Source organism: Candidatus Zixiibacteriota bacterium, from assembly GCA_040752815.1.
GTDB lineage: Bacteria > Zixibacteria > MSB-5A5 > GN15 > FEB-12 > JAGGTI01.
In genome coordinates this window covers 1-57,671 of sequence record JBFMGC010000013.1, presented here as the reverse complement: position 1 = coordinate 57,671, position 57,671 = coordinate 1, and the positions used below count along the sequence as shown (strand labels likewise).

At 57.3% G+C, this 57,671-nt stretch carries 49 protein-coding genes and 4 tRNA genes (1 of these 53 running past the window's edge); 36 read left to right on the top strand and 17 right to left on the bottom strand.

All coding sequences use genetic code 11. From position 1 onward, the window contains the following. From AB1772_05340 to AB1772_05315, 6 genes are all read left to right on the top strand, one after another. Positions 1–834: the 3' portion of a lysylphosphatidylglycerol synthase transmembrane domain-containing protein gene (locus tag AB1772_05340; GenBank protein ID MEW5795765.1), read on the top strand. Its footprint begins 180 nt before the window's first position; 834 of the gene's 1,014 nt are visible here — the last part of the coding sequence; its start codon lies off the left edge, out of view; it ends in the stop codon at positions 832–834. A gap of 79 nt (positions 835–913) precedes the next feature. Then, entirely contained in the window at positions 914–1,477 is a 564-nt protein-coding gene (locus AB1772_05335; GenBank protein ID MEW5795764.1) for a hypothetical protein, read from the top strand. Between the two features lie 15 nt (positions 1,478–1,492). Next, on the top strand, positions 1,493–1,810 hold the full coding sequence (locus AB1772_05330; protein MEW5795763.1) for a LuxR C-terminal-related transcriptional regulator: 318 nt from the start codon (positions 1,493–1,495) through the stop codon (positions 1,808–1,810). Between the two features lie 525 nt (positions 1,811–2,335). Continuing rightward, a complete protein-coding gene (locus AB1772_05325; protein MEW5795762.1) occupies positions 2,336–3,064 on the top strand; it encodes a ZIP family metal transporter in 729 nt (242 codons plus the stop codon). 76 nt (positions 3,065–3,140) lie between these two features. Then, positions 3,141–3,659 (top strand): rhodanese-like domain-containing protein, encoded by a 519-nt coding sequence (locus AB1772_05320; GenBank protein MEW5795761.1) that lies wholly within the window; start codon positions 3,141–3,143, stop codon positions 3,657–3,659. Next, positions 3,647–4,093 carry a MauE/DoxX family redox-associated membrane protein gene (locus tag AB1772_05315; GenBank protein ID MEW5795760.1) on the top strand — a complete coding sequence of 149 codons (447 nt, stop codon included), beginning with the start codon at positions 3,647–3,649 and terminating at the stop codon, positions 4,091–4,093. The genes AB1772_05320 and AB1772_05315 overlap by 13 nt, the downstream gene beginning before the upstream one ends. On the opposite strand, the gene AB1772_05310 is transcribed toward AB1772_05315, so the two are convergent. The 8 genes from AB1772_05310 to AB1772_05275 all read right to left on the bottom strand — a co-directional run bounded on the left by AB1772_05310 (position 4,094) and on the right by AB1772_05275 (position 11,951). Continuing rightward, positions 4,094–5,368, bottom strand: coding sequence for a hypothetical protein (locus AB1772_05310; protein ID MEW5795759.1), 1,275 nt, complete (start codon positions 5,366–5,368; stop codon positions 4,094–4,096). A gap of 4 nt (positions 5,369–5,372) precedes the next feature. Beyond that, positions 5,373–5,831 (bottom strand): hypothetical protein, encoded by a 459-nt coding sequence (locus AB1772_05305; protein ID MEW5795758.1) that lies wholly within the window; start codon positions 5,829–5,831, stop codon positions 5,373–5,375. Continuing rightward, positions 5,828–6,400, bottom strand: a complete 573-nt coding sequence (locus AB1772_05300; GenBank protein ID MEW5795757.1) for a hypothetical protein — start codon at positions 6,398–6,400, stop codon at positions 5,828–5,830. Before AB1772_05300 ends, AB1772_05305 begins: the two co-directional genes overlap by 4 nt. After that, positions 6,397–7,851 carry a pilus assembly protein PilM gene (pilM, locus tag AB1772_05295; GenBank protein MEW5795756.1) on the bottom strand — a complete coding sequence of 485 codons (1,455 nt, stop codon included), beginning with the start codon at positions 7,849–7,851 and terminating at the stop codon, positions 6,397–6,399. The genes AB1772_05300 and pilM overlap by 4 nt, the downstream gene beginning before the upstream one ends. 170 nt (positions 7,852–8,021) lie before the next feature. Continuing rightward, positions 8,022–8,492, bottom strand: coding sequence for a prepilin-type N-terminal cleavage/methylation domain-containing protein (locus tag AB1772_05290; GenBank protein ID MEW5795755.1), 471 nt, complete (start codon positions 8,490–8,492; stop codon positions 8,022–8,024). A gap of 11 nt (positions 8,493–8,503) precedes the next feature. Then, positions 8,504–8,938 (bottom strand): prepilin-type N-terminal cleavage/methylation domain-containing protein, encoded by a 435-nt coding sequence (locus AB1772_05285; protein ID MEW5795754.1) that lies wholly within the window; start codon positions 8,936–8,938, stop codon positions 8,504–8,506. Positions 8,939–9,016: 78 nt separating this feature from the next. Beyond that, entirely contained in the window at positions 9,017–10,237 is a 1,221-nt protein-coding gene (locus AB1772_05280) for a type II secretion system F family protein (protein MEW5795753.1), read from the bottom strand. Continuing rightward, complete coding sequence (locus AB1772_05275; protein MEW5795752.1) at positions 10,221–11,951, bottom strand: ATPase, T2SS/T4P/T4SS family; 1,731 nt, start codon at positions 11,949–11,951, stop codon at positions 10,221–10,223. Before AB1772_05275 ends, AB1772_05280 begins: the two co-directional genes overlap by 17 nt. Before the next feature lie 422 nt (positions 11,952–12,373). Between AB1772_05275 and AB1772_05270 the strand changes: the two genes are divergently transcribed. Together AB1772_05270 and AB1772_05265 are read left to right on the top strand one after the other, a co-directional pair. Continuing rightward, the gene (locus AB1772_05270) at positions 12,374–13,753 is read left to right on the top strand and encodes a hypothetical protein (GenBank protein ID MEW5795751.1); all 1,380 of its coding nucleotides are present in this window, start codon (positions 12,374–12,376) and stop codon (positions 13,751–13,753) included. Positions 13,754–13,899: 146 nt separating this feature from the next. Next, positions 13,900–14,109 carry a zinc-ribbon domain containing protein gene (locus AB1772_05265; GenBank protein ID MEW5795750.1) on the top strand — a complete coding sequence of 70 codons (210 nt, stop codon included), beginning with the start codon at positions 13,900–13,902 and terminating at the stop codon, positions 14,107–14,109. Positions 14,110–14,394: 285 nt separating this feature from the next. Here the strand turns inward: AB1772_05265 and AB1772_05260 are convergent, their stop codons facing one another. The 3 genes from AB1772_05260 to AB1772_05250 all read right to left on the bottom strand — a co-directional run bounded on the left by AB1772_05260 (position 14,395) and on the right by AB1772_05250 (position 19,518). Continuing rightward, positions 14,395–16,143, bottom strand: a complete 1,749-nt coding sequence (locus tag AB1772_05260) for a M6 family metalloprotease domain-containing protein (protein ID MEW5795749.1) — start codon at positions 16,141–16,143, stop codon at positions 14,395–14,397. Positions 16,144–16,157: 14 nt separating this feature from the next. Continuing rightward, on the bottom strand, positions 16,158–17,333 hold the full coding sequence (locus AB1772_05255; protein MEW5795748.1) for a hypothetical protein: 1,176 nt from the start codon (positions 17,331–17,333) through the stop codon (positions 16,158–16,160). Positions 17,334–17,466: 133 nt separating this feature from the next. After that, entirely contained in the window at positions 17,467–19,518 is a 2,052-nt protein-coding gene (locus AB1772_05250) for a hypothetical protein (protein ID MEW5795747.1), read from the bottom strand. Positions 19,519–19,789: 271 nt separating this feature from the next. On the opposite strand from AB1772_05250, the gene AB1772_05245 reads away from it, so the two are divergent. The 12 genes from AB1772_05245 (at position 19,790) to AB1772_05190 (ending at position 37,100) form a co-directional block, all read left to right on the top strand. After that, positions 19,790–20,761, top strand: coding sequence for a YafY family protein (locus tag AB1772_05245; protein ID MEW5795746.1), 972 nt, complete (start codon positions 19,790–19,792; stop codon positions 20,759–20,761). A gap of 258 nt (positions 20,762–21,019) precedes the next feature. Further along, positions 21,020–21,505 (top strand): QueT transporter family protein, encoded by a 486-nt coding sequence (locus AB1772_05240; protein MEW5795745.1) that lies wholly within the window; start codon positions 21,020–21,022, stop codon positions 21,503–21,505. A 120-nt stretch (positions 21,506–21,625) separates the two neighbouring features. Beyond that, positions 21,626–22,903, top strand: coding sequence for a putative sugar nucleotidyl transferase (locus tag AB1772_05235; protein MEW5795744.1), 1,278 nt, complete (start codon positions 21,626–21,628; stop codon positions 22,901–22,903). 89 nt (positions 22,904–22,992) lie between these two features. Beyond that, positions 22,993–24,030, top strand: a complete 1,038-nt coding sequence (gene galT, locus AB1772_05230; protein ID MEW5795743.1) for a galactose-1-phosphate uridylyltransferase — start codon at positions 22,993–22,995, stop codon at positions 24,028–24,030. A 2-nt stretch (positions 24,031–24,032) separates the two neighbouring features. After that, a complete protein-coding gene (gene glgA, locus AB1772_05225; protein ID MEW5795742.1) occupies positions 24,033–25,514 on the top strand; it encodes a glycogen synthase GlgA in 1,482 nt (493 codons plus the stop codon). Positions 25,515–25,522: 8 nt separating this feature from the next. Then, positions 25,523–27,406 carry a hypothetical protein gene (locus AB1772_05220; protein MEW5795741.1) on the top strand — a complete coding sequence of 628 codons (1,884 nt, stop codon included), beginning with the start codon at positions 25,523–25,525 and terminating at the stop codon, positions 27,404–27,406. A 153-nt stretch (positions 27,407–27,559) separates the two neighbouring features. Next, positions 27,560–27,632: transfer RNA gene (locus AB1772_05215), tRNA-Gly, on the top strand. An 11-nt stretch (positions 27,633–27,643) separates the two neighbouring features. Continuing rightward, positions 27,644–27,715: transfer RNA gene (locus AB1772_05210), tRNA-Cys, on the top strand. 439 nt (positions 27,716–28,154) lie between these two features. Further along, on the top strand, positions 28,155–31,241 hold the full coding sequence (locus AB1772_05205; GenBank protein ID MEW5795740.1) for a dockerin type I repeat-containing protein: 3,087 nt from the start codon (positions 28,155–28,157) through the stop codon (positions 31,239–31,241). A 437-nt stretch (positions 31,242–31,678) separates the two neighbouring features. Continuing rightward, positions 31,679–35,641, top strand: a complete 3,963-nt coding sequence (locus AB1772_05200; GenBank protein MEW5795739.1) for a hypothetical protein — start codon at positions 31,679–31,681, stop codon at positions 35,639–35,641. A gap of 249 nt (positions 35,642–35,890) precedes the next feature. Further along, the gene (locus AB1772_05195) at positions 35,891–36,748 is read left to right on the top strand and encodes a hypothetical protein (protein ID MEW5795738.1); all 858 of its coding nucleotides are present in this window, start codon (positions 35,891–35,893) and stop codon (positions 36,746–36,748) included. A gap of 163 nt (positions 36,749–36,911) precedes the next feature. Continuing rightward, positions 36,912–37,100 (top strand): 4Fe-4S binding protein, encoded by a 189-nt coding sequence (locus AB1772_05190; protein ID MEW5795737.1) that lies wholly within the window; start codon positions 36,912–36,914, stop codon positions 37,098–37,100. Between the two features lie 408 nt (positions 37,101–37,508). Here AB1772_05190 and AB1772_05185 read toward each other — a convergent pair whose 3' ends face one another. Together AB1772_05185 and AB1772_05180 are read right to left on the bottom strand one after the other, a co-directional pair. Beyond that, entirely contained in the window at positions 37,509–38,207 is a 699-nt protein-coding gene (locus tag AB1772_05185; GenBank protein ID MEW5795736.1) for a DUF1573 domain-containing protein, read from the bottom strand. Next, positions 38,204–39,196, bottom strand: a complete 993-nt coding sequence (locus AB1772_05180; protein ID MEW5795735.1) for a cysteine synthase family protein — start codon at positions 39,194–39,196, stop codon at positions 38,204–38,206. The genes AB1772_05185 and AB1772_05180 overlap by 4 nt, the downstream gene beginning before the upstream one ends. A 176-nt stretch (positions 39,197–39,372) precedes the next feature. Between AB1772_05180 and AB1772_05175 the strand changes: the two genes are divergently transcribed. The 8 genes from AB1772_05175 (at position 39,373) to AB1772_05140 (ending at position 46,597) form a co-directional block, all read left to right on the top strand. Further along, entirely contained in the window at positions 39,373–39,933 is a 561-nt protein-coding gene (locus AB1772_05175) for an SPOR domain-containing protein (protein MEW5795734.1), read from the top strand. 133 nt (positions 39,934–40,066) lie between these two features. Then, a complete protein-coding gene (gene hisS, locus AB1772_05170; GenBank protein MEW5795733.1) occupies positions 40,067–41,512 on the top strand; it encodes a histidine--tRNA ligase in 1,446 nt (481 codons plus the stop codon). Between the two features lie 59 nt (positions 41,513–41,571). Beyond that, on the top strand, positions 41,572–42,636 hold the full coding sequence (locus AB1772_05165) for a 4Fe-4S binding protein (protein ID MEW5795732.1): 1,065 nt from the start codon (positions 41,572–41,574) through the stop codon (positions 42,634–42,636). Between the two features lie 9 nt (positions 42,637–42,645). Next, entirely contained in the window at positions 42,646–43,395 is a 750-nt protein-coding gene (locus tag AB1772_05160) for a methyltransferase domain-containing protein (GenBank protein ID MEW5795731.1), read from the top strand. Between the two features lie 168 nt (positions 43,396–43,563). Then, entirely contained in the window at positions 43,564–45,099 is a 1,536-nt protein-coding gene (locus AB1772_05155) for a hypothetical protein (GenBank protein MEW5795730.1), read from the top strand. After that, positions 45,099–46,067, top strand: a complete 969-nt coding sequence (locus tag AB1772_05150; GenBank protein ID MEW5795729.1) for an ROK family protein — start codon at positions 45,099–45,101, stop codon at positions 46,065–46,067. Before AB1772_05155 ends, AB1772_05150 begins: the two co-directional genes overlap by 1 nt. A 5-nt stretch (positions 46,068–46,072) precedes the next feature. Next, positions 46,073–46,453, top strand: coding sequence for a hypothetical protein (locus tag AB1772_05145; protein MEW5795728.1), 381 nt, complete (start codon positions 46,073–46,075; stop codon positions 46,451–46,453). A gap of 71 nt (positions 46,454–46,524) precedes the next feature. After that, positions 46,525–46,597: transfer RNA gene (locus tag AB1772_05140), tRNA-Phe, on the top strand. Positions 46,598–46,782: 185 nt separating this feature from the next. Here the strand turns inward: AB1772_05140 and AB1772_05135 are convergent. After that, positions 46,783–47,163 (bottom strand): DUF6249 domain-containing protein, encoded by a 381-nt coding sequence (locus AB1772_05135; GenBank protein ID MEW5795727.1) that lies wholly within the window; start codon positions 47,161–47,163, stop codon positions 46,783–46,785. A gap of 124 nt (positions 47,164–47,287) precedes the next feature. On the opposite strand from AB1772_05135, the gene AB1772_05130 reads away from it, so the two are divergent. Continuing rightward, positions 47,288–47,842, top strand: coding sequence for a sigma-70 family RNA polymerase sigma factor (locus AB1772_05130; protein MEW5795726.1), 555 nt, complete (start codon positions 47,288–47,290; stop codon positions 47,840–47,842). After that, positions 47,833–48,450, top strand: a complete 618-nt coding sequence (locus AB1772_05125) for a hypothetical protein (GenBank protein MEW5795725.1) — start codon at positions 47,833–47,835, stop codon at positions 48,448–48,450. The genes AB1772_05130 and AB1772_05125 overlap by 10 nt, the downstream gene beginning before the upstream one ends. 31 nt (positions 48,451–48,481) lie before the next feature. Here AB1772_05125 and AB1772_05120 read toward each other — a convergent pair whose 3' ends face one another. Beyond that, positions 48,482–49,324: an exonuclease domain-containing protein gene (locus AB1772_05120; protein ID MEW5795724.1), complete on the bottom strand. Its 843-nt coding sequence runs from the start codon at positions 49,322–49,324 to the stop codon at positions 48,482–48,484. A 279-nt stretch (positions 49,325–49,603) separates the two neighbouring features. On the opposite strand from AB1772_05120, the gene AB1772_05115 reads away from it, so the two are divergent. From AB1772_05115 to AB1772_05095, 5 genes are all read left to right on the top strand, one after another. Next, on the top strand, positions 49,604–51,124 hold the full coding sequence (locus AB1772_05115; GenBank protein ID MEW5795723.1) for an aromatic amino acid ammonia-lyase: 1,521 nt from the start codon (positions 49,604–49,606) through the stop codon (positions 51,122–51,124). A 149-nt stretch (positions 51,125–51,273) separates the two neighbouring features. After that, positions 51,274–51,346: transfer RNA gene (locus AB1772_05110), tRNA-Thr, on the top strand. A gap of 541 nt (positions 51,347–51,887) precedes the next feature. Beyond that, entirely contained in the window at positions 51,888–52,379 is a 492-nt protein-coding gene (locus tag AB1772_05105) for a hypothetical protein (protein MEW5795722.1), read from the top strand. A gap of 45 nt (positions 52,380–52,424) precedes the next feature. Then, positions 52,425–53,012 carry a hypothetical protein gene (locus tag AB1772_05100; protein ID MEW5795721.1) on the top strand — a complete coding sequence of 196 codons (588 nt, stop codon included), beginning with the start codon at positions 52,425–52,427 and terminating at the stop codon, positions 53,010–53,012. 81 nt (positions 53,013–53,093) lie between these two features. Further along, on the top strand, positions 53,094–53,837 hold the full coding sequence (locus AB1772_05095) for a dockerin type I domain-containing protein (protein ID MEW5795720.1): 744 nt from the start codon (positions 53,094–53,096) through the stop codon (positions 53,835–53,837). Between the two features lie 12 nt (positions 53,838–53,849). Here AB1772_05095 and AB1772_05090 read toward each other — a convergent pair whose 3' ends face one another. Further along, positions 53,850–55,055 (bottom strand): 6-phosphofructokinase, encoded by a 1,206-nt coding sequence (locus AB1772_05090; GenBank protein ID MEW5795719.1) that lies wholly within the window; start codon positions 55,053–55,055, stop codon positions 53,850–53,852. A gap of 350 nt (positions 55,056–55,405) precedes the next feature. On the opposite strand from AB1772_05090, the gene AB1772_05085 reads away from it, so the two are divergent. Then, the gene (locus AB1772_05085) at positions 55,406–55,909 is read left to right on the top strand and encodes a hypothetical protein (protein ID MEW5795718.1); all 504 of its coding nucleotides are present in this window, start codon (positions 55,406–55,408) and stop codon (positions 55,907–55,909) included. 245 nt (positions 55,910–56,154) lie between these two features. On the opposite strand, the gene AB1772_05080 is transcribed toward AB1772_05085, so the two are convergent. Continuing rightward, on the bottom strand, positions 56,155–57,671 hold a 1,517-nt coding region (locus AB1772_05080), incomplete at its 5' end, for a hypothetical protein (GenBank protein MEW5795717.1).

Sequence of the window (57,671 nt, the reverse complement as noted above, 5' to 3'; positions counted from 1 at the left end):
TACCGGTGGAAGTTCATGATCCGGCCAGTAAAAGAAGTAGCGTATGACAAGCTGCTCGCGGCCACCTGTATCGGTTTCATGGCTAACAACGTGCTGCCACTTCGGCTGGGCGAGTTCGTTCGGGCTTATTCGCTGGCGTACCAGGACCGCGAGGTCAGCAAGTCGGCGTCGCTGGCGACCATCTTTGTCGAGCGCATGGTGTTCGACCTGGCCGCGCTACTGCTTATTTTCGGGGCGGTGGTGGCGGTTGCCGCAGTGGATATCCCGGGCCAGATGAAAGTCGGTATCCTTCTGTCAATTGTAGTCGCCCTGCTGGGCGTAGTTTTTGTGTTCCTTCTCGCAATCAAGCCGGGCCAGGCCGGTGAGTACATGACTCGCTATTTGTTCTTTTTGCCTGATCGCGCCAAAGAGACGGTCAAGGCCATCGTCCTCCGCTTCTCCAGCGGGCTCGAGTTCATAACCCAGCCTCGGGCCGCGACCTGGGTCGCCCTCCAAACTCTGCTCATCTGGCTGCTTATGGGTGTGTCGAACTACTTTGTCTTTGTGGCTTTCGGTTTTGATATGCCGATCGAGGCTTCATACTTCCTGCTGGTTGTCGTCTCGATTTCAATCCTGATTCCGTCGTCACCCGGGTTTGTCGGCGTTTATCACGCGGGCACCGTGTTTACTCTGACCCAATACGGTATTGGCAGAGAGGCGGCTCTGTCATTCGCTCTGGTACTCCATGCCGCACAGTATATTCCGATTACGCTCATGGGATTCTACTACCTCCGCAAGGGTCACCTGTCATTGAGTCAGCTCGAGCGTGAGGCCGCCTCACCACGTCAAAGCTGACTGATTCCCCCAGTGACAAGTTCAAACTTGACGCTGCCGTGGTGCCCGGATATTCTCGCCGTCAAGTAGGCGCACTAATATGAAAAAACTCGTGCTCGGGATTTTCCTGCTGGCTGTCATTGTCGCGGTCGTCTACCTGCAGGTGACCCGCGACTCGGAACGGCAGGAAGACGCTTTTAGAAAAGGCTATCGGACCGGTGCGGACAGTGTGGTTTCCAGTCAGCCTGATTACGATTCCCTGGCGGAGCTTATCGGGAAAGAACGCCAGGCCCTGGCCGAGTACCGCACAGCGATGGCCGATTCGCTGGTGTATCTGGATACTGTTCATCGGCACACGATCGACTCACTGGAACGTCGTATCGATGCTCAGCGGGCCGATCTTAGCCGACTCAAGCAGAAGGCGCAGGCCGGCAAGACGGCTCCCGGCATGAACAAGTCGGCCCGGCCAGCGGGGGAGACCGGCGCGCGCCACGAAGAGATTCTGAATTATTATCGTCGGGCGATGGCCCACCTTCCGTCGGATCTTTCCGCCTACGAATACCAGGTGGCGGTCACTGAGGTGCGCACCGAAACAGCCACTAAGTTCAGCATAAGCGTCGATCGGCTAAACGAAATCCGCAAACAACATCACGTCGACTTCTGAGAAACGACCAGGGGTATGGGCAAACGCAAGGAACACGAATTCGCGGAACTGCCGGTCGATAAATTAATCCTCGAATCCTTCGCCAACACCCAATCCGCTTATCATATCGGCGACAGCGAACCCAGCGCACCGGAGCTGTCGCAACGCTTCCGCCAGAAGTTGCGTTGGCATATCGGGCATTCGCTGTCCGAGCGCCAGCAGCAGGTCATCCGAGCCTTTCTCGCCGGCCGCAAGGAGCGCGATACAGCCCGCGATCTGGGGATTACTCAGCAGGTTGTGAACATTTATAAGCAGAGGGCGATCAAAAAGTTACACAAGCTCCTGACATCGTAAGTGTATGTCAGCCGACTAATATATAGAGAGGCGATAGCCTCTCGGATGGCTGGAGTGCGAAGCGGGCGTTTTTGGCCCGGCATTCGCCAGAGGGGTACGAGCAGAGAAGATAGCACCCTGAAGGTCGCTACTGCGCTTTGAGTAGCTAACTGCCCGAAATAGTGACCTTTGACGAAGGGAAAGTGCTATGCCAAGAAGAAAAGTACCCGTCAAGTACGCCGTCCCAGGCCCAAAGACCTGCTGGCATGTCTATGGCCTTCAAGTGTTGACCCCCAGGAAGTTCGCCGATGTGGTCGGCGAGATCCTCAAAGGCCATCATACCCTGGTCAGGACGCGGGTGAGCAACTCCCCGACGGCCTGATTTTTTTTGGCGTCTACTCGCTTCCGTTAGGCCTCCTCCGGCGAAGTGGATCGTTGCCGCCGGCCCGTCCTGTACTCCCTAATCGCCTACCCACAGAGTCGCTCGTTTAGTGTTAGCGCTATTTTCCTTGACACTCTTCGGCAGGGATCGGTATAGTCGCCGACATGTCGTACGATCTGGTTTGGTACTGTCTCCTGATGTTCGCGGCGACAGTGGCCGGGGGAATAATCACTCTTGTGAGACGCTGGTCCGATGAGCGGCTCCACCTGTTTCTCTCTTTCGGGGCGGGCATCTTTCTTGGCGCGGTGTTCTATCATCTGCTGCCGGAGGTTATGCATCAGGAATCAATGAACCGCGCCGGGCTCTTTATTCTGGCAGGTTACCTGCTGATTTTTTTCGTGGAACGGATACTACTTCACAGCGGCGAAGGACACGCCCACGGCCATCTGGTAGTGTCAATTACGGTGCTGATAGGTCTGTCGGTGCACTCGCTTATGGAGGGGCTGGGGCTTGCTGTTGCTATGACAGACCCTGAGCTGGGTCGGGTTTTGTTCATTTCGATACTGGCGCATAAAGTGCCGGCGGCGCTCAGCCTGGTGTCACTCATGGTGCTGGCCGGGCAATCGCGCAGGCGGATCTGGTTTGGCCTACTCTTTTTCGCCGCTACGGCGCCGATCGGGGCATTGGTATTGGCGCCGATTGTCGACCTTGGCTCGCCGGATCAGCTATGGCAGATCACCGGTATAGTCACCGGGTCGTTCCTTTACGTGGCCACTGCCGACCTCCTGCCGGAGGTCTTTCACACCAGAGACCGCCGCTGGGTGAACCTGTTACTCATGTTGGCGGGTATAATGCTGATGAGCCTGTTGTCGACTCACAGCGGGCACAATTGATAAACAAAACGTCCGATCTCCGGAGTAACATTGGTGCTCCACGGCGCATCTTAGTGGAGAGGCTGCATAGTAAGTCATGACATTTCGACAGTTTTTCGTCCTGCTACTCCTGGCTGCTGTTCTTGGCCTGTTGCTGAATACGGTCTCACCAAATCGAATTCCGTGGATAGGCAACTACCGCAACCTGTCATCCGGTGAGGGGCCGATTGTCCCGCCCGACGCCCAGGAGGGCGACCCGCCGTTTGTCGATATAAACCAGGCCCAAATGGAATTCGAACTTGGACTGGCGACCTTTGTCGATGCCCGCGACCGCGAGGAGTTCGTCTGCGGTACAATCCCCGGCTCGGTTAACGTGCCGTTTGAGTATCTTCCCGAAGGCGATCTGGTGCCCTATTTTGACTCGGCTTTCGGAGGAATCAGCCGGGACAAGGCTCTGGTAGTGTTCTGCTCCGGCGAAGAGTGCGACCTGTCGTTGCACCTGGCGCGCAACCTGAGACAGTACGGTTACACCAATGTGCTGATATTCTTCGGCGGCGCTCGCGAGTGGGAGAAATTCGGCCTTGAAGTAGAAAGGCGGGCCGAATGCGCCGACTAATCGACACCGACCAGTTGACCATGCTTTCGCGCCTGCTTGTCGGCGGGATGTACATTGTAGCGTCGTTTTATAAAATCATTGAGCCGGGGTCGTTCGCTAAATCGATCTGGCAGTACCATCTGGTACCGGGATCCCTCATTAATCTGATGGCGCTGATTCTTCCCTGGCTGGAGCTGATCATCGGGCTGGCTGTTATTTTCGGACTGGCTTACCGAGGAGCGGTTATCTGGGCCAATCTATTGCTCGTGGTTTTCATTACCGCTCTGGCGAGTACGATCGTGCGAGGTATCGATATTGACTGCGGCTGTTTCAAGGCCGGTAAGTCAGCCACCGGCCCGGCCTGGCAGGCGCTGATATTCGATTTGGTGGCGATCCTGTTCTCGCTGCAGCTATGGTTCAGCCGCTCGACACGCTGGCGGCTGGGGCGCTCCTGATCAGGGCAGGATCCGGGGAGTGATGAGAATCAGCAGGTCGGTCGAGCTCTTCTGTTTGGATTTGCTGCTGAAAAGCCACGAACCGAGCAGGGGGATATGCCCCAACAGGGGTACTCGCTGAACGCTTTCGATCTCGCTTTCTTTCAGCAGCCCACCGAGCGCCACGCTTTCGCCGTCGTTAACGGTAATCCAGGCGTGAATCGAGCGCGAGGCTGTTACCGGCTTTTGATTATCCTCCGGCCCGACAAACCTGAGGATGTCTTCGACCTGGGGCTCGACCTCAAGCGTAATCGTCCCGCCCTCGTTAATCCTCGGTACGACCCGCAGCGAAATGCCGACCGCTTTGTCCTCGAAGGAGACGATATCACTGGTGGCGGCGCCCTCGGTGAAACGATTAATGGTCTGGATCGGGATGATCGTCTCGAACTTGAAAACCGCCTCGTGGTTCTCGAGCGTGGTGATGTGCGGATCGGACACCAAACGGCTGTTGCCGTCCTTCTCCAACATGTTCAGAATCCAGTTGACCTCGCCGACCGAAAGCTTGCCCCAGGTCCAGTCGCCGGTCTGGGGCTGCCAGACGCCGCTGGAGCTCGGCTGGGTCGTCGTCGATGACGAGGAACCGGTTGCTTTGTCGTCAGATAGCCGTGCCGTGAGCGCGGTGGGCCAGCTCATGCCGAGGTTGGACGACGCGTCGATTGTGGTTTCGACGATCTTGGCCTCGATCAGAATGGACTTTTCCGGCAGGTCGATTTTTTCGACAACGCTTACAAGCCGGTCGAGCAGGCCGGGGTAGTCGGTGATGACGATCCGGTTGGCGTGATATCGCTTGCCCGCGGCAGCGTCGCCCTGGCTGCTCTGATCGAGGATAGTCACGCTCCCTTTGGCTGATTTGAGCGCGGCTATCGCTTTTTCCGCGGTTATCGGGCTGATATACTTCAGGGTAACCACACGGGCGTCGAGTTCGCCGGCCGCCTCACTCGAAACCGCTTTCACAACGATCACATTGTCTTTCACGAAGTAGTTGAACCCGTTGGCCACGAGGACGGCGTCGAGTGCCGCAGCGACATCGACACTGTCCAGGCGCAGACTTACCCGGCCGCCAACATCGCCCGCCACTACCAGGTTAAGCCCGTTTTGCACGGCTATCATATTCAACGCGGTAGTGATCGGCACGTCATCGAGCACGAGGGAGAGTGTCCGATCCTTGGGGAGCTGGGCTGTCGACGCAACAGCCAGGATCAACACGAGTATCGAAGTCAGAACGGTGCTTTTCATGTTATTAACCTTTGGTGAGTTTCAGCTTGATCCGACGCCCCTGGTATTCCAGCGTCACCGTTTCTTTCTCTATCGCCACTATGGTAGCCGAATCGACCCGCTCTCCGATACCGACCATGCGGTTGTTGATCAGCGCAAGCGGATGCCGGTTATTGTGGATAATGCCGGCCAGGGTCCAGGCCAGCGAGCTCGAGCGGTCGACGACCGCGAACCGAGTTCTGCCGTGACGAGATCTAAGCTGGAACGGGTCTCGACCCCACGGGGCGTCAGCTTTAGCCTCGAGATCGGCGATCTTCGGCGAAGCGGCAGTCGTCGGGATGATTGGCGACGGCGGTATCATCGGTGTGGGCGCGGTTGTCGGCGCGGGGGACGGGTTCTTCTTTCCGATCAGATTGTAGCCGGCCCAGGCGAGCGCGAGCGGCAGAGTCGCAAACACAATCTTCTTTCGCAGCTTCTCGTTCATGACGCCGCCTCCACGCTTCCGAGCAGAGCACGGAATGAGAGTGAAAGATCGAGCACAGGCGAGGGTGTCTGCTGCCCGCGGATATGGCAAGCCGTGGCCTCGCGAAAATACGGCTGCGTTTCGAGTCTGGTGACGAACCGGCCGAAATCCAGATATTCGCCCCTGAAGTCAAGCGTCACGTTAAGGAACAGAGGGTTGTTTTCCGCCGAGGCCTGGCGGTTTAATTCGAGCAGTTCCGAAACGGGCGGGGTAATCTGGACCAGGCGAAGACCGTAGTCGTTTGCTTCGCGCACGATCTGGCGGAATAGCTCGACGATGTCATCTTTGGCGTAAAGTGACGAATTAAGCTCGTGGCGCAGGACCTGGAGGTTCTGATCGGCTTGGAGATACTCGGGCAGTTCGGCCATCGTCCGATTGAAGTCGGCCAACTGGAGCTGGGCTTCGTCGATATCGTCGTGGGCGACCTTAAGACACTGAGCCGTCGGGCAGTAAACCAAAAAGTACCAAACTACGGCCAGGGCGGCGGCGGCGAAGCCGAACAAGGTAATCCTGTTCTTGATCGAGTTCACAGGACCGCTCTCAGGGTCAGGTTGAAGTCGAGGACGTACTGATCATTTTGACGTCGCTTAACATGCCGCTCCACTCGCACGTCGGAATAAAACGGCGACCGGCTCAGGTTCTCGACCAGCTCGGCGAGGATGATCTCCGGGGGAGTCTGCCGCGTCACGACCAGCCCGGTAAGGGTGCAGTTGCGCTCAGGACTTTCAGGAGCATAGTCAAGATTGATCAAGCGTACGCTGTCGGGCACTGCCAGGGAGAGCTCCTTCAGGTTCAGGCCGAGGTACGACCTCCCCTCTTTGGTCTTGGCCAGGTAGGTTTGGTTGGCGGCCAGTCTCGTCTTGACCCGGCTATAAGTAGCGAACAGCTCGCTCGATCTGAATGCCGTTATCTGGCGATTGAGTTCGTCGAGGCTCTTGCGCGAGGTATTGATGTGCGTCGACATGATGAGCCACTGCCCGAGAGCGAGAAGCAAGGCCAGGGTCAGCACCGCGACTCCCACTTTGGACACGGTTCGCTGTCTGCGCGCCTGTTTGAGCGGTACGGGGAGCAGATCAGCGGACTTGGATTGGTTGACCGCCGCGGCGACCGCCGGCAGGCAGACGGGAAGGTCAGACTCAAACGGGGCATCGCGGTCGCGGGATATCTGTAAGCGCTCCGTGGGAAAACGGTGGAAGGTGAAACCGACTCGGTCCGTGAGCAAGTCTATTAGTTCGGTAGTGTAGGCGAGGTCGCCGTAGATGAATACTGCGTGGGTGGACTGCCCGGTGAACTGACCGCCGTAGTAGTCAAGCGAGTTCTGAAGTTCGGTGGCTAACGACTCGGCGAAATACTCGAAGATGGTGGAATCCGTTCGATTGGCCAGGAACGACGAACCGAGCGAGCTCACGTGGAAGAACTGCAGTTCACTGCCCTGGTAATACGAGATGTTTGTGGCCCGGCGGTGGACATCGAGCAGCATGTAATTGCGGTGGGGATCAAAGTCAGAGAGCTTGCAAAGCAGAGTGCCCAGCACGTCCTGGGTATGGTAGACATAGTCCACGCGTATGCCCAGTTCGTGAAACGGCGCGAGTTGGTCCTCCACGGCAACCTTAGTCGCTGCCAGCACCGCGGCACGAACCTGGCGGTCAGAACCGAGAGTGACTCTTTCAATGATCCGGCTGTCGATCCAGCAGTCCTCTGATGGAAACGGAATCTGCCGGCGGGACTCAAAGTCCAAGGCAGCTCGCAGGTCAACTCTCTTCAGTTCGGGCAGCGTGACCAGTCGCAAGGCGGTTGCCGCGCCTGTGAGGGTTACCACAACGGTCGAGTGACGCCCGCCAAACTCCCGGTAGTAGCGGCCTATTTCACTCCGTATGCTTTGGTTGCGGTTCTCAGTTACCTCAGTGCCGGGACCCGACAAGTAGTGTTTGCTGGTGTCCAGCAGCTCCACTTTTGGGCCGACATGGCTCGCAGCGGCCATTTGCAACGAGTCCTCACTCAGGGTGAAAGCCAGGCGGCGGCCGACCGTATAATGCCGCGGCGGCTGTACCTTCCGCACCGAATGGGCGGGGGTCTGTTCGGCGGGGGAGCTTGCCGCCCCGGAGGGCTTTCTCTTGAGGAAACTGAAAACCGTCATCGTAGAACCGCGCTTTAGAAAGTGACGCTGATAGTGTCGCTGCCGCCGCCCGTGGAGAAGATCAGTCTCGATCCGGGCTGGTATCCGTAGGCATTGTCCCAGGCGTCCAGCAGGTAGAAACCGCCGGAGCTGTCGATATACGGGCCGTTCCACCCCAGTCGCGTGAAAACGTTGTAAGCGCTCACGCTGTCCGGCTTGGCGGCCAGATCCTGAAGGCGGCTCGGAGGATACCCGACATCGCCCTCGAAACCACGGTCGACATAGGTTCCGCCGGCCGTCACGCTGGGGTCACCCACGATAGCTTTCTTCAGAGCGGCGAGTTCCTGGCGGGTAGCATTGACTTTGGATGAATTGGCCATGTCGCCGAATTTCGGTATTGCCACGGCCGCCAGAATACCGAGGGTAACGATTATTATGACAAGCTCGATCAGGGTAAATCCTCCCTGATCGAGCCTGATATACCGTCCTGATGGAGCTTTTGTCATCGTTGCCCGATTTACCAGTTGTTCTCTCCAACTGAGCTGGTGTTGGGCCAGATGTCACCGGTGGCTTCGAGATACGCCCAGCCTCCGCGCCCGCCGGCGACCAGTACACCACGAGTGACACCGGTGCAAATAGAGTCGGGAGCGTTAGCATCGGCCTGGTACGGGTTCTTCGGAATGCCCTGAGCCATAACCGTGCCCCAGGTCGAAAGCTGGACCAGCGTGGGCCAGGTGGCCGTACCGGTAGTCACGGCCTGATTGGCGTAGAAGATCGTGATTCCCGATCTAAGTCCACCGAGTGCCGCCCGACAGGCCGCTTCCTTGGCTTCACCAGTGATGTCCTGATACTTGGGGATCGCTACCGCCGCCAGAATACCCAGCACGACGATGATAATCACCAGTTCGATTAGCGTGAAACCACCTTGTTTGTTGATTCGACGGAGTGCCATTCCAAACCTCCTGAAAAGGTCGTAAAAGGTTGCTGTTTTATCGCTCAGTCTATTTGTCGGTAGTCAGTTGTCCGCGCTTTAGCCCCCGCCCTGGAAGATGCGCAGTAGGTTCCACATGGGCAGAAAAACCGCCAGGGCCAGAATCAGGACAAAAGCGCCCATTACCACTGTTAGAATCGGCTCGATTACGGCAGTCAACTGGCGAGACGAATAGACAACCTGCTTGGAGTAGTGCTCGCCAATCTCTTTAAGCATGGCTTCCAGGTTACCTGATTCCAGCCCGACCGAGAGCATGTGCAGCGCCTGTTCGGGGAAGTGCTTAAAACGGCCGGACGCGAGGTCGATTTCTCGGCCCCGCCGGAAAGAATCTCCCAGATACTCGATTTCTTCGGCTATGGCGGTGTTCTTGATCGTGCCTGCCAGAATGTCGATAGACTTGACGATAGTGAGGCCGGATTTCACCAGGATTCGAAACAGCAGGCTGAATCGGGCCACGTTTCCCTTGATGATCAGATCGCCCAGCACCGGCAGTTTGAGAAGGCGCCTATCGAACCAGAGCCGTCCCGCTTTGCCACGTAGGAAGGCCCGGGCGCCGAAGAAAGCGCCAATCGTCAGTATGAGCATCACCGGCCAGTAGGTGGTGGCGAAGTCGCTGATTCCGATGATTATCCTTGTGGGCAGCGGGAGATCGGCTCCAAAAGCGGCATAAAAGGCCGTAAAGCGCGGAACCACAAAGTTCATCATGACGATCAATGCCCCCACTATGGCGGCAATCACTATCAGTGGATACCTAATACCTGCTTTAAGTTGGCGCGTTAATTCCGCCTCGCGCTCGAGCATCATGCCCAGCTCATCAAGAGTGGCGTCGAGTTGCCCCGATTCCTCACCGGCGGCTACACAACTGATATAAACCTGGTTGAAGATGTCAGGGAAGCGGGCCATCGCTTCGGAGAGCGGCTTTCCCGCCTGAAGATCCGTTCGCAATTGATCAATGGCATAATTGAAACGGCTGTCCGGGCGGCCGATTTTGATAGTCGCCAGTGATCGAAGCAGGGGGATGCCGGCCCGATGCATGGTGGCCAGCGCCCCGGTGAACATGATCAGCTTTTCGTAGTCGGCCCCCTTTAGAAAACCGAACATCGAGACCGGCCGGGAATCCTCCACAACCTTTATTTCCACCGGCAGCAGCTTCTGCTCGCGGAGGAAATCCTCGACAGATGCGGCGCTGGCGGCAGTCAGAGCACCGGTCAGCCGTCGTCCGCCGTTGTCCACGGCGCGGTATTTATACTGCGTTGGCACTGACTCTCTCCGGAGTCACCTGGTCCGGTTTGAAGGAGTAGTCCTCTATATTGGTCGTCTCCTTGAGGAGCTCTTCGAGGGTGATAGTGCCGGCAGACACTTTCTCCAGCCCGGCTTCGAAAAGAGGCAGGTAGCCGGTGCGACGGCCGGATTCCCGGACACGGCTCAGCGACGCGTTCTCGTATATGAGTTCGGAAATGGCCGGCGTGATCTCCAGATACTCATAAATTCCCGTCATGCCCGCGAAGCCGGTCATCTTGCAGTGGGTGCAGCCGATTCCGTGCTTGAATTCGATCAGGTCGGCAATATCACACAAACCGGCGCGAGCAAGTAGTGCGTCGGGGGGACGATAATCTTCCAGGCAATTGGGGCAATTCACCCGCACCAGCCGTTGGGCCAGCACGCCCTTGAGGGCGGACATGACCATGTAGTTCTCGATGCCCATATCGATCAGGCGAGTGATAGCCGAGGGCGCGTCGTTGGTGTGAATCGTCGAAAATACCAAATGGCCGGTTAACGATGAGCGGACCGCCATCTGGGCCGTTTCGCCATCACGGATCTCCCCGATCATTATGATATCAGGGTTCTGGCGCAGGATGGCGCGCAGCGAAGACGGAAACGTCAGGCCCGCCTTTTCGTTGATCTGGACCTGGTTGACCAGCGGGATCGAATACTCCACCGGGTCCTCGACCGTGATGATGTTCTTGTCGACCGAGTTTACTTCCTGAAGCGTGGCGTACAGCGTAGAGGTCTTGCCGCTCGAAGTCGGCCCGGACAGCAGGATCAATCCCTCCGGTTTGCGGATGACGTGCAGCCAGGCTTCCTTGAGCTTCTCGCGAAATCCGAGTTCGCTGAAGGATCGCCTCAAGTTGCGCTGGTCGAGGATGCGGATCACTACTTTCTCGCCGTGGATGGTGGGGAGGGTGGAAACACGCAGGTCAACCGGGATACCCTCGACATCGGCCATGAACCGTCCGTCCTGCGGCAGCCGCTTCTCCGAGACATCCATGTTGGCGGCGATCTTAATTCGCGAGATAAGCTCTTTCTGCATGGCCTTGGGTGGCGAGACTTCCTCGTGCATGGCGCCGCTAAGGCGGTAGCGCACGCGCAGGGTTGTCTCATCGGGTTCGATATGGATATCACTGGCCCGATCTTTGACGGCTTTGGAGATTATCAGGTTTACGAGTTTGATGACCGGGGTTTCGGTCTCCGCATCGGTAGCCAGCTCGGCCTCTTTGACAGCCGCAAGATCCATTTCGGCGCTGATCAGCCCACCCATGGAGTCGGCGACGCTGTAGTGATCGTCGATAGCCCGCTTAATCTCCGAGATGGTCGCGACAGCGCGCTTGATGTCGCAGCCGGTCCGGTATTTAATCTCTTCGATAGCGATGATATTAAGCGGGTCGGACATCGCCAGGGTCAGAGTGCTGCCGATGCCGAATACCGGGATGAGGTTATAGCGTCGCGCTAGATCGACCGGCACGCGCTGGATGACAGTCGGATCGATAACCATGCCGTCGAGTGACAGCCTCGGAATGCCCAGTCGATCGGAGATGGCATCGAGAAGCTGGGCCTCGGTGATCAGGCCGCTGTCGACCAACTGATCGCCCAGCCGCTGACCTGCGACTGGTTGCTGGCGTAGCGCCTGGGCCAGCTGCTCAGGGGTGATATACCCCTTTTCTATGAGGACATCGCCTAACTTCTTGCGTGCCATAACAGGGTTTTATAATTGCCGACAATGGAGTTCCATCGGTATATTATCGGCGGATAACAAAACCGCTGAAGGGCCGCTTCGGCAATCGGCGGAGTGTATTATCCAAATGAACGACATAGCCTTAGGACCTGCCACTGAACTTTCCTCGGCGTTCAACCCAGCGATTTAGGTTAGCTATCGTAGTCGCGGCGGCGGCCTCTCTCTACTCCCAGCCATGGGGAGCTTCTTCGCCCTTACTGGCGAACTCGATAAACGTACGCGGTGATGACGACACCGCCGAGAACCTCCCCTTTTCCGGAGCGATCATTGATTCAATCGAAATAGACAACCGCAACATCTACGACCTGAATGACTACCGCTACAGAGGCCTGCTGTTCAAGGCGGCGAACCGACTGCATATCGTCACCCGAAAGCAGATTGTCATGCGAGAGATACTCTTCCGTCTGGGCGACCGGTACGATCAGGAATTAGCTGCGGAAACCGCGCGCAATCTCCGCACGAGATACCCCTTCAATGATGCCTGGATTGAGGTCATTGAAATCGCTCCCGGAAGATTGTTGCTAAGGGTGGTGACGATTGACCAATGGAGTCTGATCGGGGGACTCCGATCGATCAGCCGTGATGGCAACGAAACCGATCTGCGCATTGGTTTTGAAGAGCGAAATCTACTGGGTCGGGCGCAGTTCGTTTCCTTCGACATTTACAAGCGTGAAAAGCATCCCGATTACATTGAGACCGCATACCGGGAGCCACGCATTATGGGGCGGCCGTGGGCGATTGGCCTCGCGTACCGCTCCGACCCTCACAACACGCTCAAACAGGTGTTTTTGGCCCGGCCGTACTACTCGCTCGCCCAGAGAATGGAGCTGGGGATCCAGCTTGAGGATGCGGTCGTGCTCCAGCGACGACTGGATGCAAGCGGCAATTGGGTCGCCGAATGGACGACCCGCGAGGATCGGGTCGGGCTTTCCGGCGGTTTACGAGGTGGTCCGGTGCACCGCAAGATCGGTTTGATTGCCGAGTACCGCTATCAGTCGTTGCGTGTGGAGGATACGGTTAGTTATCAGACCACGCTGCCCGGGCACGACTTTCCGGTGGATTCGACATACCATCTGGTTAGTCTTGGCGCCACCGTTCGTACCCAGCGTTTCATTGTGGAGCGACGATTGCGCGGCTTCGGCTACATCGAGGACATCGAACTGGGGAGCGGTCTGGAGTTTTCTTCTGGGCGAGCATTCCTGCCCGGTTTTGCCGACCACTACTATGATCAGATAATCGGCACGACACTCTGGACCGGCAAGCTGGGGACAAACATCATCATGGCAGGCTATTCTCGCTTCTATTGGATCAAGTCCGGAAAGGAACTGAGGCGCGGCACTTTGCTGGACATGATTTGGTACAACAATGCGCTGCCGTTCGTGACTTTTGTTGCGCGAAGTCACTATGAGTCGGATCGTGGTGGCGCATTTCAACATCTGGTGCTGGGTGGTAAGTCCGGTTTGCGCGGGTATCCGACGGAATATGCGGCAGGCGATCGACTTCATGTGATCAATATGGAGAGCCGTTTCTTCACGGGCTTAGAACTTCTTTCTGTCAAAATCGGCGCGGCCTTGTTGGCCGATATTGGCCGCACATGGCAGGGGCGCGATCCCCTGACCATCAACGGTTATCACTGGAGTGTTGGGGCAGGACTGAGATTGTCGCTCGAGAACCTGCTTCGCGGCGAGATCATCCGCGCCGATCTGGTGCGGACCGAGGATGACACGTGGGATGTATCCCTGGGGACCGGGCATTATTTCTGATCGTTGACTTGATGTGAGCGGGTGGCGACATGTTTGTCGGTTTTTATATTGACAACTTTTTGATACTCTGACATATAGCGCCGGCCAAATACCATGGACGATCCGCCTCCAAGGAAGGCGGCGGACGCTACCCGAGGGGGGCCAATATGGTAGAAGGTTTTGAGCCGCGGGTGCTCATTTGCTGTGAGTGCGGCGAAGAGTTCGTGTTTACCGCGGCGGCCCAGCAGTACTTTGCCGAGCGTGGCTACACCGAGGATCCGAAACGGTGTAAGGCCTGCTACACACACTTTAAGAAGTCTCAGCGCTCTTCCAAGCCGACCGCAACTCCTGCGACCAGCGAAGAAGTCAGTTTCTGAGTGCGACTACCACAGGCCTGTCGGGCAGAGTGGCCCGGCAGAATATCCAGGCGCAGAAACCCCGGCCTTACCGTACCGGGGCATTGTTGTTACTCGCTTCAATCCGTCGGGCAGGGTCGCCCGACAGCACGACACGGGCAGGATCGCTTGACAGCTCCTGATCAGCTTCGGGGCCGGATTCGACATCCGCGTGCTGGACATCAAAACACAAAAAACCCCCCGGCCATCCTTGCTTGGGGTTTTGCTGCCGCTCGTGTGAGCAGCCCGGATTGCAGGGGGTGAGTGCTATTTCAGAAGCATCATCTTTCGTGTCAGACTTTCACCGTCGGTGACCAGCCGGTAGAAGTATATTCCAGAGGCTACGCGCTCACCACTGTTATCGGTGCCATCCCATGAAGCCGTGGAGGTGCCGGCGGTTGTCGGTCCATCGACCAGGGTCCGCACGTGCTGGCCGAGCAAGTTGTACACATCGAGTCTGGCATCGCCCGTCCTCGGCAACTCGAATTCGATAACGGTACTTGGGTTGAACGGATTCGGATAGTTTTGGGCGAGTCGGAAGTCACCGGGCAGCGTGAGATTATCGTCGCCCACGTCAGCGGCCAGACCTACGATAAGGTTCGCGGTCATAGTGGCGCCGGAGGGCGATATGCCAGTGACACCGACAAAACTGCCGCCGGTGAGATAGCCGTCGGACGACGGTGTGCTGGTGCCGTTGAAGCTCGTGCGATTCAGCGAACCGGGCCACGGGTCGGCGGCATCGCCCTGATCATTCGCATGCTCGAGTTCCCATAATCCGTCCGCCTGCTCGAGCGCCACGAGGAAATGTGACGAACCGGGCACGCCGGGGTACCACTCGTCTTCGTTGTTGGTCTTGGCATCGTCGATGTGCCATATCAGAAGGCCTGCGGCCGGCAGGGCAGCGTCATAGCCGGTACGCTGGCGGTTCTCCACCAGAAAGTACTCGAGAGAGGGTGCCCCCGATGTCCAAAGGCGGAAAACCGGCCCGCCGCTTTCCACCGCCAAGATGGCCTGGTTATTTATGTTGGCCGAGACATTGACCGCTGTGGTAATGCCGAGCTCGATCCGGCTCCAGGCGCAAGGATGCGCCGGCGAATTGCCCATCGATCCGTTCCAGCTTCCATACGACATGATACACCAGCGGCCGACGCCATTGGAAACGAACTGCCCGCCGCCATCGGTATCGTAGAGGTCGGGCAGTCCGAATCCGTGAAGCAATTCGTGCGCGAAGACGCCGATAGTCATGTCGCGAGGTGCATTCCAAAACTCGGGTTGCACCGTGAAGTTGTTGACATATACCCCGTCGCCAGTCAACCTCGGGTTAATGCCCCATTTGTGCGACCAGATGTCGGTGGTGCTGCCGCTCAACTCGGCGCCGGTCCCGGAATGAACCACGAGGAGCACGTCGACATCACCGTCGTTATCATTGTCATACGGGTTGAAATTCACCAGGGGGTCGACAATCGTCACGAGGTCCTCAACCAGCTTCTGCGTATTGTTCGGATAGCTGCCCATGCCATACTCATTATTGACGTAGTACGCGTATGTCTGGGGCGCCCGCCTCCAGCCGAGAGACGAGGGCAGATTGACGGTTATCAGGTCGATCTGTGCGTACGAAATTTCGTCAAAATAATGGCGCACCGTGCCGGCTCCCGTGCCAAAGACAAGCGTATCGAAAAAGCCGGCGTTCACTTGGGCGGTGTGGTCGGAAAAATCGACCAGTATGGCCAGCACGCGGAACGGACCCAACGCTTGCGCTGCGGCAGTCGGCGTTTTGCCGTCTTTGCGACGGCCGAAGAAGTCGTCTGGCGTGTCGATACCGCGAGCGTGGAGTTCCGATGGGCTCGGAAGCGGCGCGACGGCAAGACCGCCCTGTATGGCGGCCTCTCGAGCGCTCAGCAGATCCGGATGCGGCGGGTTCGACAATACCGGAGAGGCAAACGCGATTGCCAGCGACACTGCAACTACGAATGGCCGGCTCAGCAGTCTCAGTTTTCCGCAGATGTTGATATTCATGATAGACTCCCTTCTCAAAAGAGAATTCCCATAGACATGGCAAGGTTGGCCCCCTTGGCCGAGTAGACGGAGAGGGAACTGCCGGTTATGATTGCGGCGTCCAAATAAAATCCGATAAGGTTTAGCCCGGTGCCGAATGAGAAGACCGTGTTGCGGTCACCGCCGGCGCTGAAGCCGCCGCGAAACGGCAGCCAGCTAACGAGTGACCATTCAGCGCCTATGGCCATGCGCGGTTTGGTTGATGTACCCGGCGCGGCACGGAATCCCTGGGTCCAATCTACCGCCCAGAGCAGCTTGCCGCTGGTCCGGGCAAACCCGGCGTTCATAACGGCCGGGAGCGTGGTGGAAAACGATGGAATGTCCCGCGTGTAATCTTCCGAGGTGACGAAGTCCTGATCAAAGTCATCAATCGTGGCAGTGTCGAACGAGAATATATAGCCGTGCTCTTGAGAGTCTTTATTCCAGTTGATCTTGCTGATGACATTCTCCAGGCGCACGCCCGCGGTGTAGTTGTTGCTGAGTTTAAGAGCGATACCGAGATCAAGACCATATCCGCTGCCGCCTGAGGCCGTGCGGATGATCGCCTCACCCTGACCGTCGAACCCGGTCTGTAGCGTTGTGGCCAGGCCCTTGAGGCTGACGACTTCCTCGATACCCAGCCCATAGATGTAGCTGGCGGTCAGGCCGACAGCGAGTTGTCTCGTACCTGATGAGTAGACCGGCAGACCATAAGAGAGACTGCCTGTGGCGTAGCTCACGCCGTTTGAGTATGAGCCGGTTACGTCAACGGTATCCGCAAACGTGTTTCCATTCAGCAAGAGGTTGACAATATCCCGGTTGAGATTGACATCGGCTGCTCCGACGCCATTGAAGCTGAGTACAAACTTACCGAGCGCCACAGAGAGGGCGGAGGCCTTGACGTCGGCATCGATGCTCAGCCCTTCGGTCGGTATCTTGTCCAGGATATCCTGCTTATCGGCGGTTGAAAGCACTGCGCCGGTGTACTTGTTATAATCCGAGAGCGTGAAGGCGTTGTTGGTAACGCTGGCGCCGAACGAAGCTAATTCGAGACCGTACTGATTGTAGCCGTCAAGGCCGAGATTTGCCGGGTTGTACTTCGAGGCGCTAACACCTTTGGCCAGACCGGTGAATGCACCTCCGATGGCGGCGCTTCGCGCGGAGGAATGCACTGTGGCTGCTCCCTGACCCGTCCGAGGGAGGGCACAGATCGTCAAACATATGGCAGCCACAAACGGCGCAGCGCGCAAACGCTGCGGCTGCGATAAGTTCCCTTTAAATTGAATCGTCATCACCTTGTCCCCCTTAGAAGGCGCCGTCGAAGCGGTATTCGACTTCAATCCGACCGGTCAAAGTCAGGTAGTCGGATGCGGTCAGCTTGACCGGAAGTCCGTTGGTGTCATCGAGGACTATCTGCGTGCCTATGTAAAGCGTATCGTTCTTGAGGACTTCAACATCGACACTATCAATCACCACTTGCAGGTATCCGGTGGATACGGTGTCACTCGCGATTCCGCCCACGGTTGGCGCCGCCACTACATAGATTTCGTCAACGAACGATGCTTGCGGGTTGGTCAGCACCGTGGCCGAATCTCCGGACAGAAACAGATTGATAGTGGCGCCCAATGGCAGCCGGTTGATCGCGTTATAAATCAGCCGGGCTTCGAGCACGTGATCATTGACCGGGTCGAAGTCGTCCGGATCAATGAACTCACTTTCGATATCAGGTGTGACCACAGTGCGCGGGAGGATCACCTCGAGCGGCGCCAGGATATCAACCGTTGCCCTGATGTAATCACCGATTCTGACCGAGCCGACACTGACCCCATCGCCGAAAGTGGCTCCGCCCGAGATCGTAATCTGAGAGGGAAACGGCGAGAGGAAATCGGCTACGGTGGTGTCGATCAACTGCGTAATCACGGAACTCCCTGACGCAGCCGGATCGATGGCGCCGGAAACGGTCAGGGTCTTGCCGTTGTTGCCGAGCAGGGTCAGATTGAGGCTGCCGGGGAGCTGGACGCCGTTCTCGATTGCCAGCGTCAGAACCGCCGACACCACCTGGGCGGAGTCGAAGCCGTCAGGAACGTCCACGCTGTACCGGGTCGGGTCGAGCGTGGAGCCGACCACTCCGAAAACGCCGGTGACCGTATCAAATGTCATTGAGGACAGGGTGGCGTCGACAATAAACTGCTGGGATTGCGCCACCGTGACATGTTGGGGAGCAGACGACGGAACTGTGGCCGTCACCTCTACCCGAATCTCCTGTGGCGGAGTCAGGTCTACCGGCACTATTTCGTAGCCGGTCAGATTGATATTGACAGTACTCGACGAAATCGGCCCCACGGTCCGCTGAAGGGTAAGCGGGATTCCGCCGTTGCGGATATCCGGGAAGCTCAGATCCAACGTGGCTCCGAGGTTGGTTTGATTGCCGATGGCGATGCTTAGACTGCCCCCCGACAGAGTGGCTCGGTGCACAATATCCTGTTCCGCCAATGTCAGCGCCTGCGAGAACGAACGATTCAGCGCGGGAATCTCGCCGGTGGCGGCGCCAACAGTGAGGTCGCTGACAAAGCGCATCGCGGTCGTGATTTCTTTGCCCGACGTAGAGAGCACCAGTCCCCCTTGCGTGAGCGCCGTTATCCTGGCCTGAATTCGATTGGAGATTGTTTTGCCACTTAGATCGTACAGCACCGAATCGATGTCGCCATCGGCAATCGGTGTAGGAAAGGCTTGCGTGCCGATGGAGCGGTTGTAGGTGACGTCCCAAAGTTCCACCGAGTTGGCCGTGATCTCAAATCCCAGATTATTGGCGACTACCACGTACGCCTGGCCGTTGGTTATTCCCACGCTTGACCAGGTGTCGATACCGCTAAGATCATTGGTAATGCTGAAGGCGGTTGCCGGCACCGCGCCTGGCACATAAGTGGCCAGACCGCCGACCTGGGTGATATCGAGGGTCACCGGATCAACAGTTGGCGCCGGGATATCGAACTGGCCGATTTGCTCGAATACGGTATAGGACAGGTCGGGGGTGGAAAGCTCATCGGCGTCGAGCCGCACGGTGTCGATCTCGCGCGTAAGAAAGAAGATGACGTTGGAGTCGGCGTCGATCGACACTCCCTCCTGGTCAATCTTATCGACTATTTCACTCATCGTGTAGGTGCGGTTGATAAGCGGCAGCACCAGTTGCGTGTTCCAGGTGGGTGATTCCGGCTTCCTGATCGTGCACTGCATGAGCGACAAGGCCAGAAGAACAATGACTACCGTGAGGAGCAGCTTGGTGCCGAACTTGAACAGCCAGAATCCGTCGGTGCTGTCTGAGTCGCCCGGTGTGCGTCGATTTCGCTTCTTGCTCATGACTACCCCTGGTCTCCGTTTCACATTCGTTCGAGCAGCATTGCGCAAACGGAGTGCCGCGTGGATTTGGCCGGGGAAGTTGTTGCGGGACGACCAGTTAGTGGCGGATCACCGGTCCGATTCTGGTGGCATGCCTGGGGTCCGAAAACAAGAGTATGGGACGCCGTCAATACCGGTAAAACCCTTTCGGAAGGGAGGGGAATCGACGTGCTGCAGAACGGTTGACGGGGAACCGGATACCGGCTTATCTTGGCTTCCCAAGGTGATCCCTATGGGGATGTCGAAATACGATAGACTACTCTATATTCTTAACCTGCTTCGGAGTCGCAAGAGCCTCAATGCGCGACGGCTGGCCGATGAGTGCCAGGTGACCGAGCGCTCGATCTATCGCGATCTGATTTCGCTCTCCGAGGCCAACGTCCCGATTTACTATGACAACGGATACAAACTTGCGTCGGGGAATTTCCTCCCGCCGCTCAATTTCACTCTTGATGAATATACCTGTCTGCGGCTGGCGCTCGAATCGACACCTCTCGCCAAGGCGGGGCGAAAGGCGGATACACTTCGGCAGATCAAGGCTAAGATTGATTGTTGCCTGCCCCAAGCCACTCGCGAGATGCGAAAGATGTCACGTGAGACCGCACATATAGAAATTGATACCACAATCACCGGGCGGGCGACGACTCGATTCTACGGGGTACTTGAAAGAGCTATCAGCGAGCAGAGAAGTGTTGATCTCGAATATGACAGCCTTGAACATGGCCTGACCCGGCGGCTGGTCGATCCGTATTTTATCATCTTCAGGCGGCACGCTTTTTACTTTGTTGGTTATTGTCATCTGCGCCGGGATTTTCGCACTTTTCGGATCGATCGCCTGCGCAGCCTGACAACCACAGAGACAAAGTTCACGCGGCGTAAAGAGATAAGCGCATCGGATTATTTCGCGGGGAGCTGGGAGTTACATCACGGTGAGCCCGTGGAAGTGGTGGTCGAGTTTCAGGGGCGAGCCTCGCGCGTGGTAACCGATTCTCGCCATCATCCCAGCGAAACGATTGAACGACTCGACAACGACCGTATCCGCTACCGTGTGATCGTGAACGGCACCGACGAGATCCGTCGCTGGCTGCTTGGATTTGGTGCCGATGCGGTAGTTATAGCGCCCGACGAGCTACGGCGGGAGCTCGGTGAGATCGGCCGACTCATAGCGGACCGCTACCGAAAACGCCGGCGAAAACGATCGTAAGCTGGAAACCACGGGTGGCTGTCGCTTCTCGGATCGTGATGGACGAGGACGTCCACCACTCCCGTACGGCGTTAGGTCACCGCCCGACCCTGTCCCCTACGCGGAGCCGGGTCGGGCTCAAGGCCTGACGCAACAGATCAAACTCGTGAGACGGATTCTGATAGTTCGGCCATACGGCGACTGCCGCCCTGGTGACACGCAAAAAAGGTTGACACCGCCCCATATTGTCAATTGCATGGCTTTGTGTCTCCGCGACGTTTGAACGAAACAGCTCAGGCCGGGCTGATTGCCGCTGCCTACGCGCTGCTCGGCCTCGTCTTCTATCCGATATCATTCGGAGTCTATCAGGTCAGAGTTGCCGAGGCGCTAACCGTACTTCCCTTTCTGTCTCGTGCCGCCGTACCGGGATTGTTTGTAGGGTGTCTTATCGCCAATTTTTTTGGCGGCATGGGTTGGCAGGACGTTGTATTCGGTTCTCTGCTTACGTTAGTGGCGGCGGTGCTGACACGGCTGATCGCCGTCAGTGTGAAATCTCGCCACGCCTGGCTGCTGGCGCCGCTTCCGCCGGTGCTGGTAAACGCTCTCGGTGTTTCTTTGTATCTGGCCCCCATAATCGATGTCAGCTACTGGTTTGCCGTGCAGATGATCGGACTCGGTCAGGTGGCCGCCTGCTTTGTCCTGGGAATGCCGCTTCTGAGATTGCTTCAAAGTCGCGCCAGTTTGTTTGGAGATCGCTCGATCTGAGGCTGCCCCTTGTGGACCAATCGTGATAGCGCCGATATAGAGTTAGAAGACTCCAATGCCTCAGCGTCCAATCTGGATCGGCCGTGGCCAGAGTGAAACCTGTATCTACGAGATAGAGAAATGGGTCCGCGCATTTGCTTCTTTGAAGACGAACAGTTCCGGCAGTTCTTCCCTCTGACTTATCTCCGTCCGGTGTACTGCCTGCGGGCCGGAATCCTGCCGCTGTTTCGTCGCGCCGAGAGGTACTTCGAGCGGCCTGAGATCTCTCTGTCGGCCCGCCACGATCTGGCTGCGATGGTTACAGCCGAGCATCGCGATTACCCGGTGAATATCATTCAGCGCCAGGAACATCAGGCGGTCTTATTCCTGAACGGGCGAATTCGCAGCTATGGGAGCATTCTTGAGGCGCTGGCCGGCGCGCGTTTGGTGACCCGGATAGTCGGCCGCGACAGCGAATTGATCGGCGTGTTCTTTCCTGAGGAATTCACCGCCGATGTTCCCAAAGTGGCGACTCCGGAGCAGTACCAAGCGGTGTATGCCGCGAACCGGGTTGATGTCTCGGTAGCCGAAACCGATGCGTCACTCTATAACTGGTGCTGGGATCTGGTATCCGATATCGATCAGGAGATAGCCGCCGATTTTGCATTTCTCCAGGACAAATCGAGGAATCCCCAGCACGTGAAGGTCTACTCTGGCGCTTACACTATAAAGCCGGAGCAGATCCATCTGGGAAACAACGTGGAAATGCTGCCGGGCTCGCTGATTGATGCCTCCCGCGGACCAGTGTATATAGGCGACAACACGAGAATCGAGTCCCAGGTGGCAATATATGGACCCTGCTATGTAGGACCCAACTCGATACTGGTCGCCGGCAAGCTGAGTGGCAGCTCGATCGGCCACACCTGTCGGGTAGGCGGCGAAGTCGAAGAATCGGTGTTCCAGGCCTACGTGAACAAGTATCACGCCGGATTTATCGGCCATGCTTATGTCGGCGCGTGGGTGAATTTCGGGGCAATGACAACCAATTCTGATCTGAAAAACAACTACTCTGCGATAGCGGTAAGCGTAGGCGGCACGATGATCGACACCGGCTCGATCAAAGTCGGCTCGTTTGTAGGCGATCACACTAAGTTCGGTATCGGGACGCTATTGAATACGGGCGTGAAGATCGGTGTTTGCTGCAATATCTTCGGTGGCACGCTGGTCACGGATCGCGAGGTGCCGTCGTTCAAGTGGGGAAACTCGGCAGGTTACCAAACCTACCGGTTCGACCAGGCCATCACGACCATACGCCGGACTGCCGAGAGGAGGGCTGTCACGCTGACGCAAGATGAGGTCAGTCTTTTGCAAAAGCTCTCGGAGGGGCAGATCAACGAGCACGGTATTCTCAGTTTTTAAGAAGGATTGGCAGGGTGCGCCCATTCAAAGGCGGCGCAGGTTGACAGCGGGAGTGAACAAAGGTATGTTAAAGTTTTGCGGAGTAGCCCGTGCCTGAGTTAAGAAGAGAACCGATTACCGGACGCTGGGTCATCATATCGACCGAGCGGCGCAATCGCCCGACCGCCTACAGCACCGTGCCTCGCAGCCGGGAGGCATCGATGTGCCCGTTCTGTCCCGGCAACGAAAGCCACACCCCCCACGAGGTACTGGCCTATCGTGAGCCGGGGACCGAGCCGGATCGCCCGGGCTGGCGGCTTCGAGTAATCTCCAATCGCTATCCGGCACTTAAAATCGAGGGAACGCTCGACCGCGCTCCGCACGGCATTTACGATCGCATGAACGGTGTCGGCGCTCACGAGGTCATAATCGAAACGCCGGAGCATCGTTTCGACATGGTCGACATGACTGACTCCGGGGTGCGTGACGTGCTCTGGTCATATCGCGAGCGGATGGCCGATCTTGAGCGAGACATCCGCTTCAAACATATTATCATTTTCAAGAACTACGGCGAGGCGGCCGGGGCCTCGCTCGAGCACTCGCACAGCCAGTTGATCGCGACTCCCATTGTCCCCAAGCGGGTTCAGGAAGAGGTCAGCGGCGCGAAGCGCTACCACGAATACAAGGAGCGCTGCATCTTCTGCGACATCGTGCGTCAGGAATTGTCGGACCAGGAGCGGATCGTTCGCGATCATGATGCCTTCATCACGTTTGTCCCGTTCGCGTCGCGATTTCCCTTCGAGACCTGTATTATCCCCAAGGCGCACCAGTCGAGTTTCCTCGAGATGTCCGACTCGGAGTATACCGTATTGGCGAAGTGTCTGAAAGACACACTTCTGCGCATGAAACTTGCGCTGAACAACCCGCCGTTCAACTACGTCCTGCACACGAGGCCGCTGACGCGCGAGTACCATGATATCTACCACTGGCATATCGAGATTATCCCGCGTCTTAGCCGGACCGCCGGGTTCGAGTGGGGTACCGGTTTCTACATCAATCCCACGCCGCCGGAGGAATCGGCCGCCTTTCTTCGTGAGATCGATACCACGCAGTACGGCGCATCCCGCGCTCAGCATGTCGGCAACTAAAGATGGATAAGCTACGGATTCTGATGGCCGCATCCGAGGCAGGGCCATACGCCCGTACGGGCGGCCTGGGCGATGTTATGGGCGCCCTTCCGGCGGCGCTCGGCGCGTTGGGGCACGAGGTTAAGGTGGTAATGCCGAGATACTCGTCGATCAGCAACCTCACTTATCGACTGACCCCGGTCTTGGATGCGGTTGAAGTCGCCGACACCGACGGCCCTGCCAATGTTACAGTCGAGCGCGCCGGGAAAAGTCCTCGCGGCGTGGAGTTTTTATTCGTCGGGTACAACGATTATTTCGGGCGAACTGGGATGTACGTCGATCCGAAGACCGGCAAGGACTATGAAGACAACGATCTTCGCTTCGCCTTTTTCGCGCGGGCGGTGATCGAGGTCGCGCGCGGGCTGGAATGGCGCCCCGACATTATTCACGTTCACGATTGGCAGGCGGCGCTGGTGCCGGCGTACCTGAAAACGAAGTTTGGGCGGGACTCGGTTATCGGCGGGTGCGCGACTATCCTGACTATCCATAACCTCGGATACCAGGGACTTTTCGATGGAGACAGGTTCGCCGCTCTCGATCTTCCCGCCGAAATGTTCTACGCAGTGACCGGCGCGCTGGAGTTCTATGGCAAGGTCAACTTCCTCAAGTGCGGCATTCGCATGGCGGACAAGATCACGACGGTTTCGCCCCGCTATGCCCGGGAAATTCAGTCCAGCGATGAGTTCGGCTGCGGTCTCGAAGGCGTGCTGGCGGACCGGGCCGCCGATCTCTTTGGAATCATAAACGGAGTCGACTACTCGATTTGGTCGCCGAAAACCGACTCGTTAGTACCGCACCGATACGGGCTGTCCAACCTGACCGGTAAGCGGATGAACAAAGTGGAGCTGCTGAACCAGGCCGGTCTGCCGGTACGCGAGCGCACGCCGCTGATCGGCATGGTCACACGACTGACCGCGCAAAAGGGGATCGATCTGCTAATCTCCGCGGCCGGCGACATTTTTTCGTCCGACTACCAGATGATAATTCTGGGAGCCGGTGACGCGGAATACCAAAGCGCCCTGAAACGGCTCGAGAGCAGGTACCCCGACAAGCTAAAGGTTTTCCTTGAGTTCAACGATACGCTCGCCCACCTGATACAGGCAGCGGCCGACATGTTTCTAATGCCGTCGCGCTACGAGCCGTGCGGCTTGAACCAGATGTATGCGTTGCGCTACGGTACCGTGCCGGTAGTGCGCGCTGTAGGCGGACTGGTGGATACTGTGGTGGATTATGACCCAGTCAGCGGAAACGGCACCGGCTTCCAGTTCGATGATTTCACAGTTCCGGCGCTAATGGAGGCGCTGGGCAGGGCGCGTGCTTTGTTCCAGCGGCGCCAGGCCTGGTCGAAACTGATAAAAACCGGCATGAGAGTAGATTACTCATGGTCTGCGTCGGCTCACCGGTATGAGGCGCTCTACCGATCACTGGCGCCCGGTCCCCAATGAAGCGATAAATGACAGAAAGACTTCTCAAACTGTACTGGGCATTAGTGCTGGCTGTCCCGGCTTATTTGGTGCTCGTATACTCGCTGAACTTTACTCAGGACGACGCCTACATCTCCTATCGCTATGTTGCCAACTATCTCAACGGCCACGGGCTCGTCTACAATATAGGGGAGAGGATCGAGGGGTTCACCAATTTCGGGTGGACCACGTTTCTGCTGCTGGTGGGGGTGCTGGGAGGCGACTATATCTGGTGGTCCAAATTCGCAGGGGCGCTGTTCGGGGTCGGGATAATCGCGTTGACGTTTCTTATGGGCAGGGACCTGCTCGGCGACGATAATCAACGGTACACAAATGTTGCCGTGTTGCTCGTTGGTGTCAACCAGTCGCTGGCGTACTGGTCACCGGCCGGGCTGGAGACGGCCGCGTTCGGGTTCTTCGCGCTCCTCTCGTTCCTGTTATACCTCCGCCGACACTGGATGTTGATTTTCGCTCTGGTGATGGCGGTATGGCTTAGGCCGGAGGGGGCCGTTATTACAGCCATTATTCTCGCGATCGAAGCGGTGCAAACCAAGCGCCTGCCAGGCTTCAGTCTGGTGTGTGCTGCCATCGCTTTTGTGTTGTCATTACCTTTTGTTGGTTTCAAGCTCTTCTACTACGGGTCGATTCTCCCCAATCCGTTTTACGCCAAGACCAGTTTCGATTTGGATCAGTTCAAAAACGGCTTGGAGTACGCCGGCCAGTTCGTGAAGCACTACGGATTCTATTACGCTGGGTTGGTTGCGCTGGTCGTGCCACTTTGGATGTGGCGCAGGCTTGCGCCCGGGCTGACTGCGCTATGGTCGTACGTGGTTCTGTACCTCGCGTACGTGATTGTTATCGGCGGCGACGTCCTCAAGGTGCATCGCTTCTTCATGCCGCTGTTCGGGCCGTGGGCGCTCCTGATGGTACTTCCAGTTCGAGAGGGTATCAAGAACCTCCATATTAAGACTCAGTATCTGGTCCTCGTGCTTGTGTTGCCGGTGATGCTCGTTCTAACCTACAAGCTGCCACGGGCGTTTGTCGAGCAGTACAATAGAAATGAGATCGCGTTTGTCGACAAGATGCAGTTCAAGGCCAGAGCGCTGAAAGACTCCGACTCGACCAACTTCTCGGTAGCGATCGCCACGATCGGCATGTTTGGCTACAAGTTGCTGGGGCACAGTATAATCGATATGGTCGGCCTGACCGATTCCACGATTGCGCGCTATTCCGAGGACCCAATCCCCGGCATGCAGACGACCTGGAAGGAACAGAAGCACAACACGAAATACCTGCTCGAACGGTCCCCTGATTATATCATGTTCTCCACCGGTATTAAGCCGTCGGCTCCGGCCGAGCGAGCGCTGTTGCTTTATCGCCAGTTTGTCGAGTGCTACCGCACGGTAGGCTGGTTCTACGGAAATCCCGGCACGAGCCAGGGGGTGATCTCGAGCATCTTTAAGCGACGCAAGCCGATTACCGGCGAGCTGGTGCCCTATTACCCAGTGGAATATGTGCAGGAGTACAAGCTGGCTCTTGACGCCTATAGCAAGAGCGATCACCGCACGGCGATGCGCCACTACGAGGCCGCGCTCAAGGCGTCGCCGCGGCCGTACAACCCGTATCTGGTACACCAGATGGCGTTCAGCCTGCAGATGCTCGGCGATGTCGACCGGGCCTACGCGATTTTCGAGAACCTGGTAGCAACCGACTCGACCATCTTCGAATCCCACATGGAACTTTACAAGAGGGCGGCGTATCTTCATGATACGGCCGGAATGAGGGTGCACCGCGAATGGATTCAGAAGCTGGTGCCCTGGTACTGGCCGCGGTTCGACTCCACTATCCAGTCGCTCTTAGCCCGGGCGCGTTAACGACCTGGCGCCTTTCGGTTAGCCTCGATTAGAACCGCGCCTGTGCCCCTGGCAAGCACTTGTTGCGAACCCGCCAAATTCGATTGACAAGCCCCAGCCCCGGCATATATTTATGGAGCCCGAGCATTCGGGTGCCGAAAAAAGCTATTAAAGGCGGGAATAGCTCAGTTGGTAGAGCACCACCTTGCCAAGGTGGCTGTCGCGAGTTCGAGTCTCGTTTCCCGCTTTTTGTCTTTGGGCGGCATAGCCAAGTGGTAAGGCAGAGGTCTGCAAAACCTTTATTCCCCGGTTCGAGTCCGGGTGCCGCCTTTTAATTCCAGTTGTAATTGACGAGGGGAGAGGCCGTTTTTTCGTGCAACGTGGTTGGCGTACGTCCTCGTGCGCCCACAGACTGAATTGCTGGGTCTGGAACGACAACTCGCAATCCGCCGCAAGCGGTGTTCTGCCGGCCCCTTTCGGGCAGGGTTGCCCGGCAGCACAGTTCGGGCAGGCTCGCCCGACCACACAGTGGGGGCAGGCGGTCACCACTCAAACGCCCCGCAAGATCAAACAGCCGCCAGAAATGACTTGACAGCGAGGGTCTATAGGTCTATTATCTAGTAGAGTTCCGAGTATCCGTTCTTTTTCGGCTTAGCTTAGTTCCTCTACGGACCGACGATTTGCGGAAATCAAATCAATACGACGCCCGTCGGGCGCCGACCTAAAAATATCTAAAGTTGTCTCCTTTTCTGGAGACAGGAGCAGAATTATGCCCAAAACTTCATTCGCGCTCGTCCTGGGAATGGTCTGCCTGGCGGTCGCCGCGCCGGTTGCGGCTCACTGGGTTCCCTCGGACGGACACAAGATGCACTGGCCTCAGTTGCCCGACGAACAAGGGTGGGACGTGAACGCTGTCTACCCGGTGGTTCTGGCGGACGACTGGCGGTGCGCAGAAACCGGCCCAATCACTGATCTCCATTTCTGGGGATCGTGGCGGGATCTCGACGGCGACAGGGTCGGAGACGTAGGAGTGATCCAGTTCTTTCAGATCGGCATTTGGTCCGACGTGCCGGACCCGGATGGCGACGGGCCGCTGTACAGCCACCCCGGCACCCGTCTTTGGTTCCAGGAAGTATCTAATCCGCACGTGGTGCCGATCGACCCCCCGACCCTCGAAGCCTGGTATGATCCCTCGAAGGACCCCGATATCGTGATTCCGAATGACCACGACGCGTATTTCCAGTACAACGTGTTTTTCGACGAGCTTGGTTTGCCGTATTTCCCACAGGAAGCGGGCACGGTGTACTGGTTGTCCATTTCCGCGTTCGTTGATCAAAGCCAGCTTCCTTTTGAATGGGGCTGGAAATCGACGATTGATCATTTCAACGACGATGCGGTATGGGCCTTCGACGGGAGCTTTCAGTGGATCGACATCGTTGAACCGCCCCGGGTGAATGACTTCAGCGCTGTGATCAACCCCGATGGAACCTGGGGTGGTGGAACAGGCACCAACTACTACGGCCAGGGTTGGTACTTCTATGAGGCCACTGGCTGGTGGAACATCTGGTTTTACGACAACCCTTTCACCTATGAGCATTTCAAACAGGGTCTTATCCAGTGTTTCGTGATGCCTGCCAACCCGCAGTTACCGGCCAACATAACGATCGCTCTTAACTGGTCGACCGACGCTTGGTCGAACCAGGATCCTCCGCCCGACGGGCCACCACTTCCGGGGGTGGATGAGAACCAATATATCGGGCGCCATGTGATTTTCTCCGGTGCGATCGGCCTGAGCGGTTGGGAGCTCTACGAGCCGTTCCGGTTACCGGTGGATTACAACCCCGAGTGGATATCGGTCGACATCATGGGTGTAAACGTCATGGTAATGGGCGGCAGGATCAGCCACGAGTGCGTCACCACGTCGCTTGACTTGGCTTTTGTGGTCACGGGCCCGCCGAGCGCAACCGGCGCCTGCTGTTATCCCAGCGGCGCTTGTGCCGTCGTAACGCAGCCGGCCTGCGTGGGCGGCGGAGGTGTTTACCTGGGCAACGGCACGGTCTGTCTTGGAGATAACCCCCCGCAAAACGGTATTGATGACGCCTGCGAGCAGGTGCTGCCGACCGGAGCTTGCTGCTTCGCCGACGGCTCTTGCACCGTCATAGCCCAGGCTGCCTGCTTGTTTAGCGGAGGAGTTTATGCTGGTGACGGCACTACCTGCGCTGACTTGAATGGCAACGGTGTTGCCGATATCTGCGAGCAGTACCTTCCGACCGGCGCGTGCTGTTTCGACAATGGCTCGTGCCAGGTGATGATAGCCGCCAGCTGCTCCCAAGCCGGCGGTATTTATGCCGGCAACGGCACGTCATGCGCCGGAGACAACAACCTGAACGGGGTCGATGATGCCTGCGAAGGTGTGGTCACAATGGGAGCCTGTTGTTATGGCGACCCGATCATGCCGATCTGTGTGAACACAACGTCAACTGTCTGTACCCAGCAGTATCAGGGCACCTGGTACGCAGGACAGAATTGCGCCACGTTCGTGTGCCCGGTCACGCCCACAGGTGCGTGCTGCTACACAGGTGGCGGGTGCGCGGTTGTTACCCAGGCCTCATGTGCAGCGGGCCAGGGTACTTATATGGGCGACGGCACCACCTGCGATGACGCCGATGGCGACGGGACGGCTGATATCTGCGAGACTCTTGAACATCTCAAATGGGTACAGCCGCCTGATTTGACTCCGATGGGCATGGATGTCATGGCCACTCAGCGGCTGGTGCTGGCCGATGACTTCCTGTGTTCGGAGACGGGTCGGATAACCAGGGTTGTCGTCTACGGCTCCTGGTTTGAAGACATGATACCCGACCACGGCGAGGTTTCTTTCGTCCTGAGTTTTCATGAGGATATCCCCGCCGTACCCCCGGAGTTCAGTAAGCCAGGTAGATTAATCTGTCTGAATCTCTTTGCTCCAGGTACCTACACGGTCGAGCCGGTATCGATTGGAGGGCTTGAGGAAGGGTGGTACGACCCAAGCCAGGAGTTTTACATCTTCCCGGGCGACCGCAACATCTTCAGGTACACATTCCTAATAGATGATCCCTGCTGGAAGCAGGCCGGCACGCCGACGTCACCGGTGGTATACTGGCTCGACGTGCAGGTACAGATGCCGTTCGAGGGACCGATGTTCGGCTGGAAGACGTCTGTTGAACATTGGAATGACGATGCTGTCTGGGCCATGGGCCAGGAGCCTGCTCTGCTGTCAGACTGGAGAGAGTTACGGTATCCGCCGCAGCATCCGATGTTCCCGGCGTCGATCGACCTGGCCTTCGAGATCTACGGCGTCACCGAAGCTGATACCTGTGCGCTTCAGAACCCGGGCGACTTCGACAGCGACGGTGATATAGACGTAGCGGATCTGAATGCGCTGGCTGCCTTCGTTCAGGGTGTCGGCGCGCCGCCGGTCGTGCACGCCAACGGCGACTTTAACGGTGACTGTCGTATCAATGGCTTCGACGTTACGGATATGGCAAGTTACCTGGCCACGGGTGGGCCGCCGCCTGTGGACTGCACCTGTGTCGAGCCGTACCCGTTCCGGGATTGCTGTATCGGAGTGGTCGGCAACGCCAATCTCGACCCGGCTGAGCAGGTCACGATTGGTGATATCACGATGATGATCGATGCCAAGTTCATCACCGGCACGTGCGAAGGAGTCTTGCTGTGTCTGACCGAGGCCGATATCAACCAATCGGGTGGTGCAATTCCGGATTGTGATCAGATCACGATAGGCGACATTACCTACCTGGTGGACTATCTGTTTATCGGTGGACCGGGCGTGGTCATACTCTTCAACTGTTTCTAAGCAGTTGCCGAGCTTGCCGACTCTTGGTCTTCAGAGGCCGCCCCGCTCTCAAGCGGGGCGGCTTTTTTTTGTCAGGAGCCTGATTCCCGTGTGCATAGGGTAGTGAACCAGCCTGATCCTGTTAAAAGTTCGACACGAAGTGTCGTCGCTAATCAGATGATATTCATCGGGTTGAATGGCCCCTTCCGAAAAGCCGAATCTGACTTCAATCCGTATCTAAGCACACAGTCGGTGTGCTTCCGGTAGGCACAAAAAACAGCTTGACACGTAGACTGAAGAGACCTATTATGTCGTTGAATTCCGGTTACCGTCTTTTCATCAAAGCCGAGTTCTTCCACAGACCGACGACTTGCCGAAATCCAATCAACACAGCGCCCGTTGGGCGCCGACATAAAAATATCCAGAATTGTCTCTATTTACGAGACAGGAGCAGAACCATGGCCAAAATGTCGTTCGCGCTCGTTGTTGGGATGGTTTGCCTTGTGATTGCCGGGCCGGTAACGGCACACTGGGTCCCTTCCGACGGGCACAAGATGCACTGGCCGCAGCTACCTGACGAGCAGGGGTGGGACGTCAATGCGGTCTATCCAGTTGTCCTGGCGGATGACTGGCAGTGCTCGGAAACCGGTCCTGTTACCGACATCCACTTCTGGGGATCGTGGCGGGATTTGGACGGTGACCAAATCGGGGATGTTGGCACCATTCAGTCCTTTCAGATCGGAATATGGTCGGATGTGCCGGATCCAGACGGCAGTGGACCCCTATTTAGTCACCCAGGGAACCGACTTTGGTTTCAGGAAGTAAGCGACTTTCTCGTACAGCAGGTCGATCCCCCCACGATAGAGGCCTGGTACGACCCCTCGAAGGAACCTGACGTAATAGTCCCCAATGACCACAAGTCATACTTTCAGTACAACATCTTTTTCGACCAAGCCGGGTTGCCTCCATTCCCTCAGCAGCAGGGGACTATCTATTGGCTATCGATCTCAGCCGTACTTGCCCCGAGTCCGATCACATATGAGTGGGGCTGGAAATCGAGCATCGACCATTTCAATGACGATGCCGTATGGGCGGTGGATGGGCCTACCCTCAACTGGACGGACATTTACGAACCGCCACGGGTCAACTACTTCGATGCGACTATCAATCCTGACGGCACCTGGGGTGGTGGCAACGGCACCAACTACTACGGTCAGGGATGGTACTTTTATCCCAGCGGGTGGTGGAACATCTGGTTCTATGATAATCCGTTTACAACTACCCGTCCCAAAGTGGGCTTCTTCCAATGCTTTCTGCAGCCGGTGGATCCGTTGCTTCCAAATCAGGTTACAGTTGCCCTCAACTGGTCGACTGCTGCATGGTCGCAGCAGGAGCCGCCCCCGGACGGACCACCCCTCCCCGGTGTGGACGAGGCTCTCTATATCGGGCGCCAGGTGATATTTAACGGCCCGATTCCTCCCGAGGGCCTGCAACTGACTGAGACGTTCAATTGGCCATTCAACCCTGAGTGGGTCTCTGTAGACATAATGGGCAGGAACTTCATAGTGCGGATGGGCGTGATTTCTCATGAGTGCTACCGAACATCGCTCGATTTGGCCTTTGTGGTAACCGGCAGCGCTCCGACTGGAGCTTGCTGCTATCCCAACGGAAGTTGTGCCGTGGTTACTCAGGCTGCGTGTGTTGGTGGTCCCGCTGGTGGTACCTACCTGGGTGATGGTACCGTCTGTTTAGGTGATGCTAACGGCAACGGTGTAGATGACGCCTGCGAGGGTGTTGCTCCAACTGGAGCTTGTTGCTATCCCAACGGAAGTTGTGCCGTGGTTACTCAGGCCGCATGTGTTGGTGGTCCAGTCCAGGGCATCTACCTCGGAGATGGCACCGTTTGTCTGGGCGACGCTAACGGAAATGGTGTCGATGACGCCTGCGAGGGTGTTACTCCAACTGGAGCTTGCTGCTATCCCAACGGAAGTTGTGCCGTGGTTACTCAGGCCGCGTGTGTTGGTGGTCCAGTCCAGGGCATCTACCTCGGAGATGGCACCGTCTGTCTGGGTGACGCAAACGGCAATGGCGTGGATGACGCCTGCGAGCAGGTCTTGCCGCAAGGTGCCTGCTGCCGTCCAGACGGAACGTGCTATGTGACGACTGCGGGTCTCTGTACCGGAGCTTATCTCGGCGACGGAACCGTCTGTGCAGGTGATAATAACGGCAATGGAGCTGATGACGCGTGCGAGAACCCGCAAGGTGAACTGAAATGGTACCAGCCGCCGGACTTCCAGTTTGGCGATGATGTCAACTGTACATATCCACCGGGTGCTACCTCGGGGTTCCTGTTGGCTGCCGATTTCCAGTGTCAGTTAACGGGGCCGATTACAGAGATTCGAGTATTCGGATCCTGGTGGCATGACTACCTGCCGTTCGGTGATCCGCGAAGGGTTAGGTTTGTCCTGAGCATCCACGAAGACATTCCGGCCACAGGTGAGGATTACAGTAGACCTGGCAATCTCATTTGTCGCATGGACAGCCCGCCATTTGTAGTTGTGCCGATCGCCACTAATCTCCAGGAGGGATGGTTCAATCCACCGTCCACCTGGTTCCCATACCCGAATGGTGATGCTGTTTGCTGGCAGTACACCTTTGATGTGTCGGAATTCCAGTGCTTCCAGTTTGGCACGGTGGCTGCTCCAAAGGTATACTGGCTGGATGTTCAGGCATATCCTGAGGATCAGGCGGCAGTGTTTGGCTGGAAAACGTCCATGCCACCCTGGAACGATGACGCTGTATGGGCAGCGGGTGTGGACGACGGAAGTACGATCGACTGGAACGAACTCATCTTCCCGTCCAATCACTGGTACTATGCAGGCAGATCGGCTGACTTGGCCTTTGGTATATACGGAGTCGCGGGACAACCGCCTACTGGCGCTTGCTGCTATCCTAATGGTTCCTGCGCGGTGGTCACTCAGCCTGATTGTACGAGCGGAGGTGGCACGTATCTTGGGAATGGTACTGCCTGCCTTGGTGACGTCAACCCACCTAACGGGGTGGATGACGCCTGCGAGGGTGTCGTCCCAACCGGAGCATGCTGCTTTGACAACGGCAGTTGCCAGCTGATGATGCAGGCAGCCTGTGCGGCGGCGGGTGGGACCTATGCCGGTAACGGCACAGTCTGCGCTGGTGATGCCAATATGAACGGTGTGGACGATGCCTGCGAAGGTGTTGTCACTATGGGTGCCTGCTGTTATGGTGATGCGGCAATCTGTGTCAACACAATATCGACAGTGTGTAGCCAAACCTACAATGGTACTTGGTACGCAGGACAGAACTGCGCCACGTTCCAGTGCCCGGTTGAAGCAACCGGTGCGTGCTGTTACCCGGATGGGAGTTGTACGGTTGTCACCCAGGCTGACTGTGCGGCGAGTCAGGGTATCTATAAGGGTGATGGAACAACCTGTGTAGATGTCAATGGCAACGGCATTGCTGACATCTGCGAGACTCTTGAACATCTCAAATGGGTACAGCCGCCTGATTTGACTCCGATGGGCATGGATGTCATGGCAACTCAACGTGTGGTGCTTGCCGATGACTTCCAGTGCACCGAAACCGGGCAAATCACAAAGGTTGTGGTATACGGGTCCTGGTTCCAGGATATGGTACCCGATCACAGCCAGGTCTACTTTATTCTGAGTTTCCATGAGGACATTCCGGCCGCAGGTGAGGATTACAGCAGACCTGGTACGCTGAACTGTCTGACGGTGTTTGCTCCGGGAACGTACCGTTACGAACCGTTGCCGATAGCCCTCAATGAAGGCTGGTACGATCCAAGTCAGGAGCTGTACCTCTTCCCTGGGGACCACCAGATCTTCATGTACACATTTGAAATAGAAGACCCCTGCTGGAGGCAGACCGGCACTCCCAGTGCGCCGAAAGTGTACTGGCTGGACGTTCAAGTCCAGATGCCTCTTGAGGGGCCGATGTTCGGGTGGAAGACGTCACGCGAACATTGGAACGATGATGCTGTCTGGACCCTGGGCCAGGAGCCTGACCAGATTCCTGGCTGGATTGAGTTGCGGTATCCGCTACAGCATCCGTTGTTCCCAATGTCGGTAGATTTGGCCTTTGAGATCTACGGTGTGACAGCTCCAAGTTGCTGCGTTGGCCGAGTCGGCGATGCCAACAGTAGTGGCGACGACGATCCGACTATCGGCGATGTAACGACGATGATCGACGCCAAGTTCATTACCGGAACTTGCGACGGAGTTATCCTTTGTCTGCCAGAAGCGGACATCAATCAATCCGGCGGAGCCAATCCGACCTGTGATGACATTACAATCGGTGACATTACCGTACTGATCGATTACCTGTTTATCACGGGCCAGACGCTGGGGCTGCCGGATTGCTTGTAACGGTTGAAAAAGACAGGCAGCTCGTCTTCGGGTAACGAGTTACCTGATCACGGAACCTCTAACGAAAGAGACGCCCGTCGGTACGACAGGCGTCTCTTTTTCTACTCCTGTGGCTGCAACCTGACCTGCAAAAAGCTTTGACAAGCGGTTGTGTCCGACTTATGTTGCCGGTGACGGCAAGGACATACCCGTGTGTGTTCTCACATTATTGCGAACAGTCGCGTCACGAGTCTGCTCAGGAGAGATGCTATGAAGGCCGCAAGTTTCCTTACGATCGGATGCCTGGCGCTGATTGCCGCCTCCGTATCGGCTCAGACCTCGATTACGATTCACAGCATTACTAATGTCTCCCACGATTCAATACTTGCCGGTGGGTTAACTCACGCCCTGACCCTCCGCTACAACGCGGCGGGCGCGCCGCCCGGTCGCAGCTACCTGACTGCCAACGGGTTCAAGATCTATTCGCCTGACGGAGCCGACTGGGTGTCTGTCCAGGGGACGGCTATGGGGGCGTTCACCGGCCTCGGGTGGCACCAGGTCTTCGTTAATCACTTTAACAAGATCGGTGGCGGCGCGGGGTACGGCTTTCCTCAGCCCACCGGGGGCGGGAATACCACCGGCCAGGACACGGTGGTGGTTGTGCTTGCCGGGGTCAATTCTGCCCCGGGCGGGGGTCTGCCGGCTGGGTTCAACAACCTCACACTAACAATTGAGTTCAGCTCCGATCCCGACGACAACGGGCGCCACATCTGTATCGATACCTGCCAGGCCGCTCCCGGGGCAGCTTGGGAATGGGCGAATCCTGACGGCCTTATCGAACCAACCTGGGGCGGGGTGCGCTGCTTTGTGGTAAACTGCTGCAGCGGGCAGGTTGGCGATGCCAATGGCATCGGAGGAGATGAGCCTACCATAGGCGACATCACTACCTTAATCGGGTTTCTCTTTCTGGGCGAGCCGGAACCGCCCTGCATAGCCGAGTGCGATGTCAATCTGTCGGGCACGCTTCTAGACCCGCCGCTCGATTGGGACGATGTGTCTATCGGCGATATTACGGTGCTGATCGATTACCTGTTCGGCGAGCTCGACGTACTCCCGAGCTGTCCGTAGTTGGTTAGTCTGAGACGGGCTATGAAGGGGAGGGGTGCACTGATCGAGGCACATCCCGGCGAACTCTTTAATGCTCAATAATGTTCTTGATCGGGAGACCGGTTTGCATATATTGGCCCGCGAATTTGGCTGCGAACTTGGAACTTTGCCTGGAGGTTTTTCTATGGCCATGACAATCACCGACGAATGCACCGCCTGCGGTCTGTGCTTGCCGGAGTGTCCTACCGAGTCTATCACCGAGGGTGACATCTATATCATTAATCCTGACACCTGCAACGAGTGTGAGGATCAGGCCGATGGCCCCCATTGCGTGGAAGTCTGCCCGGTGGACTGCATCGAGAAGGCTGTTTAGGCTGAACCGATATTAAAAGGCCGCCCTTTTCATGGCGGCCTTTTCTTTTTGGGGGGACTCCAGACCATTCAGGAATAGCAACGGGTGACACGACATTTGGAGGCTGTCGCGAAAGTCGAAAAGTGTTGCGGCAGGTCCTTGTCCGGACCCGATGGAAGAGGGCCCCGACTAAGTCCTGCCGCCGCAGTATGTTTGACGGTAGCGGCGTCAGGTCACACTTCGAGCCCGGCCCGCAGGGCGAGTCGGGCCCGAAGCAAAACCTAACGCAATAGAACGAGGTTTTGAGACAGCGTCTTTGGATAAGATATGCGAACAGTCTCACGTGACACACCGACCGTTCGTGGCAGACAAGGACGTCCCCTGCACGGCATGCAGCCTCTGCCGTATGAGATTGGTCTGCTTCGGCCCCTAGTACCTGGCTACTTTTACAGGAATCGTAATCCGCAGGGGAGGCGCGTCGCGGTGCGGGTTTATAGTCACGGTATAATTAGTCAGGTGGGTGCCGGAGGGAAGATCGGTTTTTGGGGTTAGCTCGAATTTGACAGTTTCTCCCTTTGACGCTTCACCGTCGACTATCTTGATGTCAACGAAAGGATCTTCGATGTAGACGTCCTTTACGCTGATTTTGTCCAGGGCATGGTTAACCAGTTCGGCAGTCCGGGTCCGCTGAGGCGGCAGGAAGATTACGTGGGTCGGCTTGGGTTCGACCCTTAAAAGCCACTGTCCGACAACCGCGGAGTAGAGAATCTCCTGGGCCGGCATTTTGGGATCATTGGAGACCACCCGAACATCTTTTTCGACAAACCCATAGAAATTGGCGGTACTGAAAATCATCAGAATCTCGGCGGTATCTCCCGGGGCGACAGTCGAGTCCCTAAAGCGAACCTCAGTGCAATCACAATGCGCGGTGACGGTATCGATATGAATCGGTTGTGCGCCGTGATTGACCATCCGGAACGTGTGCCTGATCTTGAAATCTACGCCGACACAGCCGATATCGAACCGTTCCTCGGTGAATCTTAGATCCGGCAGTTGCTGCGCGAAAGCGGGAGCCAATGGCCCCAGGCATACCAACACAGCCGCTGCAAGCGCCGTGCGCAACGTCATGACTTCACTTCCTCCGTTGTCTGCAAGAACCCGTGTTGACGCATCCACTGGTCGTTGAAACATTTGCTGAGATAACGAGTGCCCGCGTCGGCGAAGACCCCAACGATCAGCGCGTCGGAGCCGGCCTGGGCGGCGACCTGCTCCATGGCGACCGCCACCGCACCCGATGATCCCCCTGCCGAGATACCTTCCTCGCGGGCTATCTGCCGGGCCCGGTTGAAGGCATCCCTGTCCGATACGGTGATTACCTCATCCACCAGGTGAGGGTGAAGCGCTTTGGTGATGACATCGGAGCCGATCCCCTCAACCTTGTAGATTGTGGCCTCGGTGATCCGCCGACTTCGGATGTACTCCGCGAATATGGAACCTTCCGGATCGACCGCGATCAGTTTTATCGCCGGGTTCTCTTCCCTCAGGTACCGAGCCGCCCCCGAAAACGTGCCGCCGGTTCCTATGCCGCAGACGAAATGAGTGATCAGGCCGCCGGTGTCGTCCCAGATCTCCGGCCCGGTGGTGAGATAATGGGCCTCGACATTGTCCTGGCTGTCATACTGATCGAGGTCGAAATACCCGCTCTCGCGGGCCAGTTTCCGGGCGACCGCCCAACAGCCCGCAGGGTCATCGTGGGTGGCGGTGGTCGGGGTAACAATCACCTCGGCGCCGAACGAGCGTATCAGGTCTATTTTTTCCTGGCTGGTTTTGTCCGGAGTGACCACTATCGCGCGCAGGCCGGTTCTCGCCGCAACCATACCCATCGCTACGCCGGTGTTACCCGACGTGTTGTCAATGATCGTATCGCCCGGTTTGAGACGTTCGTTACGGAGCGCTTTGCGCACGACGTGCAGCACCATACGGTCCTTGACCGATCCGGTGGGATTGAGAAACTCCAGTTTGACATAGGCGCGGGGGCCCGGATTAGGGATGCCGCTTCTCAGGCGCAGCATCGGCGTATTGCCGACCAGTTCCAACAAATCGTCGTATAATCTCATAGCGTTGACCTTACAGCCGCCTATGGTATCACAAGCCCGCACCGTTATCAAGGCTTTACTTGAGAGGGGCTTCGCTAAACTTCTTGACACGACCGACCCGGCGCTGGTTTATATGCCTCAGACAACAGGCGGTTCCCGATGAGTCGAGGCCATAACCCGGCGCCTGAGGAGGTGTTATGAGATCGCTTAAAATGCTATTGCTCGCCGGTTTGATGCTGGCAGTTACACACGGATGCTCCGAGAAGCAGAAAGAAGCGGCGAGACTGGAACAGGAAGTCCGGGATCTCGAGGCCAACGATAGTGCAAGCCTCGATCCCTCGGCGTCAAGCGCCGAAACCACCGCGCAAGCGGAGTCTGATCCCGCTCAGTCGGCTGTGGCCGATCCGGCGGCGCTGCCTCCCGAGGTGCGGCCCCAGCCGGAAACGAAACCCGAGCCGCCGTCCGCGGTTGAGACTTCTCGTCCCGTGGAGTCGCCCGGCCCGATGCCGCCCGCTCCGAGCGGCGGCGGCTACACGGTGCAGATCGCGTCTTCGGAAACCCCGGAATACGCGCGATATCTGGTGAGCGTCTACACAGAGCGAGGCTACCAACCGTTTGTCACTACGATAACCTATGACAACCGAACCTACTATCGCGTGAGGGTGGGGCAATTCAAGTCGGTTGCCGAGGCGACCGTTCTCATGAACGAGCTGGTCGACCGGTTTTCCATCCAGCCTTGGATAGATCGAATAGAGTGACGGGGGTCGGTCTGCCGACCGCGGCGGGGGATGGAATAGTCAGTGGCGGGGCGATTCACTTAAAAAAAACTTTCTCACGAGCGGTGGAAGTGTAGTTTGTCACCTTGGACACGAACGACACGTCCGAATTGACATGGGCAAGACCGATAAGATAAAACCGCAACGAGTAAAGGCGCAGTTGCTGAAGGGGTTTCGCGATTATCCCCCCGACCAGCAGGCGGCTCGCGAGGAGATGATCGGCAGGATTCGCCGGGCGGTCGAACTTCTCGGGTTTCAGCCGCTGCAGACGGCCTCGATTGAGGGAGCCGACATCTTGCTCGGCCCGCACTATACGCGCGACTCGCTCGCCGAGCTGTTCGGATTTCGCGGGCCGGATGATGTCGAGATGGCGCTGCGCTACGAATTCACGCTCTCGCTGGCGCGCTATGTGGCGTCGCAGCCCGATCTGCCGCTCCCGTTCCGGCGCTACCAGTATGGCAACGTCTGGCGCGCGGACAAACCGGGGCCGGGCCGATTCCGTGAGTTCATGCAGTTCGACATTGACATAGTGGGCACGCGCAACATGCTCGCCGATGCTGAGATTGTCGCCGCGATGGTCGGCACGATGGAGCGACTCGGCATTGAACGTTTCAAGGTACGTTATTCCAACCGAAAGGTCCTTAACGGACTCGTCGCGTGGGCAGGAATGCCGCCGGAGCGCGGTCCCGATGTTATGCGGGTGCTCGATAAATTCGAGAGACAGGGCGCAAAGGCGGTGATGGCAGAGCTCGCGTCAGGGCGGGTAGATGAATCGGGCGCGAAGATACCCGGTCTCGATCTGCCGAAGGAGCAGATTGGCAGACTCGGGAGGTTCGTGGATGAAGTACTTGTCGCTGAGTCCGGTAGCCTGGCTTGGATCGAACGCGAGTTGGGATCTATTACCGTGTCGGCCGAAGGTCTGATTGAGTTGAACCAGGTGAAACAGCACCTGCAGGACATGGGCGTGGATGACCGCAAGGCGGTAATCGATTTCACTATTGTCCGCGGACTGGGATATTACACCGGCACGGTGTTCGAGACAACCTTGCTCGATCTTCCGGCCTATGGCTCGGTTTTTTCAGGTGGCCGCTACGACAATCTGGTGGAGAGATTTCAAAGTCAGGCCGTGCCTGCTGTAGGGTCCTCTATTGGAGTCGATCGCCTGCTGGCGGCGCTCATCGAGCTGAAAGCTCTCCAGTTACCCCGGACGACCTCGCAGGTTCTGGTTACGGTGATGGATCAGTCCCGGCTGGGGGACTATCTTCACATGCTGCGAGAACTGCGCGAAGCGGGGATCAACAGCGAGATCTTCTCGGGTGACACGAAAAACCTTACGCGCCAGATCAAGTACGCCGACAAAGTCGGTATCCCGCTAGCCATCATAGCCGGTTCAAATGAGTTCGAGGCCGGCCAGGTCCGGATTAAGAATCTGGCTGCGGGGGCCTCGAAATCCGGTGATACCTCCGACCGTGGAGACTGGCTCAAAGCTGAAGGCTTCCAGGAGGATGTCCCACGCGCTCAACTTGTTACTCGAATCAGGCAACTGCTCGGTCGAGTCTGATCTCTTTTCTTTTGACTAGAATCAAGACAAAATTGGTCGTTTGAATATATCATCAGACTATGGCTACTCGAACGGCTGTGCCTCGTGATATTCTGAAAGAGAAGCCCGTTAGACGAGACCGGATTGATCGCGGGGTTCAGAGAATCCGCTTCTGGGCCCAGGTGTTTGCACTGGGGGTCAATATCTGGATCGGTGTCCAGTTCTATCTGTGGGTGGATTACATCCAGAACAAAGGAGCCGCCTTACAGGTCGCGCGGCCGCCCGGCGTGGAGGGGTGGCTGCCAATCGGCTCGCTGGTGTCGCTGCGCTACTGGTGGGAGACCGGAAACATAAATGAGATCCGCCCCGCCGGGCTAATCATTCTGGTTGTGGTTCTCCTCACGGCGTTTCTATTCAAGAAGGGTTTCTGTTCCTGGGTTTGCCCGATCGGTTTTATCTCGGAGCTCATCGGCGATATAGCGGACAAGCTGTGGGGACGCCGACTGCGCCCCCCGCGCTGGCTCGATTATCCCCTGCGTTCGATCAAATACCTGCTCCTGGCGTTCTTTCTCTGGGCGGTGATGATCTCCATGACTCCGGCGAGCATCAAGAGTTTTGTCTACTCCGATTACAACATCGTCACCGACATCCTGATGCTCCGTTTCTTCACTGATATCACCCGGCTGGCGCTGATCGTCGTTGTTGCCCTGTTCCTGCTGTCGTTTGTTGCCCGCGGGTTCTGGTGCCGGTACCTTTGCCCGTACGGGGCGCTGCTGGGTATACTCGGTCTGATATCGCCGACAAGGATTCGCCGCAACGCCGATTCCTGTATCGATTGCTCGGCCTGCAGCAAGGTCTGTCCGGCATTCATTAAAGTCGACAAGGTAGCGGAGGTCGTCTCGGATGAGTGTATCGGCTGTATGGCGTGTGTCGACTCCTGCCCGGTGAAGAAGACGCTCGAGATCAAGACGGTATCGCGGCGCGTGACGGTTCCGACTGTCCGGTGGGCGGCGGCGTTTCTGCTCGTCTTCTGGGTGTCGCTGCTCGGTTTCAAGCTGTTCGGACCGTGGGCGAACGCGGTCACCGATCAACAGTACATGGAGAGGATTGACCGCGCCAACCAGGGGGGTTATGTTCACCCGTAAAGGTGAACCGTGAAATCCGAATCTTTTTTCGACAAGTACGCCCACGAGTACAATATCCTGACCAACGCTCAGGTGCGGGAGAAGACCCACCGCGAGGAGGTTCGCGCTCTCGTGGAGAGGTTTCATCCGGCCGCGGTACTTGATGCCGGCTGCGCCGTGGGACTGACCTCGCGACTGTTTGCCGAGCAGGGGGTGAGCGCGGTCGGTTTGGATCGTTCCCGCCGGATGATATCCGAGGCGCGAAGAGCGCACGAGGGAACGGCGCTGCCGATCCGCTTTCAGCACGGACACTTTGAAAAACTCCCACGCCGGTTCAACCATCGCTTCGATCTGGTGGTCTGCCTGGCCAACTCAATCTCGGGTGTGGGCAATCTGAAGAACCTCAGACTGAGCCTGCAGGGATTCCGGCGTGTCCTGCGAGCCGGTGGCGTGGTGGTGATTCAGGCCCTGAACCTGGCCGCTCTGAAGGACGGCGAGATCATGCCGGTGCGAGCCACCCAGGCAGGTGCGCTGGGGTACCTGCGGTTTGCCCGGCGTCAGGGCAACAGCCACGAGTTGACCGTCGTCCGGCTGGACCTCAGTGTCACGCCGTTTCAGTTCGAGGTCTTCAGCCATAAATTCGACAGCTTCACGCCGGAACGTCTCGAGAGCGAGATGAAACGGGCAGGGTTCGCTCAGATTCGACGTTACAGCGACCTGGCCATGTCCAAACCGTTCCGCCAGAAATCACGCGACATCGTATTGGTCGGATTCGCGTAGTGTGTCGCAGCGATGGGGAACGGTTGCGTCAATCCCCTGACCCGGTCCGATGACTGCTGAACAGGACTGAGTCCTATGGCGCCTTGATTTAGTTTGACTGCCGCAGGTTTTGGTCTATCTTCGGGCCGCATGAAAAAGTTCTGGCCTTGTTGGTTGTGCCTGCTGGCGATGAGTCCCTTGCTCTATGGGCAGGAGGCGGATACGCTACCGCGAGGCGCGGTGGCGAAGCGATTCGTGGCGGCAACCAGATCGCTCGAGAGTTTCCGCCCGGTGGGTGATCTCCGTGTCTGGGCGTTCTATGCCCGTCAGACCACATTCGGCCAACTCACTTCGGCGATCACCGGTTACCGGGAGATTGACGATCAGAATGCGCTCATCCTTCGGGAGTCGCTCGAAATTGACTACGCCAAATTAGACATGGAGGGCAAAGTCGCCCTTGCGGGCGAGTGTTATGTGACCCCCCGCGGCGGTTTTGCCGGGTGCGAGTACCAGATTGGACCGCGAGATTCCGCTGAACAGTTGAATCTCAAGCTGACCATAGATCGCCTCGCCGGCTATTACACTCGGGCCGGGACAAAGAGAGATGTCGCCTTGCCGCTCGTGCCGGGGAGGTTCATGTGGGACAGCTATCTGATCGACCAGCTCGAAATCTACCTGGCTATGCGCGATCTGCAGATCGGCACACGGTTCGATGATTCAGTGTTCATGCCGCAGTCGCTGATGTCAACTCATATTGCCGGTCAGGTCATCTGGTTTATGTGGCAGGAGATTTACAAGGGCAAGATTGATTCAGTGTTCGTCATCAAACTGACCGAGCCGGGCAACTATCAGCTATACTTTACGCCGGACAAACGACTGGTCAGGGTGGACATGCTCGACCAGAATATCAGGGTGTACCAGGATGTGGTCAGGCGCGCTCCCACCGACCGGACCTCCCAGGCGGCCACTCCAGTGCGTCCGCCATTCTCCCTGAAGCTGCTGGTTTTGAAACTGCCGCACTATGTCGCCTTTCTGTTCGTTGCTGCTGCGGCGATCCTGCTTCTGGCCTGGCGCTCACTCCGATGGCCGGAGGCTTATCTCTATCTGGCCGGTGGAGCGGTGCTGTTCGCCCTCATGCCCCTAGTGTTTAACCCGATGCTCGTATACATAGCAACCGAGTGGCTGGACCTGGCTCAGGCAAGCGGGAGCGGTCTGTATATTCGAGGTGCTGTCCTGCCTGTTATCACCGGTTTTGTCCAGGTCGGCTTGATGTTGGGTGCGTCATTGACATTACAGCGGACTTTGAAAGTTCGCGCCTATCGCCTGACCGGGTTGGGCGCCTTCCTGGGAGCGGGATTCGGACTTGCTGAGGCTGTTTATGTGGCTGGCTGGCAGATTACGCTGCTCTTCGACTGGCCCCTGCTCGAACGCGCCTGCCTGATTGTTCTGCACACTGCATCAGGAGCGCTCCTCGGTCGGTTCCTGTCTGATACGACCGTGCGCCTGGGATATGCTTTCGTAGGAGCGTTAATCGCCAATGCCGCGGCGCGATTCCTGCCGCTATTTGTTCAGCGGCGAGTCATTGGTTTGGAGGCGGTGCACGTCATCCTCGCCTTTTGGGTCGTTGCCTACCTGGTCGTAGCATTGGTGTTTTCGAAGAAGTCGGAGGCGAGAGCCTCGCAACCGCCGGCAGTCGCCGGCGGCGCCGCAGGGGAGAGTCAGTAATGTCGGATCAGCCCGCATACGCCGGAATCGACATCGGCGGGACCAACATCAAATACGGCCTGGTTGACTGCAAGGGGAAGGTGCTATTCAAGGAACAGCGCCCCACCCTGGCAGAGAAAGGCCCGGAACCGCTGTTGCATCTGATCGGCAATATCGGCGAGAGACTGCTCTTGCATGCTGCCGAAGAAAGCCTCGAGGTGGCAGGGTTGGGCGTGGGGACGCCGGGTACAGTGGACTTCAAAACCGGTCGGGTGGTTGGCATGTCGCCGAACATTGTGGGATGGAAAGGGACGCCGATCGGCAATTTCCTGCGCGAGCGTCTGAATGTGCCGGTGTGGGTCGATAACGATGTCAACGCGGTCGCCCTGGCGGAACATCGTTTCGGCGCAGGCGCAGGATATCAGTCGCTTGTATGTGTGGCGGTTGGCACCGGAGTGGGAGGCGGGGTTATCCTGAACGGCAAGCTCTGGCGAGGGGTCACGTCGGCGGCGGGCGAAATCGGCCACATGTCGATTGATCCCAACGGCCCCGCGTGCGGGTGCGGCAACAAAGGGTGCATCGAGGCTTTCTGCTCGTCGTCAGCAATCCTTGCCCGTTGCCGCGCCAAGCTGGGCGATCACCTCACGCCGGTGTTCGAGGAAGTGCTGACTGGCGATCCGGACGAACTGAGCATTAAGAAACTATTCGCAGCGGCCAAGCAGCGCGATGAGATCGCTCTCGACGTGATCGCCGAGACGGCCCGATACCTAGCGATGGGGCTGGCCGGGGTGGTGAATCTTTTGAACCCTGAGTTAGTAATAGTAGGAGGGGGCGTTGCCGACGGCGGCGCCGGTTTCGTGGAAGCGGTGGCCCAGGAGATTCGCGGCCGGGTGTGTGACTCGGCCGGTGAAAAGCTCCGCGTGGTTAAGGCGAGCCTGGGCAACAGCGCCGGTTTTATCGGCGCCGGCATTCTCGGTGAGGAAAGGTAATCGCGATGGGCGACAAGATTTCAGAATCGTCGACAGCTCGCGCACCCTGGTCATTTCTGGTGGCCAAATGGTACGGCTATATACTGGCGCTGGTTTTCATGCTCTACGGCGGAGTTAGTATCATACTCGGAATACTCGACCGCGATTATACCGAGACCGGCAAGTTCCTGGTCTTTCTCCTCATCGGCATAGTTCTGGTCACTATTGTGGTCGGTTTTCGCGACCGCAAGCGGTGGGGCTGGTATGGCCTGATCGGTCTTCACGGCTTAGTCGTAGTCCTGGCCTTGTTCAATCCGGGCAATCCATACAACTGGTTATTGATCGTGTTGTCCGCGGGATCTCTGGGTCTGCTGTTCGCAAAAACCACCAAGGGGGAGATCTTCTGAGGCGCTCCATTTATCGGTTGACACCGTAAGGTTTCTGGGTAAATTTCCAAATCTTTGCCAAGTATATCACTGGCGCCCTAGCTCAGATGGTAGAGCAACGGACTGAAAATCCGTGTGTCCGCAGTTCGATTCTGCGGGGCGCCATTTTATGGGGGTGACGCGCTGCTATCAAGGCGCCAAGCGGGGTTGCCCGACGGCACATAGGGGATGTGCGTGGTGGAGCCTGCCCCCGACGTGATCGGGGGCCTCGTCTGCTACGAGATAGCTTCCGTTGGAGCACGAGGACGTACGCCAACCGCTCACTTCATGGAGCGACAGGAAAACACCGCCTAGGCAGTCGGAGGCAGGCGGCGTTCCCGCTCCTCGATCTTCTTGATCTTCTTCTGGGCGATCGGGTAGTACGCGAGCATGCCGACCCCCGCCAGCAGGAACATCAGGCCGAATACGGTCTCCTCGTGCCAGTAGTACGGCATCCAGCGGGAGAAAAGCCAGGCCAGTCCGATCCCCACCAAAACCATCCCCCATTTCAGACTCGAGAGATTGACCAGCTCAGGGTGGGCGAACAGCACCCTGCTCGCCTGCGGTTCGGCGGCGGCTTTCTCGATGATCCGGCGTCGCGTGACGGCGTCGGTCACGATTTTGACGATTGCGACAATCGATGCAAAAATGATTCCGACAATGATGGCGTCTTCCATGGTCAGTCCTTTCAACAGGTTTCCTGGCTTATTGGACCGGATCGCGAGGCCAAAGTTGCAGTCAGAAAAGTGCAACTTTGAACCTGTCCGGCCAGTCTATTAGGGTATGAACGGGCAGGCTGGAAGCGAAACCCGGGACATGGTTGACCGGATTCTGAGCGGCGACCCCACCGCCTTCAAAAAATTGGTGAAAGAGCACGAGCGCCTGGTCGGCCAGATGATATTCCGGATGGTACCCAACGAGACCGACCGCGAAGATGTCTGCCAGGATGTTTTCGTCAAGGTGTACCAGAATCTCGAGGCGTTTCGCTTTGACTGCAAGCTCTCGACCTGGATCGCCCGGATCGCCTACACCACCTGTCTCAATTACCTGGAAAAGAAGCGGCTCCCACTCTACGATGACACCCATCCGGAGGGCATTGGTGTCGACGACTGCATGTCTCAGCTGGGCGACCCGGAGCACTGGGCAGGCTCCCGGCAAGCGGCGGTACGGGTCTGCGAGGAAATCGACAAGCTGCCGGTGATCTACGGCACGATACTCAGCCTGTTTCATCTTCACGAAATGAGTTATGCCGAAATCGGCCGGATCTTACGGCTCCCCGACGGCACGGTCAAAAGCTACCTGTTCCGGGCGCGCAAGCTACTGAAGGAGCGCCTGCAGGTCAGATACTCGCTGGAGGAGCTATGCGCGTAAGGCATCTGACCGATATCGAAATCCAGGCGCTGCTGGACCGCCGAGAGATTGGACCGCTTATCGGTGTTTCCGGCGGGCGTTATCGGAAAGACCTCGATTCGCAGGAACATCTGGATAACTGCCCGGTCTGCCGGAGCGAGATGGAGACTTATCGCGACCTGTACGTGGAGTTGGGGAGCTCCGGCAAAGTTATCCTGCCGAAAAATTTCGCCCGAAAAGTGACCTTTTCGCTGCCGCCGTTTAGGGCGCGCCGGACCCGTGCCCGCTTGCAGTCGGCTGGCATTTGGCTGGCAAGTCTGGCCATAAGCCTGTTGTGGTTGGTCGGACAGGTGCCTGTCGACCTTATTATTGTGCAGGCTGCCGGCGCCGTGATGAACTGGCAGCAGCAGGTCGTCGCGATGCTGAACGTGCTGTCGGCTGTGTTCCCTCTATCCGATATGGTGGCGATCTGGGTCGTTGCGCCGCTGGCGAGCGCCGTGGATACTGTCCAAAGGGCTCTCGTCGTCGAAGGCGGCCCCGCTAACACGATTGTGCTGGCCGGTATGGCGCTCGCGCTGATCGCCTGGGTGGATTGCCTCTACCAGACAACTCTGCGGCAACGAAACTGATTGCCGTCAGTCTCCCAGCCTCTTTACGAATCTAGGCCAGGTGAAAACTCTGGATGCGGTCGAGACGAAAGGTCCGCTCGGCCTGGGCTTTTTCACAGTATGCGGTAACGTAGAAAACGGTGCGGAGGTTGTGCAGTCGCTTGGGCCAGATAGTCCGGCTCTGCGGTGGCTGACCGTTGGTTGCGTAAACGATCTCCAGAGCACGCCCCTCGCTCGCCGCCTGCGATATCTCCCGGTACTGGTCCGGCAGCGGACGCTCATCGCCGCGCCACTGTGACATCGAATAGAAAGCAAAAGCCCGCTTGAATTCGCCGTAGCTATGGAACACCGGGAAGTCCTGCGCCACCATCGTGAACAGCTTCCATACCAGCGAGGCATCATCGGACGCACGGTGATTCTGGTCGGCGCCCAAGCCGAACTTGCGCATGAGCGACTGCAGGGAGTAGGAATCGAGCCCCGGCCGGTACTTGTGATAGAGATCGACCGTGTCAATGATCAGATTCTCCATGAGCGGCACGCCGACGCGGTCGGCCTCGCAGCCGACAAAGGAGATGTCAAAAATGGTGTTATGAGCGACCAGGATTGAGTCCGTCCCGCAGAAGTCGCTGAATTGTTCAAGCACCGGTTTTATGGTCGGAGCGCTCTGGACCATGGCGTTGTTGATGCCATGGATTTCGATCACCTCGGCCGGAATCTCCCTCTCCGGGTTCACAAGCGTCTGAAAACGTTGAATTCTCTGCTCGCCCAGTCGAAACTTGACCGCACCGATCTCGACAATTCGATGCGCCGCCGCCCAGATGCCCGTAGTCTCGGTATCGAAGGCGACAAAGTCGAGTTGCAGCAGGTACTCGTCGTCGGTTTTACGCCATCTCACGGGTCAAATATCGCCATTTTCAAACCGGTTGACAATCGCCAATTGCGGCGTACATTTCGGGCAGAGGTCTGCCGTGGCCACACTCGTAAAAACATTTGTCCCTGAATACTCACCGGTGACCGCGCCGGTCCGGTCGTTTGCCGCGGCCTACAACGCCCTTCGCGCCTCCGGCCTGCAGGACGAATAGCTCTGGTAGTTCAGCGCAGACTGCCCGGTCGCAGTCGAATCCACATTGCACTGACGCCCCGTCACGGGGCAATCGAAAAACAGGTGATAGAAATGGCTATAAGACTAAACGGTTCTGAACTGACCATTGACAAACTGGTGGCGATCGCGCGCCACCGTGAGCCGGTCGAGCTGCCACCGGACGCGGTGGAGCGGATCAAAAAGTGCCGCGCGATGCTCGAGAAGAAAATCGTCGCGCACGAGATCATGTACGGCGTGAATACGGGGATCGGCGAGTTCTCCGAGATTGTCCTGAATGACGATCAGATCAAGGATTTCCAGAAGTACCTGATTTACAATCACTCGGCCGGTATCGGTGATCCCGCCCCAGTCGAATACGTGCGCGGGGCGATGGCGGCGCGGATCAACGTCCATGCACATGGCAAGTCCGGGGTTCGTCCCGAGGTCACGCAGACGCTGGTCGACATGCTCAACAAGGGTGTCACCCCGTATGTATGCCAGAAGGGGTCTGTCGGCGCCTGCGGCGATCTGGCGCCGATGTCCCAGATTGCCCTGCTGATGCTCGGTGAAGGGAAAGCGTACTATAAGGGCGAGCTTCTCGACGGTCGCACTGCCATGAACCGTGCTGGAATCCCGATCCCCGGATTGCAGGCCCGCGATGGCCTCGCGGTGATCAACGGCTCCAACGTCCTTACAGCGATGAGCGCTATCTTTCTGCATGACTCGAAACTCTGGCTAAAGCAGGCGGAAATAGCCGCGGCCATGTCGCTTGAGGCGCTCAAAGCCAATATGAAACCGTACAGCGCGAAGCTCCACGAGGCGCGCGGTTTCAAGGGGGCGGTCCGCACCGCCGAGACGATCCGCAAAATTGTTGTGGGAGGAGATTTGGCTGAGGGACGCATGAAGAGCAAAGTGCAGGATGCCTATTCGATGCGCTCCACACCACAGGTGATCGGCGCGGTCCATGACGCGTGGGACTACGCAAAAGAGCAGGTGGAAATCGAACTGAACGGCGTGGGCGACAATCCGATCTTCTTCCCCGATGAGAACCTGCAGTTGTCCGGCGCGAATTTCCAGGGGACGCCGGTATCGTTGCCGATGGACCTGATGGGCGCGGCCATCGCGATGGTGTGTGTGATGTCCGAGCGTCGCATGAACCGGCTGAACAATCCGGCGCTATCGGTCGGCCTGCCGCCGTTTCTGACTAAAGGTGCGGGTATGTTTTCGGGCCTCATGCTGATTCAGTACACCGCCGACAGTCTGATCGCCGAGCAACGCATTCTCTCGATGCCGGCATCGATCCAGTCAATTCCAGCCGCCGCCGACCAGGAAGATTTCGTATCGATGGGAATGAACACGGCGATCAAGAATATGCAGATTCTTGATAACGCTTACGGTGTACTCGGGATTGAACTGATGGCCGCCGCGCAAGCGCTGGATATTCGTGACTACAAGTTTGGTGTTGGCACTACGAAAGCGCATGAAGTTATCCGCAGGCATGTGGCTTTTCTCGATGTCGACCGTCCGCTGTATCCCGACCTCGATGCCATGAAGGCGCTGGTGAAGTCAGGGGAGATACTTGAGGCGGTGGAGAGCGCGGTCGGGAGTTTATAGTAGGTCGGGTTCGCCGCATGGACCAATGCAGCGGCAAACCCGACACGGGCGTCCCATCGCCGTGCTGTGATCGTCTTCTCCCTTTTCCATTGACAACCCCTCCCAATTCACTACATTTGCCGCTCTGGTTGACGACAATCGTCATATCAGCCACCGTAGCTCAGATGGTAGAGCAACTGATTCGTAATCAGTAGGTCGACGGTTCGATTCCGCCCGGTGGCTCTTTTTTGTGCCCGGAGTCAGAAGTGACTTCTCGCTGTTCAATCGGCCCGTTCCCTTAAATTTCATTTGACAAACGAAGCGCCGGTATCTACGTCGATTTCACTTGACAAACAGGGCTAATAGAGCCTATTTTCCATCAGGAAACGGAGAATCGAATCTGATGGCCGGGTTGCGAATAGAAGGTTATAGGGGACGATGTGTGATCGTATGGCTGACATGTATCGCAGCACTCGTCGTGGGGCTTCAGTCTTGCGCTGACGATGGCGCTGGACCGCCGTCGGCGTACTCTTTTGAGGGCACTGTCAGCGATTCAGTTTCCGGCATACGGCTCGACTCCGCTGGTATATCCTATTCTGATCCGCCTCCGGCCATAGCACCGTTCTACTCGGATAGTACAGGATACTACCGAGGCGTAGCGCTCGCCGGCCGTATTACCATTTTCGTTCACAAAACTGGGTATGTTACTCAATCGAGGCAGCTTCACTTAGACCGCAATCTAAGAGGGATCGATTTTAGGTTGGTAGCTCAATAGGAGGGGCTCATGTTCAGGCAATTATTGGTCGTTGCGAGCGTCATTCTTCTCGGTGCCAGCAGTTTTGCCCGGCAACGTCTGCTCGTCGAATTCAATATTCAGGATTCTGATTCAACTTTGGCGTGGTCAGCACGCCTTGAAGATAGCGGTGTCACCGTCAGACACATTTTCCTGCCGAATGCGGCTATTGTTGAAGCTCCGGCCGTTTCCTCGAAGAATCTCTTGTCGAGAGACGGATCCTGGCAGCAGTTGACTGTCGCGGACCTGCTCGACCGGCCTGGCCTGCCGTTGTCCAAAACGGCTCGGGCGGCGTATTTACATCTCGAAACGGAGTCTTCCCATCCGCCCGCCGAAGCTCTTTCGATCCCGGAGCCGCCATACGAAGGTCCTACCGAACCCGGTGAAGCGCCCGAGACCTCGCTCTTGAATCACCTGACCGGACAGTACCTGATCGGTTATGTAGCGGTAGGAATCTACCTGATGGAGTCGGTAGGAACCTAAGAGAACTGGTGGCCAGCGGCTGAACAACAGACCTTCAACGAAATCGTGCAGGGCCTGGACTGGCTGTCGAACGAGGCATTTGAAAGAGGAGCGAAAGTAGTCTGGGTCTATCCGCCGGTCGAGAAAATAGCCACGACCTATGAGCCTATTAACGATCAGCACGTGCCCTATTACTCGGACTTGAACTGGCACTTCCGATGGCTGGATGACATATACACCGCTCATGGGGTTTCAGATGAGTGGGACGGAGCGTACGAACTGGCCAACCAACTGCGCAGAACATACAAAGCCAACTGGGCGATAGAAATAGCGGTGGCCATGGATCAGAATGATGCCAATCACAGGTTTTCAGACAATTATTTCGCGTATTCCAGCATGTACGAAGACAATTCACCGGGTCGTTCACCTATTGTTGTGACGACTTACAACAACGACGGCTGGGGCCCCAGTTTAATGGATTATGTTGTCTCACATGAAGCAAGTCATGTGTTTGGGGCGTCAGATGAATACAGGGACGAGGATCATCCGGCGCCCGACTGTAATCACGTGACTGACTGCGGACCTCACAGTAGCTACCTCCAGACCGATAACGGCAATTGCGAATTCTGCAACCCAAATTCTGCGAGTTGCTAGAAACGGGAATACCGCTCTGTGTGCTCTTATACCCCGCCTGAACTGGGCTGGCGAGACCAGTGGCTTCCTGGAAACGGCGTGATGGACCCGGTGGACCAGAACTCAGCGAGCTATATGTGGATTTCACCGGTGGCGGCGGGTGATCGGATAACCATAGTCTCACTCGGCGGACAGCTCATGAACGTGATTTCGGTGTCGCCGGACATGCTGGTCGGCGCGGACAACAATGTCATTTTGTGGGATGGAGCCATGTGGAATGACGCATTGGCCGCCACCTGGTACTACGCGGTCTCTAAGAACGGCTCTGACATGGGCACATTCTTTTTGGACGTTTCAAACCCGACCACTTACACTATACCCAACCATTCCTTCGCATTGGACGTAATCACTTATCGAAATGTCAATGCGGCTTTATGTATCCGGCACACTGTTTACGACAGTTTGGGTAACATCTACAGCCGACCACGATTCGACGTGATGACCAATGCCAACACCTGGATCAACGCGCCCATTGCCGGATACGAAGACGGCATATACAGATCGGTAGTTTATGGTCACCGATCGGACGGGCTGCGGACCAACGTCTCTACAGTGATTTTCATGAACTACATCTGCGGGGACACCAATAACGATGGCACCGTAACGATAGCGGATGTGACCCTACTGTCCGACTTTCTTTTCGTCAATCCGGGGATCGTACTGGCCCACCCGGCGTCGGTCGATGTAAACTGCAGCGGGGATATCACAATCGGCGACATCTCCATACTGATAGACCACCTTTTCATCAGCGGAACTCCGCTGAACTGCTGTCATCACTTAACGTAGCAGGACTCAGACCTAATATATCCGCTGAGGTAAACGGGTCTCTTTCTTGCAGAATGGCTCATACTCCGGCCGCATTCGGCCAAAAGTGAAACCCAACTGCTCGAAACAGGCGACCTCGTTGAGATCAACCAGTCGCTGTTTGATAGCGTCCTTAATATCCATGTACCAGGCGGTGTTATTCGAGAATCCGGTCACGGTCACGCCTGAGAAATCACGAAGCAACAAAACCACGGCGTTGGCGCCGGCTACCATGCCGAAATTGGCGTCGTACGCGGAGGTCGTTCCGGAACGAACCAGGTGCGACGGCACCACGGTTCTGACTTCGGGCACTTCGAACAGACCGTCCACGTACATCCCCTGCCGGATCATGAACTGCTTGATTTCGACATCGGCTATGAGCCGTTTCTTCAGTTCCTGTTCTACATAGCGTCCCGCGCCCGCGAGCTTTTTGTGACCGAAAGTGTCCAGCCCGGCGGAGTCATCGTACATCTCCTTTCCCGATGCATCTTTCAAGCCCTCAGCTACGACTACAGTATAGGTGCCGGCTTTGACATCGGACTCGATGATGCGCTTGGTGAAAACTTTCTTGCAGTGGCGGTAGAGTTCGTCGAAATCCACAGGAATTTCGGGAATCAGAATAGCGTCGGCCTCGCCCGCGACCCCGCCGCGAAACGCCGTGTGCCCGGCGTAGCGGCCGAACACCTCGACTACCATCACGCGGTTGTGGGTGCGGCCAGTGGTTTTCAATTCTCGAACGAAAAATCCGATCCGGTTTATAGTCGAGTCGCCGCCGACCGAGTACGAGACCAGGTCGAGGTCCATAGTCTTCGGCGCATGCACACAGCGAATGCCACGCGCCGCGAGATCGGCCACCACCGCGCCGGTGTCATCGCCGCCGCTGATGACCAGGCCGTCGATTTGAAACTTAGCCAGCCCGGCCTTGATGCGCTCGTACTTTTTCTCATCTTTGATCTTCGCGATCTTCACCCGCGAGTGGCCCGCCTCGGAGCCCGCTTGTCCGATACTGAAGGTGTCGAGGCGCGAGGGGGTCAGCTCAACGAGGTAGTCCATGTCCACGAGATTGTACAGGCCGGCGTAACCGTTAGGGATGGCGTAAGCCGATAGCCCCTTGCGGGTGGCCATCTGGGCCGCACCCTTTACTACAGCGTTGAGGCCGCCGCAATCGCCGCCGCTGGTGATGAGTCCGATATGCCGCATCGATTCGTATCCTCCGATTTCAACCGCGCCTGACGGCGTTTTCACGCAAACCGTTCGTGTTGTGCGCCATTATAGGCGCGACAGGCAAGCCAGTCAACTTATAGTCGGACGGGTCCGCCGGATATCTTCCACCCCAAAGCAGCACTTTATGAAATTCGAGTTATCCGAGTTAATATCAATGTGTTACATCGATCAAGTTCCGCGCGCAAAAGACTGTGAGTTATTTCACTCAAAGGGATTGCTTGTCCTAACTGAAATGACTAAACTAAAAAGTTGATAGCAAAACCGATTATGGGAAATGGACACCAAGTTCCCTAAAACATAAATGAGTCTTTCAAACTAAGGAGACCATGATGAGGAAATCGTTGGTTGTCATGCTTGCGATGGCGGTAGTGGCGATAGTCGCCTACACGCTTCAGGCGCAGGAAGGCGAGAAGTGGCTTGATCCGGCCAACTGCTACTACTGTCAGCCGCTGACTCAGACCGAGGGTTTAATGGAGAACCTCGGCTGGGAGAACTACAATATCAAGAACGGCTCGATATCGGTAACGACGTACAAGCCGGAGTGGAAAGAGAAGTGGAAGGCGGCCTCAGCCGAGATGCAAAAGCGCTGGATGGCAATGCCGACTGAAGCTGAGCATCCTAAGTGCGGCATGTGCAAGGCCTGGTCCGAGGTACCGATGGACAGAGTGTCGTGGGAGAATGTCGAGTTCACTGGTGGCGAACTCGGTATTACGACATCCACTGACACGGCGGTAGTAGCCCAGCTTCATTCAATTACCGACAAGACGCGCCAGGCGATGGAAGATTGGATGAAGGCCGAAGCGGAAGCCAAGGCTGCAGCGAAGCAGTAGCCGGCTGATTATTCAGTGAATTCCGTGACTGGTGGACGTCCTCGTCCACCAGCGCGGTGTCGAGAAGCTGGCGCACCGGGAGGTACGCCGGCCACGGCTGTCGGGCAGGGTCGCCCGACAGCGCTCGCGGCGGCAGGTCTCGGTCCGGTCCCTCTTTCATCGGGTCCGGACAAGGACCCCGGATCAAGTCCGGGGCAGGCTCTGCCGCAACTCTTACGCAGCACTTCAAAGCCGCTCTTTCTTGTTTACGGAGTCAGCCAGAAGTCTCGCGGGTATAGGCGATGTATTTTGTGCGGGCCTTCCTCAGACGCGATATACTCTTCGAGCGACTGGAACTGCGGTTCCGGGCCGATCAAGAAGAAGTAACTGTCCGTGGTTTTCTCCGGTGGTGGTCCGTAGCCGACCAGCACCGGGCCATAAGCGTCTCGCATCTGCCCCTCGAGTTTGCTTAAAAGGTCGGGATTTCGGCGCATCTGCAACACCTTTTCACTGTAGCGCCTGACTACTTCCGGTGTGAAGCCGTCGGCCAGGTCGGCGGCCATCGCCTCGGCGCGTTGCTCGTAGCGCCCCTGGGAACGAGATGAGCGGAAAATCTGGGCAATAGCGTAGTCGACGAGGCTCGAGTCGGGCTTGGCGTTCTTCAGTTCGTTGACCACGAAGCGCATCGTCTCGGCCACATCCGGGCAACGCTCGGCATAGTAGTTTACTCGGCCGGTCTGCTGGCTAAACGTGTAACCGTTGCTGTAGGCCAGGCCCGCGGCCCAGGTGCGGGTGAACAGTCCGTGCGGGCCGCGGCCGCCATACAGTTTGCCGGACAGGCAGTTGATAACGGCACCGGTTGTCGTGTCAAACTCATCGGCAATGCGGGCCGAGAAGATCAGAACACCATTCTGGGTTCCCTGATGAACCAGCCCGGCATAGATGATTGGGCTGCCGGCGTTGTTGTCGCGTTCGTTCAGGCGGGCCAGAACCCGGCGGGTGGCGCTGTAACTCTGCCGCGTCGAACGCTCCCTGGCCAGTTTATTAGTCAGACCCTCGATCCCCGGCATCGCCGCAGTGCGATCCTGTGTGTTGGACACCATAAACAGGCGGGCGTTGTCCGTTCTGCGCAGAAGAGCCAGAACTTCTTTCAGACGAGTGAGGACCACGGACGGAGAAGCCAGCAGATCGCTCCGGGCCTGGTTGCAGAGATACGTCCAATCGGCGGACAATGACACATCCGGAATATCGCCGAGCATAACCGGTAACGACTGAATGAGCGCTCCCGCGGTGGCCTTTGCAGGTTCACCCAAGGCTGCGTATCGAGTCGCTACCTCATTCTGAACGGAGGACTCTCCCCCAGTGGACATTGACTCGATATCCCCGCAGAGGTCCAGGAGTGCCTGTCGCGAGCGGCCGTCTCCGGCTGCTCTGAGGGCATCGATGAACTCTGCCAGTTCAGTTTGCGCGGCCTGTCCGCCGGGATCGGTCAGCAGCCAGCGCATACGCTGGAGCATGTGCGCTTGCGTGAGGAAGCAGATACTGGTCAGCATGAGAGGATTGTTGTCGAAACGGTAGCCGTCGGCGACGCCATTGACCCAGTATTCCTCCGGAGCCTTCACCCGGTTACGCGCCGACTTTATCATCTGATCCAGGCAGTCCAGGATTCGTGGCAGGTTTTCGGTCTCAAGATAGGGTGAATAGAGTGCGGCGTTCATCCAGTCGAGCGCGTTGAGCAGCTCCTGACGGTTTCCGCCCTGTCCGGCCAGGACCAGCTCGGCCC

Coding starts and splice junctions, on each gene's coding strand:
- AB1772_05260 (MEW5795749.1), bottom strand. CDS start 16,143: ATGAATATCAACATCTGCGGAAAACTGAGACTGCTGAGCCGGCCATTC.
- AB1772_05085 (MEW5795718.1), top strand. CDS start 55,406: ATGATGAGGAAATCGTTGGTTGTCATGCTTGCGATGGCGGTAGTGGCG.
- AB1772_05270 (MEW5795751.1), top strand. CDS start 12,374: ATGCGAGAGATACTCTTCCGTCTGGGCGACCGGTACGATCAGGAATTA.
- AB1772_05245 (MEW5795746.1), top strand. CDS start 19,790: ATGGGGATGTCGAAATACGATAGACTACTCTATATTCTTAACCTGCTT.
- AB1772_05265 (MEW5795750.1), top strand. CDS start 13,900: ATGGTAGAAGGTTTTGAGCCGCGGGTGCTCATTTGCTGTGAGTGCGGC.
- AB1772_05315 (MEW5795760.1), top strand. CDS start 3,647: ATGCGCCGACTAATCGACACCGACCAGTTGACCATGCTTTCGCGCCTG.
- AB1772_05180 (MEW5795735.1), bottom strand. CDS start 39,196: ATGAGATTATACGACGATTTGTTGGAACTGGTCGGCAATACGCCGATG.
- AB1772_05165 (MEW5795732.1), top strand. CDS start 41,572: ATGGCTACTCGAACGGCTGTGCCTCGTGATATTCTGAAAGAGAAGCCC.
- AB1772_05205 (MEW5795740.1), top strand. CDS start 28,155: ATGCCCAAAACTTCATTCGCGCTCGTCCTGGGAATGGTCTGCCTGGCG.
- pilM (MEW5795756.1), bottom strand. CDS start 7,851: ATGGCCGCTGCGAGCCATGTCGGCCCAAAAGTGGAGCTGCTGGACACC.
- AB1772_05335 (MEW5795764.1), top strand. CDS start 914: ATGAAAAAACTCGTGCTCGGGATTTTCCTGCTGGCTGTCATTGTCGCG.
- AB1772_05195 (MEW5795738.1), top strand. CDS start 35,891: ATGAAGGCCGCAAGTTTCCTTACGATCGGATGCCTGGCGCTGATTGCC.
- AB1772_05115 (MEW5795723.1), top strand. CDS start 49,604: ATGGCTATAAGACTAAACGGTTCTGAACTGACCATTGACAAACTGGTG.
- AB1772_05090 (MEW5795719.1), bottom strand. CDS start 55,055: ATGCGGCATATCGGACTCATCACCAGCGGCGGCGATTGCGGCGGCCTC.
- AB1772_05325 (MEW5795762.1), top strand. CDS start 2,336: ATGTCGTACGATCTGGTTTGGTACTGTCTCCTGATGTTCGCGGCGACA.
- AB1772_05150 (MEW5795729.1), top strand. CDS start 45,099: ATGTCGGATCAGCCCGCATACGCCGGAATCGACATCGGCGGGACCAAC.
- AB1772_05320 (MEW5795761.1), top strand. CDS start 3,141: ATGACATTTCGACAGTTTTTCGTCCTGCTACTCCTGGCTGCTGTTCTT.
- AB1772_05175 (MEW5795734.1), top strand. CDS start 39,373: ATGAGATCGCTTAAAATGCTATTGCTCGCCGGTTTGATGCTGGCAGTT.
- glgA (MEW5795742.1), top strand. CDS start 24,033: ATGGATAAGCTACGGATTCTGATGGCCGCATCCGAGGCAGGGCCATAC.
- AB1772_05155 (MEW5795730.1), top strand. CDS start 43,564: ATGAGTCCCTTGCTCTATGGGCAGGAGGCGGATACGCTACCGCGAGGC.
- AB1772_05305 (MEW5795758.1), bottom strand. CDS start 5,831: ATGAACGAGAAGCTGCGAAAGAAGATTGTGTTTGCGACTCTGCCGCTC.
- AB1772_05130 (MEW5795726.1), top strand. CDS start 47,288: ATGGTTGACCGGATTCTGAGCGGCGACCCCACCGCCTTCAAAAAATTG.
- AB1772_05235 (MEW5795744.1), top strand. CDS start 21,626: ATGGGTCCGCGCATTTGCTTCTTTGAAGACGAACAGTTCCGGCAGTTC.
- AB1772_05220 (MEW5795741.1), top strand. CDS start 25,523: ATGACAGAAAGACTTCTCAAACTGTACTGGGCATTAGTGCTGGCTGTC.
- AB1772_05200 (MEW5795739.1), top strand. CDS start 31,679: ATGGCCAAAATGTCGTTCGCGCTCGTTGTTGGGATGGTTTGCCTTGTG.
- AB1772_05190 (MEW5795737.1), top strand. CDS start 36,912: ATGGCCATGACAATCACCGACGAATGCACCGCCTGCGGTCTGTGCTTG.
- AB1772_05290 (MEW5795755.1), bottom strand. CDS start 8,492: ATGACAAAAGCTCCATCAGGACGGTATATCAGGCTCGATCAGGGAGGA.
- AB1772_05125 (MEW5795725.1), top strand. CDS start 47,833: ATGCGCGTAAGGCATCTGACCGATATCGAAATCCAGGCGCTGCTGGAC.
- AB1772_05145 (MEW5795728.1), top strand. CDS start 46,073: ATGGGCGACAAGATTTCAGAATCGTCGACAGCTCGCGCACCCTGGTCA.
- AB1772_05275 (MEW5795752.1), bottom strand. CDS start 11,951: ATGGCACGCAAGAAGTTAGGCGATGTCCTCATAGAAAAGGGGTATATC.
- AB1772_05310 (MEW5795759.1), bottom strand. CDS start 5,368: ATGAAAAGCACCGTTCTGACTTCGATACTCGTGTTGATCCTGGCTGTT.
- AB1772_05095 (MEW5795720.1), top strand. CDS start 53,094: ATGGACCCGGTGGACCAGAACTCAGCGAGCTATATGTGGATTTCACCG.
- AB1772_05250 (MEW5795747.1), bottom strand. CDS start 19,518: ATGAGCAAGAAGCGAAATCGACGCACACCGGGCGACTCAGACAGCACC.
- AB1772_05185 (MEW5795736.1), bottom strand. CDS start 38,207: ATGACGTTGCGCACGGCGCTTGCAGCGGCTGTGTTGGTATGCCTGGGG.
- AB1772_05285 (MEW5795754.1), bottom strand. CDS start 8,938: ATGGCACTCCGTCGAATCAACAAACAAGGTGGTTTCACGCTAATCGAA.
- AB1772_05330 (MEW5795763.1), top strand. CDS start 1,493: ATGGGCAAACGCAAGGAACACGAATTCGCGGAACTGCCGGTCGATAAA.
- hisS (MEW5795733.1), top strand. CDS start 40,067: ATGGGCAAGACCGATAAGATAAAACCGCAACGAGTAAAGGCGCAGTTG.
- AB1772_05105 (MEW5795722.1), top strand. CDS start 51,888: ATGTTCAGGCAATTATTGGTCGTTGCGAGCGTCATTCTTCTCGGTGCC.